The organism is Dorea sp. ICN-14282, from assembly GCF_037890115.1.
Taxonomy (GTDB): domain Bacteria; phylum Bacillota; class Clostridia; order Lachnospirales; family Lachnospiraceae; genus Dorea_B; species Dorea_B phocaeensis.
The window spans coordinates 173,015-230,685 of sequence record NZ_JBBKBH010000001.1 but is presented as its reverse complement, the minus strand read 5'-3'; the positions used below and the strand labels follow the sequence as shown (position 1 = coordinate 230,685).

The following is a 57,671-nucleotide window of genomic DNA, read 5'->3' as shown; positions in this document are numbered from 1 at the left end:
TCGGTAAAGTTGGATACATAATTAACATCATATCCCTTGTATTCAAAATAGCGTCTTACCGTATCGAATACGATCATCGGTCTTGCATTTCCGATATGGATAAAATTGTACACGGTCGGACCGCACACATACATTTTTACCTTTCCTTCCTCCAACGGAACAAATTCTTCTTTTCTCTTTGTCAACGTATTATATAATTTCATGACTGTCTTCTCCTCCTTCGTCAATCTTCTCTTTGCTTTTTAAACACTTCATATGCTTCTCCATCTCATGGATCTGCTGGTGAAGCTTCAAGTTCTCAGACTGAAGCTGTTCAATCTCGCTGCTGATCGGGTCAGGCAGATGCACCTGATCCATATCCATCCGCGGCAGTCTTTCATTATCCCTCTTTACAATACGACCGGGAACACCAACCACGGTACAATTCGGCGGCACTTCTTTTAACACGACAGAACCGGCTCCGATCTTCGAGTTTTTCCCAATGGTAAAAGATCCAAGAACTTTTGCCCCGGCACTGACCATCACATTATCCTTCAGAGTCGGATGGCGCTTTCCCTGCTCCTTTCCGGTACCCCCAAGGGTTACACCCTGATACAGCGTCACATTATCTCCTAACTCCGCTGTCTCCCCGATGATCACGCCGCTTCCGTGATCGATAAACAGACCTTTCCCGATAGTTGCTCCCGGATGAATCTCAATTCCTGTCTTCCTAACTGCCCGCTGAGACACCCATCTGGCCAGGAAATAATGCTTCTTCAAATACAGCTTATGAGCCACCCGGTAACGCATAATTGCTTTAAAACTCGGATATAAAAATACTTCCATATTCGACTTAATCGCCGGATCCCGTTCCCGAATCACTTGAATTTCTTCTCTTACATACGATATGATCCCCATGCCGTGCGCTTCCTTTCCATAAAAATAAAAAATTCGTCTCCTGAATAATTCAAGAGACGAATTCAATCCGCGGTTCCACTCTTCTAAAGGCTCCAGATCTGATCATCCGTATAAGCCTCCACTTGATACACGTAACGTGTGTAATTCCCGTATCCGGCTACCTGGGATCTCTCCCGCTCGCCAGATCAACTCCCGGATGCACTTCACAGCCATTTCACCGAAAACTGCTTTCAGCCGGTGACAGTTTCTCTCTGTCGGATCCATTATCTGCTACTCTTTCCGTTCTAAGTCTTTTTCGTATACATTATATATTATGCGAAAAAGACTCATTTGTCAAATAAATTAAAACGTTATCTCCACTTTAAATAAGTCTGCTTCTGTCTCTATCTGCATTTCCCCTTTCTGCAATTCCACAAAACTTTTGACAATCGCAAGTCCCAGACCCGATCCTTCGGTATTCCTTGATACGTCTCCTCTTACGAACCGTTCGGTCAGTTCTTCCGGATTGAAGTTCAGTTCTTGTGCTGACATGTTCTTTAACTGGATCACTGTTTTCCCAGCTTCCCTTGCAATCCTTACGTACACTCGCGTATGCGGCATCGCATACTTGGTGATGTTCACCAACAGGTTTTCAAAAATACGGAATGTCTTCTGACTATCTAATGGTATCACAATTTTTTCTTCCGGATAATCACACCGAAATTCAAGTCCCGCTGCGGCAAACTTATCTTCCATCTCCAGCTTTACCTGTTTAAAAAGATTTACAATATCGACATCCACCACGTTTAACGTTACATTCTGACTGTTTGCCTTACTGATTTCAAAAAGATCTTCAATCAACACCTTTAACCGCAAAGACTTTCTCTCTAACACGTCAATGTATTCTTTTTGTTTCTCTTCATCTTTTTCTTCTTTTAATAAATTAACATAAGTAATGATTGCTGTAAGCGGTGTCTTTAAATCGTGAGACACATTGGTAATAAGCTCCGTTTTCATACGCTGGCTCTTCACTTCTTTGTCCACCGCCAGTTTGAAGCCCTGGCGAATCTTTTCCATCTCCGCCTTAAATGGGGTGAAGACTCCCAGATCTTCTGTGATCTCCACATCCAGATTCCCTTCTGCCATCTGGTTTGTCGCTTTTAATAAGATTGCGTACTTTGCTTTCAGATCATTGAAATATTTCCGCAGGATCAAAAACAGGATCACCGAATAAATAACCAGTGCAATGATACCGAAAACCCAGATAGAACAAATGCAGACAAGGATTACAAAGTTCACCAGCACAAGCTTTAAAATAAACCTATTGTTCTTGTCATCCAGATCAATGTAATCAAAGGAGCGATAAATCTTATCCAGTCCCGCCTTACACTTTTCTATCATCCACCGTACTCCTTTTTTGATCTTTCCAGAGAAGCGCACAATCAGGGAATTTTCTTTCAGATATCCTTTCAGTCCCATTGTAAAGAGATGTCTTACATTTGCCGCTGCCCAGTAAGTTCCTGCGAATACTCCCGTCCACACAAGTACATCCAGCGCTTCCACCCTTCCTTGATTTCTGGAAAACAGATACCAAAGATTATCAAAGAGTATGATATAGCCAAAGAATGCTGCCGCTACAACGATTTCCATCGGACACCGGAAAATTTTCTCTGTTCCTGTGTGCAAGGTTGAAAATATCGGAAGCAACAAAGCCGCTGCCGCTACGACACATAAGAGTATGAGAATCACTCCACTTGTTCTTTCAGACACCATATAACCGGTATAATGCCAGTTATCCATATAGGCCTTTAAGTTGCTTTCCGTCATTGCAAATGTAAAGGTACGGTTTTTCGGCGTTCTCATATAGACGTCCGCGCTTTCTTCCGCAGAGTACTGATATCTGTCCTGAATATTTCTGGAAAATTCATTCAGTACAGAACGAAGCTCCCGGATCTGCCCCGACTTATATTCACCCGCCTGAATCTTCGCCTCCGGAATTCCATTCCGATCGTAGTGGATCGTCATTGCAAGTCCATAAGAAGCAATGGATTTCTTCCCGGAATTGACCACGCTTTCCGCTACTGTCTTTCCCTCTTCGTCCTCCACAGAATACTCCAGATATGGATATAGATTGTCAAACTCATTCAATTCTTCCTGAAAGTCATACTCAAGCTCCTGCTCTTTCTCTACCTTTGACATTCCCGCATCCGATTCCGTAGAATAGAGAATGTAGCTTGCCCATACGAATTCTTCCAGAAAGTCAGAAGAACAAAGAGCCGCTTCATCTAACTCATTCTGAAGATTTTCACACTCTCTGGAATATGCAGGATATCCAGAAAGTACCGCCATCGTCGGGATGGCAATCATCAATAAAATTAATACAATGGCAAGTTTATGCCTGTTTTTCAATTTTGTATCCAACTCCCCACACCACCTTCAAATATTTTGGTTCTTTCGGGTTGATCTCAATCTTCTCCCGAATATTTCTGACATGTACCATAATCGTATCCGTATTTACTGCCCGTTCATTCCACACTCGTTCGTAGATCTCTTCTGCCGAAAAGACTCTTCCCGGATGCTTCGCTAACAAAAGCAGGATCTTATACTCTATCGGCGTCATCTTGATAACCTCTCCGTCTACGGATACCTCCACCGCATCCTCGTTGATCTCCAGTCCGCCGATGGTATGAATATTGGCCGTCTTTTCATGGTTTTTAAGCTTTTCTAAGAATTTCCGGTATCGACGAAGCTGGGAATTTACCCTTGCTAACAGTTCCATTGGAGTAAATGGTTTCGTCACATAATCGTCAGCTCCAATATTAAGTCCCATAATCTTATCCACTTCTTCCGATTTTGCCGACAGAAAAATCACCGGAAAATCATGTTTCTCCCGAAGCTTAATGGTCATGGCAATCCCATCCATCCGCGGCATCATTACATCCACAATAGCCAAATGGATCTCTTCTTTTTCAATGATTTCCAGCCCTTCCACTCCGTCTGCCGCCTGATACACTTTATATCCCTGGCTTTTTAGGTAGATCTCAACTCCCTTCCTAATTTCTGCATCGTCCTCCACAATCAGCACATGATTTATTTCCATTGTATGTTTCATCCTTTCTCATTCCCTTTGCCGTATTCTCTTACGTCTGCCCTGCTGCCTTATAGTTCTCAACAGGCATCCCTGTCATTATACTACATTCCTCCTCATTCTGACAGATTCGAATTCCAGCCGGCTTACGGGCAGATACCACTCCATAGGAATCAAACCGTACCGTAAGTTTAGACAACGGAAGCGGAATATGATAATGATCCCACCTTCCAAGGAGGGAAACCTTTCCCGAATAGGACAAGGTAACACCCACCAGACTTTTCTGACTGTTCTCTGACAGTACATACGTCAGTTTTTTGGGAATATGTCGCGGTCCAAGAGGGCCATCCATGGCAATGGCTACACTTCGATTTTCTTCTTTCAATGCTCCCAGCAGTTCTTTTAAGACTCCCGCATTGCAGAAACCATATCCGATCCGCACTGCTCTCCCACCGCAAGCCTCAATCAAATGTTGAATATACTCCCCTCTTTCATCTGCCGTTACCAGTACGTCAACCTTCTTATCTCTTGCAGAAATTTCAGAAAGAATCAGGTTCATAGCGAAGCTGTCCTCATGCCAGAATCCCACCACATGATTGCCTTCAAACACTTCCGGATGAATCCATTCCATCCGCACCGTCTTTTTAAGACATTTTAAATAGCCGTAAAACAGATGATTTAACATGTTTCTTTTCCACTGCCTCATATCCATATGCCGTCTTCCTCTCCTTAAAATTCTGCCCGTCATACTGCCAAAGCGCCTGCTGATAATACTGCTCTGCCAAGGCTGCGATATCTTCCATCCGATAATTCTGCGCCGTCATTTTTGCACCCCTTTTCAGCCTCTTATAGTCTTCCTCCCGCTCCAGCATCGTTAAGACCTTCTTCGCATACGCTTGCGGATCCTCTTTAGCCAGGTATCCATTCTTTCCATCTTCCACGATGTCATTGACACCACAGGCGCTTACAGCAGTCACCGGAAGACCTGCCGCCATTGCCTCTGCCAGTACGATGCCCTGAGTTTCAGACTTGGACGAAAATAGAAACGCATCGCACGCTCCCAAATAATCTCTCACTTTCCGGTTGGGAACGCCGCCGGTAAATATTATTGTATCAGAAAGCCCCTTCTCCTTCGCATACTGCCAAAGGGCTTCTTTTTCTGCTCCTTCTCCGATAAACAAAACCTTGACCAGGTCGCCTGCTTGTTCCCGTATCTTGCCGATACAATCCAACAGAAAGTAAAGATTCTTTTCTTTATCCATCCGGGACACCGTACAAAGCAAGTACTTTCCTTCTCCCAAATACTCCCTTCTGATCCTGTCGGAACTCTCTTTACACTTCTCATAAGCGAAATCCGAAAGCCCTGTTGGAAGTACACATACCGGCGTTTTTATCTTTTGCTGATACAGATAATTCCGAAGATCTGAGGACGGCGCAATCACCAAATCACAATGGTTCGCATAGGCATTTAGATATTTGGGGAGCAGCTTTTTCCCCTTCTCCCTCAGATACCTTCGCATCATCTTCTGACACTTTTCATCCGAAAACATTCCAATATAATGCAGGTATTCCTCATACCTGGTATGATATGTATACACCAGCGGAATCTGATGCTTCCTAGAAAGGTGCATCGCCACATTTCCAATCAGCATAGGCTGATGCACATGAATCAGATCAAAGGATCTTTTCTCAAACTCCCGACTAATGACCGGATCCATGATATTGGGAATCACCATTTTGTTTTTCAGTCTTTTCTCACAGGAACGATATCGTACAATATCTTCTTCCTCTTTATCTTCTGTACTTCCCTCATACTGCGGTGCAAAGATACAAACCTCATGTCCTTTTTTCCGAAGCCCTTTTGCAAGGTGCTCTACGGAAATCGGAACTCCTCCTACAAAAGGTTTATAATTATTCGTCATCATTGCAATTCTCATTTTTATGTCCCTCCCTCTTGCTGTCACGTCAGCAGGTTCCACACGGCATCTCCCAGATAATATCCGGCTCCTACAAAGACTAGATTCCAAACCAGAACTCCAAGAAGAGAACTGATCGTATAGGAAAGAAAATCCATGGAAATCATTCCTGCCGGAATGGAAACCAGCGTTCGCACCATAGGCAGCAATTTACTTACGAATACTCCCGGCGCTCCTTTCTTTCGCAAAATTCCAATATGTTTTTCTAACACATCTTTCTGCTTCGGAAACTTTCTTACATAAAACCGAAAGAAACGATCTCCTCCAAGTCTTCCTAAAAAGTATAGAATCCAACTGCCAAGAAGCCCTGCTGCCACCGACAAAAGAAGCACCACCAGGAAGCTTACCTCTCCTTTTGCCGCCCAGATTCCAGCAAGCGGCATGATCACACCCGCCGGAAAGCCCGGAAGATTTAAGTATTCCAGCAGCACAATAAAAAACACGAAAAACGCTCCGTACTGTGCAAAATACTGTGTCAGTTCCTGTACTCCCATTTCAAACCGCCTCCTTTCTTCTGATGGTATTAGGATACCCACAAATTCTTAAGATCCTTTTCTTCAATTTCCAAAGATTTTCTAAAGATTTATGAAAAAACAAGCGGATATGGAAATTTCTTTCCATATCCGCCTGGATTGTACAGATTGAATTTTATTCATTATTATAATTTCAGTACGCCAAAAATCACAGCCGTCAAAATAACCACTACGTTGGTCACTGTCTGAATTGGAACCGCTTTTTTACAGAAATGCGGCACCTCTGTTTCCGTTAATGCACAACCAAGATAGGTGGACGAGTTCGTCGGTGTAGAGCTTGTCGCCAGCGAAAGGTTACATACAAATGGCGCAATCATCGCCACCGGAGGAATTCCAAATCCCGCACCGATGGAAACAAACACCGGATACATGGCATTGAAAATCTGAAATGGTACAAAGTAGATGATCACAACACAAAGAAGCAGCAACACAATATGAATGTACCGGAGCAAAAATTCCGGACAAATTGCAACCAGCCCCTCTGACAGCGCTCCCACCATACCGGTACTGTTAAACACTGCCTGATACATGGAAATCGCAAGCAGCATGACCAAAATATTCAGATACATCGGTCCCACCTTATTAAAGATCTCCCCATAGTTCTTCGGATAGTTAATCATCGCAGTCACAACCGTTGCCACGATAAATACGAGATACGGTGCAATTCCAAATACTCCAAGCGCAACCATAAACACAATAAACAGAATCAGGTTTACCCAGAAAAGTTTCGGGCGAACATTCGGTTTTTCTTCTTCCTGCTCTTTCTTTTCCTCCAGAGCCGCTACCGCCTGGAATGTTCCTACTCTCTTTTTATGTTGTCTGGCAAAATACACCCACTGCAGGATAATCGCCGGAATAAAGCAAAGCCCCCAAGGCATGGACGCTGCCGCCAGTTCTCCGGTATCAATTCCTGAAGCCATCGCGGTATACGCCATTCCAATTCCCCACGGAATAAAACACATTGCCGACATCGCCGTCTGGGCAATAATAAATGCCGCTTCCCTGTCAAAATCAAACTTTTTGTATAACGGCACCAAAATCGGGAATGTGATCAGATATGCCGGTGTAAAGTTTCCAGTCAGAATACTGAACGCACCGATTACTGTCGTCAATATCATAATCATAATAACATTCATTTTGTTCCCAAGCTTTTGAATCAATGCTGAAACAATCGTATCGAACATTCCTGTCTCTGTAAGCATCGTAAAATACAAAAATGCAAACAACAACATAAATCCCGTCGATTTCATCAAAGCTGCAAACTGCTCCAACACAAAATCGCTGACCTCTGTCACCGAAAATCCAAGCAGCATAGCACATACCATTGGAATAATTAATAACACAAAATTAAATGGAACCTTCTTGGTTACGACCGTTAATACAACAATCAAAATCAAGAGAATCGCCATAATCGTAACATTCATCTTTTCTTTTTCCTTTCTTTATAAGTATTTTCTGATAAACGTTTCTACCAGATCCATATTCTTCTCTGTCCAAAACGCAACATCGCCGTGACCGGCATTTTTCATCCGGTAGAACTCTACTTCTTTTCCTTCTTCCAGAAGTTTTTGAAATAACCGGACACTCTGATAATAGCTGACCATCTGATCATCCATACCATGCATCATCAGAACCGGCGGCGAAGGAATCTCTCTTCGCACATAATTGGCACATGCAATTGGTCTTGATAACTGCGGATATTCATAGACGTTTCTTCCTCCGATCAGTTTCCCTTCCGGACTGTCCGGCTCCCCCTGATTCAAAGTTGTCGGGAAATCTTCCTTCACACAGACATCCGATACTCCATAGAAATCTATCACGGCCTTTACTTTACAAGAATATTCTCCGTATACATCCGTATCCATCTGATTTTCATCCGCCGTGAATGCAGCGATAAAAGCGGTATTTCCACCGCTGGAATCCCCCATCAAAAAGATCTGATCCGGATCAATGTGATATTCCTGCGCATATTTTCTAAGAAAACGTACTCCCGTTTTCGTGTCTTCGATCTGTGCCGGAAAAGATGCAATTTCACTCTCTCTGTATTGAAGAATTGCCGTCACAAATCCTCTCTGTGCAAAACGCGCCATCACACCAAGTCTCTTATATTCATCTTGTTTCATCCACGCCGACCCCTGCACATAGAGAAGCGCCGGATACTTCTTCCCTTCTTTTTTCATTTCGGGAACAATCATTTGAAGCGTGCGCTTTATCCCGTCTCTTTCTACATAACATACATCATGCTTATATAGGCTGTATTCTTCGTCTCCCTCTGCAGTAAGTGTATGTACCTGTTCCATCCCATCCATTGCTTTTTCAAATTCTTTCAGGTTCATATCTTCCAATACGATTCCCTCCTTTTTCAATTGCTTTCTTCATATTGTTAATTTTATAACCAGCACTTACTCCCAGGTCAACCGAGTTTCCATTCTATTTCTGCATGGATATTGCTACTTTTGTTTATTTTCTTTTTGTGTTATCTATTGATTGTCTTATTTATTTTCAGCTGTTTTTCCAGTTTTCTTCCCCAAACACAAAAAATCAGGGCAACCCGTGAGTCACTCTCAGGTTGCCCTAATCTTCTATTCAGGATCCGGGATCACAATTTTAAAATAATTCCAATCCTTTCCCTCTTCATCATACGTAATTTTAATCCGAATCGCATAGGCTGATGTCTCGAATGTATCTCTATATTCTCCATAAATTCTGCGAATCTTTTCTATCATCTCGCCTTGTGAGACATAGGGTCCGGTTACCCGCATATAGGTCACAAACGCTCTCCTTGCAAAAATATGTTCAAATCCTTTCCGATCCTGCATCCAAGTTTCTCCTTCCCGGATACAGATTCCCTGTCCCCAGGAAAAACGAACGGCCTTCCCGTTTAGATACTCCGGTGCAATTTTCACCACATTCTTGCTGCGCGGCGCGTAATCAATCAAGTTGATACCATCCGACTCCATGTACCCATCATCCAGGTATTCCAGATTTTCCGACTGCCTGCGAAAATAAAAATCCGGACACCTCTCTAGATACCATTCGTCAAGATGTTCATCCAACATTTCCAGTTCTTTAGAGTATTCCCGGATACAATCTCTAAGTACACATGCCTTTCGGATCTCTTCTTCTACTTCTTCCAATCGTTTGGCAAGCATTTGCTTTAACCGATCATCGTCTGCCTCGCCGTGAAGAAGACCGATCTCTTTCAGCGAAAATCCCAAATTCTTATACTTCACACACTCATAAATATCGGTACAGGCTCTCAAGCCATAAGACCTGTAATTCGACTGTTCCTTCCTGTTTGCACGGAAAAGTCCTATTTTTTCATAATATTTAATTGTATGCGACGATACTCCGGTAAATCTGGCTAATGTTCCTATCGTTGTCTCTTCCATAGACATTTTACGCATGCAGCTTCTTCAGTATCCATGCCAGATCCTCTACGCCGATCTGTCCCGGTGCCGAAGCCTTCTTCGCTGCTCCAAAGGTAAGTGCAGATCCAAAAGTTTCCCCTGCAAGGCGGCTGATCACCCCCGTTCCCGCCATAGACATGGTAATAATCGGACGGTCTGCATGCATTTCCTGCATGGTAAGGGTTGCATCAAGAAGTGTCAGAACATCCCGGCTGCATGTCGGCATTGCGGCAAGCTTCGGAATGTCTGCTCCCATCTCCTGCATTTTCATAAGACGTCTGACAATCTCGTCTTTCTTTGGCGTCTGATCAAAATCATGGTTGGATGCCACAACCTTCACTCCAGCCTTATGAATTCCTTCTATCATGCGGGTTACTTCCTCATCTCCAGTAAACGCTTCTACATCTACCAAATCCACATAACCGCTTTCTGCCACCTGAATATTCAACTTTTCATATTCTTGGGTCGAAATCGCCTTTTCTCCGCCTTCCTTCTTCGTACGAAATGTAAAAAGTAACGGAATCTCTCCCAAAACCGTCCGAAGCTGTCTTGCCGTTTCCAGCGTTTCTTCCAATTCAAGCACCTGATCGTACCAGTCGGCTCTCCATTCAACTACATCAAGCGGAAGCTCCTTACACTCCTCTGCCGCCGCTAGAATTTCTTCCCTTGTATTTCCTACAATCGGAACACAGATTTTGGGAATTCCTTCTCCAATCGCGACTCCTCTTACTACTACCGGCTTTATCATAATCATCCTCCTAGTCGTACTTAATATCCAGAATCTCTTTCATATATGGAATTGGCATTGCTTTTCCTGTGTACAGCTGCACCGCTGCATCTCCCTGGAATAACATCATGCCCAGTCCATTCATTGTCTTACATCCTACTTCTTTCGCCATCTTAAGAAGTGCTGTCTCTCTTGGTGCATAGATCACATCTACTACAATCAAATCCGGTCTTAAGTAGGAAGCATCCGGAATATAGGTCTGACCTTCCAAAGGTTTCATTCCCACGCCAGTCGCGTTAACAAACAGATAACTGTCTGCAATCTCTTCTTTTAATTTCGCAAGATCCGCAAGATCATATACGTGAGCGGTACATTCTGTATTGTTGTTAATCTTTTCTGCATTCGTAATTGCACGCTCCCAAGAAGCATCTTTGATATTAAAGATGGAAATCTCTTTCACCCCGTCAAGAGCTGCCTGAATCTGAATTGCAGTTGCCGCTCCGCCTGCACCTACAATCGTCATTTTCTTTCCAATCACGTCGATATTATTATCTTTCAAAGCAGCCATAAACCCAAGACCATCTGTGTTGTGTCCTGTCAGATGTCCATTATCATTTACAACCGTATTAACTGCTCCACACAGCTTAGCTGCCGGAGACAATTCATCCAAATACTGCAAGATCTCTGTTTTATTTGGCATAGATATATTAGAGCCTCTCATACCAAGCGTACGAATCGCATTCACTGCATCCTTCAAATTGCTGTTGTCCACCTCAAATGCCATCTGTACATAATTAAGCCCCAGCTTTGCATACGCCTCATTGTGCATGGTTGGGGAACTGGAATGTCTGATTGGATCAGCCATCAGCCCGATCAATATTGTTTTTGCATCTACTCTTTCTGCCATCTTTCTTCTCCTTTCAAGATTGTCAAATTCTTAACTTAATTATAAACTTAAGCCTACCTTCCGACCAATACTTATTACTCTTCCAACCTATAATTTTTATCTATCGGTTGTCTCCTTATATCTATAATAAATATTTATCAAAAAATAAAATATTATAATTTTACATTATTGTTAATCTGCGTTATATTGAACTGGAAGAACAGATAACGAAAATCCATCCACAGGAGGAATTGAAATGATGTACGATATAATCATTATCGGTGCCGGACCAGCTGGAATCAGCGCCGGACTTTACGCAGTCAGCAGGGGAAAGAAAACACTTGTTATTGAAAAACACGAAGTCGGCGGACTGATCAAAAAGGTATCTTCCGTCACCCATTACAGCGGATTGATCGAACAAGAAACTGGAGCTACCTTCGCTGCCCGATTAAAAAAACAGGCAGAAAACGCAGGTGTTTCCATCGTGCAAGAAACGGTAACGGAAGTATCTCTGACTCCGACAACAAAAACCGTCACTACCGACACTCATACCTATGAAGCTCCCCGCATCATTCTTGCTTGCGGAACTACTCCACGCAGACTTGGTATTCCCGGTGAACTGGAACTTTCAGGAAAGGGTGTATGCCAAAATGCCACAAAGGACGCTCCCCTTTGCGCCGGTAAACATGTTTATGTCGTAGGCGGAGCAGACGGCGCCATAAAAGAAGCGCTCTACCTTGCAGGCTTTGCCAAAAAGCTTACCATTCTTCATTTTGAAGAACAATTGGGCTGCATCGCAGAATTTAAAGAAAAGCTGAAAAAAGCAGAAAATATAGAAGTATGTCTCTCTTCCCGTCTCCATGCAATTCACGGGACAGATCAGATTGAGACACTGGAAATTAAGAACGAAATCGATTCATCCATCACTACCATCCAGGATCCTGGCTGTCAGGTATTTATCTATGCCGGATCCACACCAAACACCGAACTTTTTACGGAACTCTCTTTAGAAGACGGTTATATTCCGACAAATGAAAGGATGGAAACCTCCATTCCCGGAGTCTACGCTGCCGGCGATATCCGTATGAAGCAGGTGCGCCAGGCTGCAACTGCTGTATCTGACGGAGCTGTCGCAGCAATCAACGCTTCTATGTAAACCACGTAAAATACCCCCGCCTGTGTGTTGGCATCTTCTGCCAGCACACAGGCGGGGGTATTTTATAATCGACTTTTGCATTCTCTTCTCAAAAAGCCCTCTAGACTATCTCATTTAAATAAATCCGGCTTAGAGGTATCAATTTCTTTAATTCTTCTTTCAGCCTCACAGAAAGTTCAACCCCTTCTTCTTTCTCAATCCCTTCTACGGAAGCCGCACCAAAAATCAGACTTGTAAGGGCTCCTATGGTAATGGTTCCCTCCTTTTGATGTTCACTTCCCTCCATCAGCATAACACCGGAATATTCTGTCCCCGTCAACAAAATGCAGCGATTGTTCTCTTCAATCACTGGATCGGTAACCCGAAAACACATACCGACAAAGGAGCAAACAGAAAGACTCATCAAAAGCCGCCTCACATCCACAATCCGAACCATAATCTTCGGGCGCTTCTCTCCCTGTGGCTCTGAAGCAGCAATCCTGCAGTCTGTAATATGTCCATCTGTCCGATAAACCATCAATCTGCCGCCATCACTTTCGCATTCTTTCCAAAGTCTTCTGTAATACGCCTCGTCCCGAAATGCATACACCTGATATTTGGAAGCCAAATCCTGATTGGCCGCCCTGGAAAGTTCTGATAAGTCCGCTTCCGTCACCTCCGCAACCTGCACGTTTTTAGGATACACTTCACCATCCTGATAATAGAGCGGATTCTGCTCATATACCGTCCGAAAATCATAAGGCGTATAAATTGCTTCTGCCGCTGGCATCAAAAAGGTAAATGCCTCTCCTTCCTGATACATATCGTTTAAGGCTCGCTTTAACAGCGCACCCATATATCCACGCCCTCGATATTCCTTTTGCGTGGCAACCGCCACAATATAATTGGCATTCTTTTTCCCCCGGTTTACCATTAGTGAATACGGATTCAGGTGAAGCATCGCCCGAATTTCACCATCTTCTATCACAGTATAAATCTGATTATCCTTTGTTTTCTCTGTGTAGTAGTAATCCACAAATGCCCGGCTATCCTCTGAGAACACGGTCTCATAAAGCGGCCTGGTATCTGCGCGTTCCAATTCTTCAAGTTTCCTGATCTCCATCCTTTGCTCCTACTCTCTTTATCTGTCAGTCTGTTTGCATCCCGGGCAGGAGTCGCAGGCTCTGTCCGTATCTTCTACTGTATAACTGTAATTGGAAATGGTATCCAGGGCAGCAATCGCCTGAGCTGAAATTCCTTCTCCACTTCCTGTAAAACCAAGTCCCTCTTCCGTCGTTGCCTTAATATTAATCTGGCTGACATCAATATGAAGAGCTTCTGCTACATTTTTTCGCATTGTTTCTATATGCGGAGCCATCTTTGGACGCTGTGCAATAATTGTCGCATCAATATTTCCAATTACATAAAGCTCCTTCTCAATCAGCTCTCCAACGTGTTCCAACAGACGGATACTAGAAGCCCCTTTGTACGCCGGATCGGTATCCGGAAAATGTTTTCCGATATCTCCAAGCGCCGCTGCCCCCAAAAGCGCATCCATAATCGCATGCAGAAGCACGTCCGCATCTGAATGCCCCAAAAGCCCTTTTTCATAAGGAATTTTCACTCCTCCCAGGATCAGCTCTCTTCCTTCTACCAACTTATGCACATCATAGCCCATTCCTATTCGCATGTCCCTTCCTCCTTTTCTTCTTAACTTTGCAAAAAAAGCCCATGTATCATGGGCTTTTCTCTAGTAGCGGAAACTGGATTTGAACCAGCGACACCACGGGTATGAACCGTGTGCTCTAGCCAACTGAGCTATTCCGCCATATAATATTTTGATGGTATGGGACCAATAGGGCTCGAACCTATGACCCTCTGCTTGTAAGGCAGATGCTCTCCCAGCTGAGCTATGATCCCATTTTCCGTTCTGTCGTGTTCCTCTCTCGAACCGACTTCGTTATTATACTATTATCTCATGCGAAATGTCAACACTTTTTTTCACTTTTTTTATTTTTTTATTTTCCAAGGATTTTCTTACCGTTTCCAGCCTAAAAGAGCCCACTTTTTTCCCTTCTGCAAATGCCAGAAAAGGAGCCAAGAACCCTTGCGGATTCTTGACTCCTTTTCGTCTTTCATCTTAGCTTTCCCTTACGGTACTTCTTGGCTGTTCATCAATATGTGTTAGATTTTCTTTCTCTTACGCATAACGACTACTGCCGCTCCTGCCAAAAGAAAAGCTGCTGCCCATCCGGCAACCGGAGCAGTATCTCCAGTCTTTACACTGCCTGCCTTGTTTCCGGCTCCCTTATCTGAACCGCTAGAAGCAGAACCAGAGCCCTGTCCATTTCCAGATCCATTAGGTCCTGTCTGGCCGCCCTGGCCTTCGTTCTGGTCGCCCTGACCTCCCTGGCCACCTTGACCTTCACCTTCATCCGGATCTTTCACTTTTTCCAAATTGCCATAGGCCTCTTTCAGTGCACGGACAGCTTCTGCCACCGCATCTTCCAACGCATCCGGATCCTCACTGACCTTCTGTGCTGCCTCATATGCCTTCTGGAATGCCTCGTATGTATCCTTGGTATATAACGTTCCATCTACATTCTTATACTCTTCCAGAAGCTGATTTAACTCGGTCTTATCTCCAAGTACGCCGCCCGCAATCTCAACATCTCTAAGCACACGGTTATAAACCTTAACATTGTCAAAATATCCCTGGAAGTAAGCATCATTTCCATAGAAGGACTTTCCAAGATAAGATTTTAATCCCACGCCAAGATCCTTTACAGAGATCGGAATATCATTCTGCTCTGCAATCAGGTTTTCACCCAGATACAGCTTCATGGTTCCATCGTCCATAACTACTGTCAGATGCAGCCACTGATCCTTCACCGGCTCTTCCACTTTCTGAGTAAATCCAAACTCTCTTCCATAAGAACGAGTTGTCATTACGGATTTCAGGGAATCCTTTGATGTCTTTAAGAAATAATATTTGTTACTGTCTTGTCCAAATGTAAAGGTAAAGAAATCACCGTCCACTTTTTCCGGCTTCACATCCATGGAAATAGAGAAGGTGTCGCGTCCATCAAAGAAACCTACAGGAAGTTCTGCGAATGTTCCATTACTTCCATCCAGATACAGTGCGTTGCCGCTTCCGTCTTGTCCTTCCTTAATGGCTGCATTTCCATTTAAAACTGCGTCATTGCCATTGCCGCTGACATCTGTAACAATTGTCTGATCTACCGTTTCAAAATCATATTCCAGTACCGGTTTCAGCTGCTCTTCTTCTGCATTTTCCGGTGCCACATCTCCCCATTTTGCCATAACAGCATCATACTCTTCTCTTGTAATCCGAATCGGAGTACCGTGTCTTGCACGAGATGGCATTAAATGAGTCGCGTCATCCGGACGGGTGAACTCACCGCTTGCAAGATCATTGGTCAAAAGAGGATAATAACCGATTCCGCCAAAGTTATCTACCAGCAGACACCACTGATCATTTTCTGAATCATCTGCATTAAACTTGAAGATTGTCGGACCTTCCACCCATTGATTTGCATTCAGGGACTCTGATCCTACCGGTGTCCATTCGCCCAAAAGAGTTCTGGACTTTTCAATAAAGATGGACTTTGTCTTCGCACCCAGTTCATTGGTGTTTCCACCTTCATTCTTGGTATAACGGTAGTACATATCCTCTTTGTCATTGTAAATAACGGTCGTGTCGATGCTGGATTCATTCTTTTCGATAAATTTCTTTGGCTCTGTAAAGCTATAGAAATCTCTCGTCTTTGCATAATAAACGATCTGCTTTCCATAGTTGTCCGCAGATGTCTTAGATGCCCAGTAGACGATGTATTCTCCCGTAATCGGATCATAGGTTGCCTCCGGCGCCCAGGTACATCCCGCATCAATGGAAGCGCTAACCTCTACCATACGCATATCGGACCAGTTCACCAGATCGTTGGACTCCCACACCATCAGGGACTGGCTTCCGGCTCTCTGAGCTGCTCCCCAGTCATTATTGCCATAGATCTTTAAATCCGTCGCGATCATGTAGAACTTATCCCCTTCCGGAGACCGAATAAGAAATGGGTCACGAACTCCCTTTTCTCCCTTATCAGACGTCAGTACCGGTTTGTTTCCATTCAAATCATTCCATCCAATACCATCCTCACTGGCTGCAAAATAGATCTGCTCTCCATCACTATATCCTTCGCCTGCAAAATAACCGAAGAAATAATCCGTGTAATCTTCTTCTGTCAGCTTTGGAACGGCTGCTTTTACCAGGAATTTAAATTCTTTCGTATCAGACAGCTCTCCGAGGGAAATGGTCGCTTTCATCGTTACCACAGTATCTTCAGCCGGTCTTGTCACTGTTCCTGCCGGAGTTGGATCATACCCTTCATTGGCATGCTCTTCTACGTCAACAATTCCTTTTCCGTCTGTTTCTTCCCAGGTAATCGTGGTCTCATTGAGTCCTGTGGACGGAAGCGTAATATTTCCATATACTGGCTGAGTCGTCTCATTATATGGAAGATTCAACGCTTCTTTCGCTTCTGCTAATTTTCCTGCATCAGAATGATCCTTTGTTTCTGCAAGAATCTTAAATGATTTTAAGTTGCCCTTAAATGTCGGATCTGGAGAATAGAGAGATTTTCCAATGTATCCCATCGCGTCTCCTTCTGTACCGTTCTTTAAGATCTCCTGAATCGAATATCCTGTTTCTCGTTCTCCTACCAGATTTCCATCTACAGAAACCTTTAAGAGTCCCTGCTGGAATTCATAACGAACCGTATGATACTGATTTAAATCCAGTTTCATAGACTCATCTAACAGAAGTTCAGAACTTCCATCTTTAATTCCTGTACGGACATTGCCCTGTTTTCCATTGTTATTATTGCCCTGTGCCGGACAAAAGAATGCATAGTTCTTAACATTTGGCCATTTATTTACCTTAGTTCCAAGACAGAACAGCCAGGAATTCCCCTCTGCTTTTGCCTGAAATACAGCTTCAATAGCAAATGCTTCTTTTTCGATCAATCCCGCTGGAAGCGTAACATACTGTTCTTTCTTTCCCTCGAAATTCAGAACGTTTTCTCCGTCTTCCACCACGAAATTTTCCTCTGCGAAGCCGGAATAAGGCGCATCATTTCCGTTTCCGGACTGATCTTTTAACACGCCGTCCTTATGGCTCATATCGTATGATGCCACAAGTTCCATCTTCGCATCCTGCGGCGGATTCTCTTCGGCTCTGGCAGGTAGCGCCGGCAAGAGAGATACCGCCATCACCGCACTTAAGATCCAGGCGGCGATTCGTTTTGTTCTCTTCATGTGTCTCCTCCTTTTCTCACCGGTCAAATCCGGCTCAAACTTTTCCATATATACAATATCATTTTCCCCAAAAGAAGGATACGGAATTATTTTCGATCTTTGTTGGAATATTTTTGATCTTTATTGAATATTTTTTGCTTTTTTAAAAAGCCGGCGCACACTGCACCGGCTTTCGATTCTGTTTCACATATGTTTTTAGACTGTCCTTACTACGGTTCTTTACACAATTCCCTGAGCAGTCATTGCATCTACAACTTTCTCAAATCCCGCAATATTAGCTCCAACTACATAATTGCCCTCTGCTCCGTAACGTTTTGCAGCGTCCGCCATGTTGTGGCAGATATTCACCATGATTCCCTGCAATTTTGCGTCTACTTCCTCAAAGGACCAGCTTAATCTCTCGCTGTTCTGAGACATTTCCAATGCAGATGTTGCCACACCGCCTGCATTAGCTGCCTTTCCAGGAGCAAACAATACGCCGTTCTCCTGCAGATATTCTGTTGCCTCTAAGGTAGTCGGCATATTGGCACCTTCTGCAACTGCCATACATCCATTTTCCACCAGCATCTTAGCATCTTCCAGATGCAGTTCATTCTGGGTTGCACATGGCAGAGCAATGTCTACTTTGACAGACCATACGCCGCGTCCCTCATGGTACTCGGCATTTGGACGATACTTCTTGTACTCTGTCAGTCTTGCGCGGTTTACTTCCTTGATCTCTTTTAATGCAGCAAGATCAATTCCTTCTTCATCATAAACCCATCCAGTAGAATCACTGACTGTTACAACCTTGGCCCCAAGCTGCTGTGCCTTCTCAGCCGCATAGATAGCAACATTTCCGGATCCAGAGATCGCAACCGTCTTTCCTGCCAGATCCTGTCCATTTAATTTCAGCATTTCCTGTGTCAGATAGAGAAGTCCGTATCCGGTTGCCTCTTTTCTTGCCAAAGATCCTCCATAGCTTAAACCTTTTCCGGTCAGCACACCTTCGTATACGCCGCGGATTCTCTTATACTGCCCAAACATATAGCCAATCTCTCGCGCACCTGTTCCAATATCACCAGCCGGAACGTCAGTATCTGCACCGATATATTTGCAAAGTTCTGTCATAAAGCTCTGGCAGAATGCCATCACTTCTCTGTCTGATTTGCCCTTTGGATCAAAGTCAGCTCCACCTTTACCGCCGCCGATCGGAAGTCCAGTCAGCGAATTTTTAAAGATCTGCTCAAATCCCAGGAATTTGATAATTCCAAGATTTACAGATGGATGCAGACGCAAACCACCCTTATATGGTCCAATCGCACTGTTAAACTGTACACGGTAACCAGTGTTCACCTGTACCTGTCCATTGTCATCTACCCATGGTACACGGAATTTAAACTGTCTTTCTGGTTCTACCAGTCTCTCAAGAAGAGCATCTTTTCTGAACTTCTCTTCATTTGCCTCTACTACCACTCTCAGGGATTCCAGAACTTCTTTGACTGCCTGGTGAAATTCTGGCTCTGCCGGATTCTTTGCAACTACTTTCTCCAAGACTTCATCAACATATGACATAACTTCTACCTCCTAATGCTGCTTTTAACTTTCACTGTTTAGTATTGTAAAGTATTTTTATCTATAACACAAGATTTTTTTATAAAAAATTTTTAGTTTTTGCAATTTGTTTTTATTTTTCCTGCAAGTTAGATGATTTTTATGCAGTTTTTATTGATGTATTCCACTATATATGCAACAAACCATAATTAATGTTGCATTTCTTGTTGTTTTAAACATAGCAAAAGCCCCAAATAATTATGAAACCTATAGGGCAAATCTACTTCCGCTTCCCCTTTGACCAGCAGTAGCTACACAGAAAATACAGTTTGCGACAGGGGGAAACGTAATTTGGGACGGAGTAAAGTTTCATTTTACTCCGTCCCAAATTAATTATTTAAAATATTTCACGCCTGATTCAAAGATCTTCAAATCCTGCTCACCATAGATATTTTTCGCTACGCTTCTTGCACGTCTCTCGGAGTGCGCCATCTTACCAAGCACACGTCCATCCGGGCTTGTGATACCCTCGATTGCACAGTAGGAACCGTTGACATTCCATTCTTCGTTCATAGTAATATTTCCTTCTGGATCACAGTACTGCGTTGCTACCTGTCCATTAGCAAAAAGTTTGTCTATCCATTCTTTGCTTGCCACGAAACGTCCTTCCCCGTGAGATGCCGGGTTCGTGTATACACCGCCAAGCTCTGCACCCTGAAGCCATGGAGACTTATTGGTCACCACTTTGGTATATACCATCTTGGAAATGTGGCGTCCGATGGTATTGTAGGTCAGTGTTGGAGAATCTGCGGTCTGTCCGGTAATCTCTCCATTTGGAACCAGCCCTAATTTAATCAGTGCCTGGAATCCGTTACATACACCAAGTACCAATCCGTCACGCTCGTTCAAGAGCTTCTCTACCGCCTCTTTCATCTTCGCATTCTGGAATGCCGTTGCAAAGAATTTTGCAGAACCATCAGGCTCGTCGCCAGCAGAGAATCCACCTGGGAACATGATGATCTGTGACTGGCTGATCGCTTTCTCAAACACTTCTACAGAATCTACAATATCAGAAGCGCTCATGTTCTTGAACACCTTCACAATCGTCTTCGCGCCAGCACGCTCAAACGCTTTCTTGCTGTCAAACTCGCAGTTTGTTCCCGGGAATACCGGAATAAATACAGTCGGCTGTGCAATTTTATGAGAGCAGATATGAATGTCGGAAGCATTGTAAAGTCCTTTCTCGATTACCTCTTCCTGTCCCTCTGCTCCGGAATTGGTCGGAAATACTTTCTCTAAAGTTCCCTTCCAAGCTTCCTCTGCCTCAGATAACGGAATCTCTACATCTCCATAAGAGAATACAGCATCATCTGTTACTTCACCAATCACAGTATATGTAATGGCAAGTTCGCCAAGTTTTTCTGCCGGAACTTCTGCAATGATATCACCAAATGCAGGAGCAAATAAATCTCTTGCGTCCACATTATGCTCTAATTTCACACCCATGCGATTACCAAACGCCATCTTGCTTACTGCGGAAATAACGCCGTGTCTGTCAAGCGCATATGCAGATACGATTCTTCCAGCTCTGATGTCTTCTGTAAATTTACCATACTGAGCCATCACTTCTTCGTATTTTGGCACGTCATACTCATCCGTCGGAATACGAAGCCATACTAACTTATTACCAGCTTCTTTTAATTCCGGTGTAATAATATCTTTCTCCGTTGCAATATCTACTGCAAAAGATACCAGTGTCGGCGGAACGTCGATATCTTCAAACGTACCGGACATACTGTCTTTTCCTCCGATAGACGGCAAGCCGAAACCAAGCTGTGCATTGTAAGCTCCAAGAAGCGCCGCAAACGGCTGGCTCCATCTGTGTGGATCTTCAGTCATACGACGGAAGTACTCCTGGAAAGTGAAACGGATCTTACTATAATCTCCACCTGCTGCCACGATCTTTGCCACAGACTCTGTCACTGCATAAATCGCTCCGTGATATGGACTCCAAGTAGAAAGATATGGATCAAATCCATAACTCATCATGGATACGGCATCGCAATCTCCTGTAAGTACCGGAAGTTTCGCTACCATTGCCTGTGTCTCTGTCATCTGATATTTTCCGCCATGAGGCATGAATACGGATGCAGCTCCGATAGAACCGTCAAACATTTCTACCAGACCTTTCTGAGAACATACATTCAAATCTTTCAATACAGAAAGCCACTGTTCTTTTACATCTTTTACCTCTGCTCTTGTAAGAACGGTATCCTGTCTGTTTGGAATATCCACCTCTACGGTTGTCTCCTGATGAGCTCCGTTGGTATCCAGGAATGCACGGGAAAGATTTACAATCTCTTTGCCTCTCCAGGAAAGTACCAGTCTTGGAGACTCGGTTACTACCGCAACCTCAATAGCCTCTAAGTTTTCTTCCTTCGCATAGCCCATGAACTCTGCCACATCTTTTGGATCCACTACGACCGCCATACGCTCCTGAGACTCTGAGATTGCAATCTCAGTACCGTCCAGTCCCGCATATTTCTTCGGCACTTTATCCAGATCAACCTTCAGTCCATCCGCCAGTTCTCCGATCGCAACAGAAACACCGCCGGCTCCAAAGTCATTACATTTCTTAATTAATTTACTTACTTCTTCTCGTCTAAAAAGACGCTGAATCTTACGCTCTGTCGGTGGATTTCCTTTCTGTACCTCAGCACCGCAGGTCTCAATGGATTCCTCTGTATGTACTTTAGAAGAACCAGTAGCGCCACCGCAGCCGTCACGTCCTGTACGTCCGCCAAGTAAGATGATGATATCACCCGGATCAGAAGTCTCACGAATAACCGCACGCCTTGGTGCTGCGCCCAATACCGCTCCAATCTCCATACGTTTTGCCACATAATTTGGATGGTAAATCTCTTTCACCGCACCGGTAGCCAGACCAATCTGATTTCCGTAGGAACTGTACCCATGAGCCGCCTCGCGAACCAGTTTCTTCTGAGGAAGTTTTCCTTTCATCGTATCTTTCACAGACACGGTTGGATCTGCTGCTCCTGTCACGCGCATTGCCTGATATACATATGTACGTCCAGAAAGCGGATCGCGGATCGCTCCTCCCAGACAGGTAGCTGCCCCGCCAAAAGGTTCAATCTCTGTCGGATGGTTATGGGTTTCATTCTTAAAGTTTACCAACCATTCTTCTTCCACGCCGTCAACCTTAACCGGAACCACGATACTGCATGCATTAATCTCATCAGATTCTTCCTGATCTTCTAACTTTCCTTCCCGTTTCAGTTTCCGCATTGCCATAAGTGCAAGATCCATTAAGCAAACAAACTTGTCTTCTCTGCCTTTAAAGATCTCGCTGTGATCTGCAAGATACTGACGATAAGTCTCTTCGATTGGCTCTCTATAATCTCCTTCTCCAAAACTTACATCCGTAAGCTCTGTAGAAAACGTCGTATGACGGCAGTGATCAGACCAGTAAGTATCAAGCACTCGAATCTCTGTCATGGAAGGATCTCTTTGTTCCTCTCCTTTAAAATAGTTCTGAATGTGCTGGAAATCTTTAAAAGTCATAGCAAGTCCCAGAGAATCATATAATTCTCTCAACTGATCTTCTGCCATATCCTTAAATCCATCAAAAACAATCACATCATCCGGTTCATCAAAAACCGTCACCAATGTCTCTGGTTTCTCCATACCTGTTTCTCTGGAATCCACCGGATTGATGCAGTGATTTTTCACTGCCTCAAATTCCTCATCCGAAATCGGAGCGTTCTTTCCTACAATCACATAAGTCGTTGCCGTCTTAATTACCGGCTGCTCATCCTCTTTGATAAACTGAATACACTGAACTGCAGAATCTGCTCTCTGATCAAACTGACCAGGGAGAAACTCTACAGAAAATACTCTGCTGTTTGCTTCTGTTTCAAAATCTTCTCTATAAAGGGTATCCACCGGAGGCTCGGCGAAAATACCATTACATGCTTTTTCAAATACTTCGTCAGAAATATTTTCCACATCATAACGGATCAGAACTCTTACATCTTCCAAATCTTTAATACCGAGATAGCTTTGAATCTCATGCCGGAGATCTTTTGCCTGTACTGCAAAATCAGATTTCTTTTCTACATACACTCGTCTTACATTACTCATACATTTTCCTCCATTTGGTAACTTGGTAATTCCATTACACTGTTAGTTTCATTGTAACACACTTTTTGTTATTAATGTAATTAATATAAATTAATATTTTTATAACCTCTTCTTATAATTCTCATATCTTTTCCACAAATAAAACAGGACCCAGACTCCCAGCAGTATTCCCAAAAATATACCGCCAATCCGAAATACCATATCTGCGAAAAACCCTTCCGGCAGCATCCGAATCATATAATCGGAAGCCGGATCAAACAGCCAAAGATCATTTGAAAAAAAGAGCTCATGAAACAAAGTAAAGCAGGCTGTAAAATCAACCGAAACTGCCACTGCCAGCAAGGTAATCGCCAAAAGGAATACCCCCAATGAAATGGAATACGCCCGGAAACATTGATTCCCGATGTCCCTCTCCTTCTGTCCCTCTTTCCGATTCTTCCAGGACAGCGAAAGAAGGAAAAGAACTGCCACAAACACCACAAGGAAATTCCTTATCTTCAATCCTCCGAGAAAGAGCTTTCTTACATCTGCCATGTGAAGTCTGTCCTGTTCATTAAAAAAATCCTGCCTTCGTCCAGCCACTTCGGTCTTAACAGACAACACCTCTTCCCGTCCAATCAGATAATCCATCATATAATCCGTAACTTTCATCACATTTTCCATTGACATATGAAGGTCTTCTGTCACCCGGTACTTTCGATACTCTTTTTCATAAAATCGATATTCGCTGTCTCCATAAATAGCAATCTGAAAGCTGGTGATCAAAATTATCATCACCAATAAAAACATCGCCGTAACCGTTCCGGCCATCCGTAATTTCCTCATACCCTCCTATATCTCCCATGCAAGCAGTCTTAATCAAACATTTCTAAATGATCTTACCAGTAAGTATATCACAATAGCAGTTGTAATTCACTTCCTTTTGACTTATAATAAAAAATAGTTTATTAGGAGGACTTATAATGGATATTAACTATGAATTATACAAGGTATTCTACTACGTTGCCAAAACGCTTAGCTTCTCCGAGGCATCTAAGCAGCTCTTTATCTCTCAGTCGGCCGTCAGCCAGTCTGTAAAGGCTCTGGAGAAAAAACTGGATCAGACCCTCTTTATCCGCAGCACCAAAAAAGTTCGATTAACACCAGAAGGGGAAATTCTGTTCCGCCATGTAGAGCCGGCAATGACACTCATTCAAAAAGGGGAAGCCCAGCTTCTTGACACCGAGAATGGCAGTGGGCAGATTCGCATTGGAGCAAGCGACACCATATGCCGGTACTTTCTGATCCCATACCTAGAAAAATTCCACAAAGCATTTCCTCGCGCCCACATCAAGGTAACCAACGCAACCTCGATTCGCTGCGTAGAGCTTTTGGAAACTGGTCAGGTGGATCTGATTGTTGTAAATTACCCCAATCCGGCTCTTGGAAGCATCTACAATGTCAAAAAGATCTTGGAATTTCAAGACGTCTTTATCGCCAATGAGACTTACTCCGAATTAAAGGGTCGTCACCTCTCTGCGGAAGAGCTTCTGAAGTATCCAATCCTTATGCTGGATAAAAAAAGTACCACCAGTGAATTCCTGCACGCACTCTTTCAGAAATATCAGCTGGATCTGGTGCCTGAAATCGAACTTAGCAGTAATGATCTTCTGATTGATCTGGCAAGCATCGGGCTTGGAATTGCTTTCATTCCAGACTACTGCCTTCCAAGGAAGCCCGAAAATCTGTTTATTGTAGAAACCCAAGAAGAGCTTCCCAAACGAGAACTTGTCATCGCGTACAACGATCACATTCCGGTTTCCAAAGCAACCCGCGAATTCTTAAACTACTGGCAGGGGGATCTTACTTCCTAATCCCCCTTATCCTCCTTATCCTTTCTGTTCTTCCCCCTGTTCTTCTCCCTGTTCTTCGCTTTGTTCTTCTATCTGCTCCCAAAACGTCTCCATCTTATCAGCCACATTATCTGCATTACAAGTTCCATAGTCTTTCCACTCTCTTGGAAAAATTTCCTGATAACGATAGTCGCGAAAGCGTTCATCCAGCAAAAGAATAACGCCGCAGTCCCTATCCGTTCGGATCACACGCCCTGCAGACTGCAGTACCTTATTCATACCGGGATACAGATATGCATAATCAAATCCTCTGATGCCCTGTTTCTGAAAATAGTCTTTCAAAAGTTCTCGTTCCCGACACACCTGCGGAAGGCCGGTTCCAACAATTGCTGCGCCAATCAGCCGATCCCTGGAAAGATCGATCCCTTCCGAGAAAATTCCTCCCATCACACAGAATCCAATCAGACTTCCCTCCCGTTCTTCCTCAAAATTCTCAAGAAAAATCTCCCTTGCCTCCTCGGACATATACTGAGATTGAAGGATATAATCAATCTCTTCTAGCTCTCCTGCAATTCTTTGCTCGGCAAGCAGAATTTCAAATGCCTCATAAACCTCTTCCATAAAACGGTAAGAAGGAAAAAACGCCATATAATTTCCTGCTTTCGCCCGTACCATACAAAGAAGATACCTCGCATATCGGCGATACATTTCCTCACCCCTGCTGGTATACTTACTGCTCACATCATTGCCCACAAGAAGAAGTCGTCTCCTTACATCAAAGGGAGATCTGGCATACACCGCATAATCTTCCTTCGATGTACTCAGCAAGTTTTTATAGTAATGAATCGGAAGTAAAGTTGCCGAGAAAAAAACTGCACTATTCCCTTTCTCTAAAAATTCCTGCAGGCAGGCGGATGGATTAACACAGAATAACCGAATCCAGAAATGCCCTTTTCCATCTAATTCTGAGTAAATCAGATAGTTCTCATCCACCCTTTCATAGATATTGACAAACATCCGTACCTGAAAATAAAAATCCAAAACCTCTTTTCTGATCTCCGGATCTGTGCATTCTTCCAAATACTGTTCCAATTCCCCCATCAGTGCAATCAATTTCAAATAGATATGTCCTACACTATTTAAGATCTGATATTCTTCACATTCCCGCTTCAATGCCAACATCTGCTTATTGCATTCTTCCAGCCTTCTGACAAGTTTCGGATCACTCATTTTTACCAGGCGCTTCACCTTCAACACTTCTTCTTTACAGACGGAAGCGCTATACATCTCCCGCCCCCGATCCACCAGGTTATGCGCCTCATCAATCAGGAACAGGTAATCTCCTTTCACGCTTTCTCCAAAAAAGCGCTTCAAATGAGCGTTGGGATCAAACACATAATTATAATCACAAATCACAGCATCCACCCAGGTTGACACATCTAAACTCATCTCAAATGGACAGACCTTCCACTTTCTTGCATGTTCTTCCAGAATCTCCCGGCTCATTTCATCGGAAGCGGTCAGAAGTTCATAAACCGCATCGTTCACCCGGTCATAATGACCTTTGGCATAAGGACATTTTTCCGGATTGCAGTCCGCTTCTTCACAGAAACAAATTTTCTCCTTTGCCGTCAGTACCAGAACCTTCATCCGAAGCGCCTGTTCTTTTAACGTATCAAACGCCTGCCACGCCACCGTTCGGGTAATCGTCCTCGCCGTCAGATAGAAAATCTTCTCTCCCAGTTCCTCTCCCATCGCCTTCACTGCCGGGAACACGGTAGCCATTGTTTTTCCCACGCCCGTCGGCGCCTGGATAAACAGTTTCTTCTTCCGAAGAATGGTACGATACACAGAAACCGTCAAATCTCTTTGCCCCTCCCGATAAGGAAACGGAAATTCAATCTTCTTAATCGATGCATTTCGCTTCTTTCTCCAGCTAATCTGATATCGCGCCCATTTTTCATACTGTCCCGCCAACTCCAAAAACCAACGTTCCAGCTCTTCATACGGATACACATTTTGAAAACGTTTGATTTCCTCCGTCTCCAGATTACAGTAAGTCATTTGGACACCAATGTCAGAAAGCCCCTGCTGATTCGCATAGATATAAGCATAACACATCGCCTGTGCCAAATGTACGGGAACCGGCTCCTTTAAAAATTCCAATTCTTTATAGATTCCTTTTATTTCATCAACAACAATCCCGTCCGCAGTCTCCATAATTCCGTCTGCTCTTCCTTCTACAGACAAGATAAAGCCCCGGCATAAAATCTCATGCTTTAACGATACCTCTGCATGATACCCCGCACCCATCTGTCTTTGAATCTTTCGATGGATTTTGCCTCCCATCAGCATGGCGTCCTTGTCCATACCTGCTATACGATTGTCAATATCTCCGCTTCTTAAAATAAATTCCACCAGATTCCGTACGGAAATCCGGATGATTGGCTGTTCCTGTTCCATTGTACACTTCCACCTGCCTCACTGGCTGTCATCATTTCTTCTATCTTATCATACTTTTAGCCTCCCTGTGAAAATTCTGTCATATATGGACGAAAACGAAACGGCAGATGCTGTGCCTGCGCCTTTTTATCTTCCCTCTCTGAAATGGAAATCGTCTCACAAAACCCTCTCCACAGCTTTTCGTATCTTTTCTCCTGTTCCGACACCTCCAATTCTTCCAAACAAAATTCTTCCAAACAAGATTCTTCTGCCCAAACCAACACCCACCGTCTTCCTGATTCATGTACGGCAAACATCCGATGCGACTTGTCATAAATCATCCAGTTCTCTTTCGGAAGACGTTCTTCAAAATGGGGTGCAAGACAGGGAAGCACCTGACTTTTCGGACGAATCACCGCACAGAGAATCCCTCCCTTCAACTCTCGAAAACGTACAAATCCTTTCAAAGCGTGCGCTTCTGCTCCTACTCGTCTGCTAAGTTCAAATACCTTTTCCACGTCAGGATGTGTCAGATGTTCCATGATTCTTCGGCTGTCTGGAATATGCCTGGCCTCCATCATTGTTCCAAGAATAGCGTCCCCTCTTCCCGGATCATCTGAAAGAACTGCCTGGCTAATCTCCTGATAGGCTGTACCTCCCAAATGCCTGCATATCATGCGGTCTACCGCCGCTGCTTTTTCTCTGTTTTCCTCCACCTCTTCGTAAGTACAAAATAGCTCCGGTTCCACATGTCCTGCCAATGCAATTCCACTATCCTGCTGATCTTTCCGTCTCCAGGCTTCATAAATCCCAGAAAAAATCCCCGTCGCTGAATCACTGCATATATATACCTTTTTCACCCAAACCACCTCCAAACCTTACATCATCGAACAGTGACAATTGCTGATATCCCATATGAACCACCTCTTTCGGAAGCCGTTCCCCAGATGCCAGAAGATTTCTCGCAATCGACTCCTCGGTAAACTTCACCGGATACATCATCTTCCCCTCACAGGTAATAAAATAAACAGCCCTCTTAAGTACCACTCCCATCTTCTTTAAATCTTCATAGGTTAAGGTACCAAGCCGTCTCGCCTTCACAATTCTGGATGCCGATTTGTATCCGATTCCAGGCACCCGAAGGAGCGTCTTATAGTCTGCCTGATTCACCTCAACCGGAAAATATTCTAAATGCTTCAATGCCCAATTACACTTTGGATCAAAGAGCACATTGAAGTTCGGTTCCTCTTCTGACAGGAGTTCTTCCGCACGAAAGTGGTAATAACGAAGCAGCCAGTCTGCCTGATACAGCCGATGTTCCCGAAGAAGCGGCGGCCCTTCATCCGACCGTGCCGGAAGATGAGCATCCTCATTCACATGAACAAATGCAGAAAAGAACACTCTCTTCAAGTCAAACTTCTGGTAAAGAGACTGTGTCACCTGCATAATCTGATAATCACTTTCCGGTGTCGCACCAATAATCATCTGGGTGCTTTGTCCCGCCGGTACAAAGCGAGGTGCATGGCGGTAAAGAGCCAGTTCCTGTCGATTTTCTTCCATGCCGTTCTGCACCAGACGCATCGGCGTCAAAATCTTCTTCCGCGTCTTATGGGGAGCAAGAATCTTCAGACTCTCCGCTGTCGGAAGTTCCAGATTCACACTCATCCTGTCCGCCAGAAACCCCACCCGACGAATCAATTCCGAATCTGCGCCAGGAATCGCCTTTACATGAATATACCCTTGAAATCCACATTCTGTTCTCAGCTTATAAAGCGCCGCATAGATCAGTTCCATCGTATAATCCGGACTCTTTAAAATACCGGAACTTAGGAATAGTCCTTCAATATAATTCCGTCGATAAAACTCCATCGTAAGCGTACAGATCTCATCTGGAGTAAAGGATGTACGCACCACATCATTGGTTCTTCGATTCACACAATACTTACAGTCATAAATACATTCATTGGTAAACAAAATTTTGAGAAGGGAGATACATCTTCCATCCGCCGAAAAACTATGGCAAATTCCCGACTGCTCACAGCTTCCCATTCCCGTTCCGTCATTCCTTCTAGATGTTCCGCTGGAAGTACAGGCCACATCATACTTTGCCGCATCCGTCAGAATATTCAGTTTCTCATACATTGTTAAGGTCTCCTGAATCCTCATCCTCGTTCTTCCTCCTCTGACCACCGTATCCTTCTTATCTTCCTCTTTGATTCTTCACCCTTTCTTCCAAAGAAAAAAAGAACACACGTTTGTATATTTCGTATTATACAAACGCATGTTCTTTTTGTCAATATCTCTTATAACTTATTCACCGCATCCGTCAGATACTCATTGCTCACCGAAGCAAATGCTTCTTTTTCTACCGCTTCCGCCAGCCTAGCATCAATCGGCATCTTTCCAAGCACTGGAATCTCAAGCTCCTGCGCCACCTCATCAACATGACTTTCTCCAAACACAGAGATCATCTTGCCGCAGTCCGGGCACACCAGATAACTATAGTTTTCTACAATTCCAAGCACCGGAATATTCATTTTCTTTGCCATATTATAAGCTTTCTTTACGATCATTCGAACAAGATCCTGCGGAGATGTAACAATCACAATCCCGTCTACCGGCAGAGATTGAAATACTGTAAGCGGAACATCACCGGTTCCCGGAGGCATATCCACAAACAGATAATCCAATTCTCCCCACATAACATCGGTCCAGAACTGTTCTACCACACCCGCAATCACAGGTCCTCTCCAAATCACCGGATCTGACTCATGCTCAAGCAAAAGATTCACCGACATAATCCTCGTTCCATCTTTCGCCTCACACGGAAACATTCCCGCTTCGCTTCCCTTGGCATTCTCGTGAATTCCATACATCTTCGGAATAGACGGACCTGTAATATCCGCATCCAAAATTCCAACGGAAAATCCCTGCTCCCGCATCAAGCGCGCCAGAGACGCCGTTACCATTGATTTTCCAACTCCACCTTTTCCGCTGACCACTGCAATCACATTCTTTACATGTGAAAAAGGATTTGCCGGTTTCTTAAAATCCTGAGGCTTACTGCTGCACGAATCTGCATGTGCACAGCCGGCACAGTCAGACGAAGTACAGCCGCTTTTCTGTTCTTCTGCCATATCTTTTACTCCTCCACTGCTGCAATTACTTCTACTTCACACAATACGTTCTTTGGAAGTGTCTTTACTGCCACGCAGCTTCTTGCCGGTTTCGATGTGAAATATTTTGCATACACTTCATTGAAAGCCGCAAAATCTCCCATATCTGCCAAGAAACAAGTTGTCTTTAATACCTTGTCATAAGAAGTGCCTGCTGCTTCCAGAACCGCGCCAATATTCTTGCACACCTGCTCTGTCTGCGCTTCGATGGTCTCTGCCTCTACCGCATCCACCTCCGGGTTAATTGCAATCTGTCCGGCAGAATAGAAAATTCCGCCGTGTACATATCCCTGTGAATATGGTCCCAATGCCTTTGGTGCTTTCTCTGTTGCTACAACTCTCATGCTAATCTCTCCTTTGCCATTTCTAAAATTTTCTGTGCGATGCATACGTCAAACAGTCCCATTCCTACGGATTTATAATACACTGTCTTACCTTCGTCTGCCCCCGCATCCGCTCCTGATGCCAAAAATTCATTCATCAGTACCGTCTGTTCTTCTTTCAGTCTTCCTTCCACCAGTGGCTGACTCAAATCCCCACTTTCTTCACAGGCATACGGAAGTTCGATGTACACCTTATCAACCAAATCCCAGATCGCGTCCGGGATCTCCCTCATCTGCGGCGTATAAGAACCGATTGCAATGATGCATTTTCCTCTCAGAAGTTCTTTATCATTCGGAAGAACCGGTGAAGTTGCGGGTGTTGTCGTACAGATAATCTCACTGTTCTTTACAAGCTCTTCCACTGTCTTACATTGTACTACCTCTACAGCCGGGTTATCAATAGCTTTTTTCAGACGCGCCAGATAGTCGGTAAGATCCCTGTCGCTGTGATTGTACACATAAACGGTGTGAATTTCACGTGCCGCACATGCATACAGCGCCTGATGGAACCCCTGCACTCCTGCTCCTACGATACCGACGGTGTGACAGTCTTTTCTGGATAAATGACGGACTGCCACTCCTCCAACCGCTCCGGTTCTCCACGCTGTAACAGCCTGTCCATCCAATACTGCCAACGGCTTTCCTGTCGTATAATCATTCAAATATACGATTCCGTCAATGGATGGAAGCCCAAGCTTTGCATTATCCGGGAAAATACTTAAAATCTTTGTTCCAATTATCTCTTTGGTATAACATGGCATATACATCATTGTCTTATTCGCATCTTCCACCGTAGGTCTTGGCGGCATATAGAAATCGCCGCTTCCGAAAATACGATAAGCCTCCTCAATCTGATCCATCATTCCATTCAAATCGACGACTTCCTCAATCCGTTTTTTATCAAGTACAAGCATTGTTGTTTCCCCTCCTTTTTCATACTTTGCTAATGCTAATTATAGCACACTCTTTGTTCATTTCCTATCTCACATTCAAATAATATACTGCCAACTGTGTTCGATCTCTTAGATCCATTTTCTCCAAAATCTGACTCACATAATTTCTGACAGTTCCTTCACTTAAGAACAGTCTCTTAGCAATCTCTTTATTACTAAGTCCCTCTGCCACAAGTGAAATCACCTTCTGCTCCTTCTCCCCGATCTCATACTCTGACCAGTCAAAACGCTTTCTTTCTTTTAAAAGTTCCGGAAGTTTTGCCGTGATTTCGGTTCCAAAGACACTTTGACCAGAATATACCACCTGCAGCGCCGACAAAATACTATGATAATCCTGTTTTAAAAGATAGCCTTTCACGCCGTACTTCAAAGCCTTCACAATATACTCATCATCCGAAAACGTAGTAAGAAGCAGGATCTTCGCCTGCGGATCCTTGCTTAAAATCTCCTCTGCCGCCTCTAATCCACTCATCTCTTTCATTCGTATATCCATAAGCAATACGTCCGGCTTCTGACTATGGTATAATTCCACCGCTTCCTTTCCATCCTTTCCCACGCCTGCAACCGTAACCTCTTCGCCCGACTCCAGGATCGTCTTAAGCGCCCCGGATACGAATGTATCATCATCAACAATTACAACTCTCATCTAAGCTTCCCCCTTCTTTTGGCACTGTAATATAAATACTAAATCCTTTCTCTGCAGTAATCTGGATTCTTCCGCCAAGCGCAGCCACTCTGTCCTGCATATTACGGATTCCAATTCCCGCCTTTTCTTCTCCGTCCGTTTCCTTTACTCCACACCCATTATCTTCTATAATAAGCTGATAAAGTCCCGGGTGCTCTCTCACTACAATATCCACCCTGTCAGCTTTGCTATGCTTTGCAATATTGCTTAAGGCTTCCTTTACAATGGCGATAAAACTATATTTTACCTCCCTGGGAATCACGTAACCCATATCATAACTTAAAGATACCGGACAAAATGTATTCGCCTCTGTGAGGCTTAAAAGAACCTCTTTTAAATTCACTGAATCATCATAAAGATCATGCACACTTTCCCGCACGCTGGTCATCGCTGTATGAAGCGTCCCTTCCAGCTGCTCCAACGGCTCTTCCAAATTCCCTTCCCGATTTACCGCCTTCATAGCGCCCACCATGAGAATCGCTCTGGACAACATATGACCTACGTTATCATGGATTTCTCTTGCAATACGATTTCTCTCCTTTAACGTAGCTGTATAAATCTCATAATCCTGATTCTTCAGCAGGTTCTGATTTTTTTCCTTCAATTTTAGATTCAGCTCCATGCTGTCATCTCTTATCTTACGGTATTCTTCTGCAAGCTTTTCACACTTCCTGCTTTGGTAGAAAAGCACACAGGCAAATCCACAGCCACATATTAAAAGAACAAAAATTTCCACATCTCTTCCAACATAAAAGTATGCACAGATAATGCCAAGAACGATACCGGCTCTGCCCCAGCCCTTTTTTAACATCTCATATAAAACTGCCGGAGCAAATAGCAAAAAGTCCGGGAAGCAAACAGCAGCCAGCAAATATAATCCCGTCGTTATCGTTAAAATTCGTTTTGAAACAATCGTATTTCCCAAACAAATATAGATCAGCGTTACCAAAAATGCAGCTACAAATTTCATATCTGCCGGAACCCTCATCAGAAAGATAAAACTATATAGCATTAATAATCCTTGTTCTATGAACTGCCCCATAACTATTCCTCATTCTCTACTTTCGGGATTTTCTCTGTCACCATGACATTTGTCATATAAAACTATGACGTGCGACACTACCATTATAAACACAGAAAACCTATACTACAAGTAACAAAAGTCACGATTCTAATTTGACACAGAAAGGATAGATTCTAATGATTCACATTGAAAATCTGGTAAAACGCTATGGTTCTTTCGTAGCCCTTGACCACTTAAATCTACAGATTCAGGAAGGAGAAATCTTCGGACTTCTTGGTCCGAATGGATCCGGCAAAACCACGGCAATCTGCTGCCTTCTTGCTCTTCTTAAATATGATAAAGGACAGATTACCATCTTTGGAAAAGAAATGCAGCCTGATCGCTATGATATCAAGAAGGATATCGGCGTTGTTATGCAGAATGTCGCCGTTTTTGAACAAATGTCTGTCTGGGAAAATATTGACTACTTCTGCGGTCTGTATGTAAAAGACAAAGCAAAGCGAAGAGAGCTGGTAGAAGAGGCCATTCGCTTTACAGATCTGGAAGAATATAGAAAGGCCCGTCCCAAAAAGTTATCCGGCGGACTGCTTCGAAGACTGAACATCGCCTGCGGCATCGCACACAAACCCAGGCTCATCATTCTAGATGAACCAACCGTTGCAGTTGATCCTCAGAGCCGCAACAAGATTCTGGAAGGGATACAGGAATTGAACCGTCAGGGTTCCACCATCATTTACACTTCCCACTACATGGAAGAAGTAGAACAAATCTGTTCCCGCATTGCCATCATCGACCATGGACGTGTGTTGGCAACAGGTACCACCGAAGAATTAAAAAATATGATTAAGACCGGTGAAACCATTACCATAGAGGCTGTTGCTGCAGATGAACATCTGCTTGAAAAACTTCAGACTCTTCCGCATGTATTTGACATTTCCTACGAAAAACAAGTTCTGAAAATCCGCTTAAGCAGCGGCAGACATAATCTGGTACGCATTTTAAATTTTCTTACAGAGCAAGACATTTCCTTTGGTCGGGTATTCTCTGAACTTCCCACTTTGAACGATGTCTTTCTGGAAATCACCGGGAAAAAATTGCGAGATTAGGAGGCTTATTTTATGTTATTTCTATTCAAATACCGCTTTTTGCAAACGGTACGGGATCTTCCTATTATGTTTTGGGCTTTGGCGTTTCCACTCATCCTCGCTACCCTTTTCTATTTTAGTTTTGGAAGAGCCGGACTTTCTGCTACAGGAGAATCCAAATGGGAGGCTGTAAAAGTATGTGTGATAGATCATTCTCCTGCCTTTTCTTCTTTTCTGCAGTCCATGGACGGCGATGCGCTTAACATCCTGCCGTCTGCCTCAGAAAAAGAGGCGCTCCAAATGCTGGATGAAGGTACCATTGCAGGGATCTACTATGCAGGCGAGACGCCTTCCCTCACCGTTGGAAGGAATGGCTTAAATGAAAGTATTTTAACTACAATGCTGGATACTTATAACCAGAATGCTGCTATCTTTAAAAAAATCGCCGAAACACATCCAGAGAATCTTCCTGCTGCCATCCAAAGCAGTCAGGACTATCGGCAGCTGGTTTACGAGACCACTTTAGGCGGAGAAACGCTAGACCCAAGCGTACAATACTTTTTTGCTCTGATTGCCTACGCCTGTCTCTCCGGCGCCTTCCTTGGTGTCCGGGCAAGTTTTGACAGCCAGGCAAATCTTACTGCCTTAGGCGCAAGAAGGAGCGTTACGCCCACGCACAAACTGACCCTCATTCTCATTGATATGCTCGTACTGGTAACCATTCATTTTGCAAACATTATGATACTTACCATTTATATCGGGAACGTACTTGGTATCAGCCTCGGAACAGACTATACGTCTCTTCTCCTTGTAAATTTCATGGGAAGTTTGATCGGAATCACCATGGGACTTGCCTTTGGTTCTCTTACAAAACTGTCTCTTAATATCAAGATGAGTCTGACCGTAGTAATCACACTGCTTCCAAGCTTTTTGGCCGGACTTATGTTCGCCAACATGAAAAACATCATAGATCAACATGTGCCTTTCATTAACCGGATCAACCCGGCGGCGGTGTTAAGCGATGCCTATTATTGCATGGGCGTATACCAGGATATGGATCGTTTTGTCCGATGTATCGTGACACTGGTTATTATGAGCATTCTGTTTCTGACCGCTGCATTCCTAGGTATAAGGAGGGAACGCTATGACAGTATTTAAAGGATTTTTGACGATAACCAAACGGAACCTCGGCATGATGTTCTTATACATTGCAGTCTTCCTTACCATCAGTATTTTTGTCTCAAAAACACTCGGCGACTCCGACCTGTCAGGCTTTACAGCCAAGCGCCTTAATATTGCCGTTATTGATCGAGATGAAAGTCTCCTGTCAAAAGGATTGAAAAATCATCTTCGTCAGTTCCATCATGTCAAAGACGTCCCTGATGACGCTGCCGTTTTACAGGATAAACTCTTCTACCGGGACATTTACTACGCAGTAATTATCCCTGAAAATTTTGAACAAAACTACACAAAAAATACCGAAAAACTTCCCGTAATAAAAGTTCCGGGGAGCACTTCCGGACACTATGTAGATCAACAAATCAACACATTTTTAAACAATATACGAACACTGACTGCCGGAGGATTCTCCGCCTCTGAAGCGTTGGAATACACAGAAGAATCCCTCTCTTTTCGTCCGAATGTAAGGCTGATTGATCAAACCGGACACAATGGAAATATGGCAAAACATGCCTATATGTTCCAATACATACCCTACATCATTTTGTCGATCCTCTGCTACATTTTGAGTTATATCATGCTTTCTTTCGGCAACAAGGATGTGAAGAACCGTATTCTTTGTTCCTGTACCTCGACACGCAGCATGAATCTCCAGCTCATCCTGGGGCACATTGTAATCGGCCTTGGTATCTTCCTCATCTGTGTCAGTATGCCCGCCATTCTGTACCCGAAAGATTTTTTAACGGATACCAACCTGCCTTATTATCTAATAAACAGTTTTCTAATGATGCTGGTTGCTTTATCCATTGCATTTCTCATCAGTTCTTTTCCACTGAGGGAAGAGACGATCAATGGAATCGTTAATGTAGTTAGCCTGGGAATGTCTTTTATCTGCGGCGTATTCGTCTCCATGGACATTCTCGGTAAAGGTGTGAAAACGCTGGCTCGTTTCCTGCCAGTCTACTGGTATGAAATCGTCAATAACCTTTTAGCCAGAAACCACTCCCTTTCCGCATCCCAAACAAACGAACTTTGGCAGTGTTATGGCATTCAGCTTCTCTTTGCTCTTTCTTTTCTAGCTGTCGCAATGGTGATTCGAAGAAAGAGGCCTTCATAAAATATGAAAAAGTGCAGCTCATAGGTATTCCTTCCTAATAAGCTGCACTTTTTTCACTTTATTTAATCATCAAAGGCTTCTTTGACTTTATCCATAAAGCCCTTCTTCTTTTTGCTTCCTTTTCCTGCAGGCTCTGTACTCTCTTCTCTTCCCAGTGAATTGCCTGTCAATTCATCAAACTTACGAAGTGCCTCTTTGGCCTCAGCGCTTAAGTGTTCCGGTGTCTGGATCACCAGTGTTACATAGTGGTCACCTCTCACCTGTGCATTCCGAAGGGACGGAACCCCTTTTCCTTTCAAACGCACCTTGGTATCTGTCTTGGTGCCCGGCTTTACATTGTAGATCACTTCTCCGTCCACCGTCTTAATCCGGATATCAGCTCCAAGAGCTGCCTGCGCAAACGTAATCGGCACTGTGGAGAAAATGTGCATATCCTGGCGCTGGAAAATCGGATGTCTGGACACCGTCACTTCTACCAGAAGATCTCCTCTTGGTCCGCCATTTACGCCCGGTTCTCCTTTTTCCCGAATCCGAACGCTCTGTCCATTGTCAATACCAGCCGGAATGGATACGGAAATCTTCTTTCGGTTGGAAATGTAACCCGTTCCGCCGCAGTCCGAACATTTTTCCCGAACAATCTTACCGCTTCCATGACAATCCGGACAAGTCTGAACGTTCTGAACTGTTCCAAAGAAGGACTGCTGTGTATAAACAACCTGTCCTTTTCCACCACATTTCGGGCAGGTCTCCGGTGATGTTCCCGGCTTCGCACCCGTTCCGTTACACTTCGGACACGGATCCTTCAGTACAACGTCCAGCTCTTTTTCACAGCCAAATACAGCTTCTTCAAACGTAATTCTAACGCTTTTTCGGATATTCATGCCTTTCATAGGGCCTTGATTTGCACGGCCGCGCCTTCCGCCGCCAAACAGATCCCCGAAAATATCTCCAAAGATATCACTGAAATCTGCGCCATTAAAATCAAATCCGCCGAAACCGCCTGCTCCTCCAGCTCCGCCTTCGAACGCCGCATGACCAAACTGATCATACTGGCGGCGCTTCTCTGGATCACTCAAGATTGCATAAGCTTCTGAAGCTTCTTTGAATTTCTTCTCAGCTTCAGCATCACCCGGATTCACATCCGGGTGATACTTCTTAGCTACCTGTCTGTATGCTTTTTTCAGAGTTGCCTCATCTGCGTCCTTGCTGACGCCTAAGACTTCGTAGTAGTCTCTCTTTGTTTCTGCCATGATTATACTTCCTTATAGTCCCCGTCTACAACGTCGTCGCCCTGGAATCCTTCTGGAGCCGGACCTGCTCCTGCTCCCATATCCGGTCCTGCACTCTGAGCGCCTGCTGCTGCGCCAGCCTGCTCATACATCTTTGTAAACAGTTTCTGTGCACTTTCTGTTAATTTCTCTTTTCCAGCTTTGATCTCTGCAATCTCTGCATCCGTCATGCTTTCCATGTTTACTTTTTCCAACAGCTCTTTCAATGCCTTACAGTCTGCTTCTACAGCTGCCTTATCAGCTCCGTCAAGCTTATCGCCTACTTCGCCGAGCGCTTTTTCTGTCTGGAACACCATAGCGTCCGCTTCATTCTTAGCATCAATTCCCTCTTTACGCTTCTTATCCTGCGCTTCAAATGCTGCTGCTTCTTTTACTGCTTTATCGATATCTTCATCAGACATATTAGAACCTGCAGTAATCGTAATATGCTGTTCTTTTCCTGTTCCAAGGTCTTTTGCAGATACGTTTACAATACCGTTTGCATCGATATCGAAGGTTACTTCGATCTGCGGTACTCCACGTGGAGCTGGTGCAATTCCATCCAGTCTGAACTGTCCGAGGGACTTGTTGTCTCTTGCGAACTGTCTCTCACCCTGTACTACGTTGATATCTACTGCTGTCTGATTATCAGCTGCCGTAGAGAAGATCTGGCTCTTCTTTGTCGGAATTGTTGTATTTCTTTCAATCAATCTTGTAGCAACACCGCCCATTGTCTCAATAGACAGAGAAAGTGGTGTAACATCAAGAAGAAGGATATCGCCTGCTCCTGCATCTCCTGCCAGTTTTCCTCCCTGAACAGATGCTCCAAGAGCCACACACTCGTCTGGATTCAGAGACTTACTTGGCTCTTTTCCAGTAAGACGTTTTACTTCTTCCTGTACTGCCGGAATACGTGTAGATCCTCCAACCAAAAGTACCTGACCAAGCTCGGAAGCTGTAATTCCAGCATCAGAAAGCGCTCTTGTTACAGGCTCAGATGTCTTTAATACCAGATCATGTGTCAGTTCATCAAATTTTGCTCTCGTAAGGTTCATATCAAAATGTTTTGGACCTTCTGCTGTTGCAGTGATGAATGGAAGGTTAATGTTCGTTGTAGTTGCGGAAGAAAGTTCTTTTTTCGCTTTCTCTGCTGCTTCTCTTAATCTCTGAAGAGCCATCTTATCAGTAGACAAGTCTACACCTTCCTGTTTTTTAAACTCTGCGATCATGTAATCTGTAATCTTCTGGTCAAAGTCATCTCCACCAAGTTTGTTATTACCTGCTGTAGATAATACTTCGATAACACCATCTCCAATTTCGATAACAGATACGTCGAAGGTACCTCCACCCAAGTCGTATACCATGATCTTCTGCTCTTTCTCATTATCCAGTCCATATGCAAGCGCTGCTGCTGTAGGCTCATTGATGATACGCTTTACATCAAGACCTGCGATCTTACCTGCATCCTTGGTTGCCTGACGCTGAGCGTCGTTAAAGTAAGCCGGTACTGTAATAACTGCTTCTGTTACTTTCTCTCCCAAGTAAGCTTCTGCATCTGCCTTTAACTTCTGAAGTGTCATTGCAGAAATTTCCTGTGGGGAATATTTCTTATCATCAATTGTTACTCTGAAATCAGAACCCATCTCTCTTTTAATAGAAGAAATGGTTCTCTCTGCGTTCGTAACTGCCTGACGTTTTGCAGGCTCTCCTACTAGACGCTCTCCGGTCTTTGTAAATGCTACAACAGATGGTGTCGTTCTTGCACCTTCTGTATTTGCGATTACGGTCGGCTGTCCACCTTCCATAACGGCTACACAACTATTTGTGGTTCCTAAGTCAATACCTATGATTTTACCCATGATGTTTTCCTCCTATTTTATACTATTGTTCCATATACTACTGTTTTGGAAATTTAGTTTGCTACCTTTACCATACTGTGTCTCACAATAGAGTCACGGTAGGCGTACCCTTTCTGGAACTCCTCTGTGACAATATTCTCACCAAAGTTCTCGTCTTCCACGTGCATCACTGCATTGTGAAATTCCGGGTCAAATTCTTTCCCGACTGCCTCGATCGGTTTTACTCCAACCTCTTCCAATGTCGTCATCAGCTGTTTATACACCATCTCCATTCCCTGAACGAAAGGATTTTCCTTTTCCTCTTCCCCGACTGCACCCAGTCCGCGTTCAAAGTTATCAACGACTGGAAGGATCTTATCTATGATATCTTTCGCACCTACTTCGTACATATGAGATTTTTCTTTCTCCGTACGCTTGCGGAAGTTATCAAACTCTGCCATCTGACGGGTAAGTCGATCCGTCAGTTCCTCGATCTTCTCATCTTTTTTATCTTTCTTATTCTTTTTGCCAAACAGTTTTTTGCCGGACTCTTTGGAATCTTCCGTCTCTTTTTGGCCTTCTTCGGTATCTTCGGTATTTTCTGCGTCTTCAGAAGCAACTTCATCTGCCGCTTTCTCATCCTCGGAAGGAGCTCCTGACGCTTCGGCTGCTTTTTTTGCTTCTTCCACAGCTTCTTTTACCATTTCCTCCTGGCTTTTTTCCTGATTGTTTTCCAAGGGTACATCCACCTTTCTTTATTCTTTCTTATGAAACATCTGATCCAGTTCATTCTGAAGACGCTTCATAGACTTTAATACATGTTCATAATCCATTCGCTTCGGCCCGATAATTCCGATGGTTCCCTTCATGCCGTCTCCCAGTTCATAGGTTGCGGTCACTACGCTGCAGTCTTTCATGGTCTGAACCGGCGTCTCATTTCCGATATAAACCTGAATTCCTGTATTGTCCTCCTGCGAAAGGGTCTGTGTTACCAGCTCTGTAAGCTGCTGTTTTTCCTCAAATGCACTGATGATCTCCTGGGCGCTCTGCTTATCGGAAAGCTCCGGATATTTGAAAATATTCGTCGCGCCGCTGGTGTAAATCTGCATATCTTCATCAACCTGTATCGCGTCTGCCACTGCATCAAGTACATTTCCAACCACCTCACTGTGAATACCGGCCTGTTCCTTTAATCTGGCAATCAAACCCAGATTAATCTCTTCAATCGGCATCCCGGTCAGTGTTGTATTCAGAAGCATATTCAGCTTTAACAGGTTTTCATTGCTGATTGGCTCTGCAATATTAATAATCTTATTCTTAATCACATTGCCGTCCAGCACGATGACCGCAATCACCTGCTCTGCATCCACCATGGAAAGCTGGATGAATTTCAGCTTGTTGGCATTGACCATCGGTGTTGATACCATAGTCGCATAATTCGTACTGTTAGCCAGCACACGCGCCGCCTGCTTTAACAGCTGTTCCATCTTGTCTACCTTCTGGAGCATCTGCTCCTGCATCTCGCTAAGCTCCTGTTCTTTCTCCTGCATCAGCATATCAACATACAACCGATAGCCCTTGTCCGAAGGGATACGTCCCGCCGACGTATGAGGCTGAATGATATATCCCATCTCTTCTAAGTCGGCCATCTCATTACGGATCGTTGCAGAACTCAAATTCAAATCTGTATACTTGGAGATCGTTCTGGAACCAACCGGCTCTCCGGTCTCTAAATAAGTCTGAATAATCGCATGAAGAATCTTTAACTTCCGATCGCCAAGACTTTGTTCTGATACCATCAATCCTCCTCCTTTCGGCTTTTGTAGGTTATTAGCACTCTTTTATTTTGAGTGCTAACATCTTTCGATTATTAATGTAGCACTACGTTTTTCATTTGTCAACCGTGTTTATACAAATTTTATCAATTTAACCCACCATTTAAATGCTATCCGTCTTTGTCTTTCTATAAAAAAGACCCTGTACCTTTTTCTCAGATACAGAGCCTTCTCTTTTCTTATTTTTTAGCTTAATTCTACCTTCTGTGCCTCTTCTGATTTAAACTCATTCTCAAGATCGTAGATATTATGACCTGTGGACTCTCCTAATACTTTGCCTTCCAGAGAATAGCAGCGAATAAATCTTTTCACATCGATACTGGACCAATGTTCCACATCCCATGTAAGATATCCGTCTTCATCAGACTTTTTCTCCTTCAAATAGAGATCCACCTGACGGCCGTTTCTCATCAGCTCAATCAGTCCCTTTGTCCCCTCTACTTCCACTTCTTCTTTGTTTACCGTATCGTATACTTTCATTTGGGTTCCCTCCTGTAACACGCATTCTAGGCCGGATTCACTTCCGCCTCGTTCTTCTGTGTCTCATTATACCCCTTTGCCGCGCAAAAGGAAAGTCTGAAATCACTTTCCTCTGCCCAAATTTCCTCTTGACAAATAAATCTTCCAGTTATATGATTGTATCAACTAAATAATACAACAGAACAATAATACAGGAGGTAACCTATGAGTGTTATTTTAAGAACGAATCATCTGACCAAGCGCTATGGTCACCGAACCGTTGTAGACAATCTGTCCATGACGATACACGAAGGAGATATTTATGGTTTTATCGGGAAGAACGGAGCCGGAAAGACAACTTTAATCCGTATGATTACCGGTCTTGCCGCTCCAAGCGACGGTAACCTTCTTCTATTTGGCAGTTCTAATCTTCTGGAAGGAAGAAAGCAGATTGGAACCGTCATCGAATCACCTGCGCTCTATCCGGGCATGACTGCCAGAGAGAATCTAATCACCCAATGCAAACTGCAGGGGGTAACAGATGAATCCCAGGCTGATTCCATCCTGACTTTAATCGGACTTTCGGATACCGGCAAAAAAAAGGTCAAAGATTTCTCACTGGGAATGCGTCAGCGCCTTGCCATCGGTCTTTCTCTCGTCGGCAACCCGAAGCTCCTTGTACTGGATGAACCAATTAACGGACTGGATCCGGAAGGCATCAAAGAAATCCGTGATCTGATCTTAAAGCTCAATCACGACCGCAACATCACTGTACTGATCTCTTCTCACATTTTAGGGGAGTTATCAAGACTTGCTACCCGCTACGGCATCATACACCGTGGACGTCTGATTGAAGAATTTACAGAAACCCAGCTCTTTGAACGCTGCCATACCAAGGACGGCAAAGCAGAGATGGATTTGGAAGAATACTTTTTAAATGCAATTGGAGGAAAATAGAATGATTCATATTATAAGAAGTGATTTTTATAAATTAAAGAAAGCCCGTTACTTTTGGATCTGCCTGATGGCCAGCATTCTGCTGGCAGTCGTCACCATCTTCATCCTGGACTTTACCTACAAAGTGGCAGGCGAACAGATGAAAGCTTCGATGGCTTCACAGGAACAGGCTCTGCAGGAAAATGGCTTTAATATTTCCACCGATGGCGTCCCTTCAAGCTATGAGGAATTGACTGCTTCCAGTCAGATGGTCAGCTTTTTCGCTGGAAATACACCACTGATCCTTGCCATCTTAATCTCCCTGTTTGTGGGCAGTGAATTTAACAATGGCACCATCAAAAATATGGTGTCCAAAAATTACAGCCGAACCAAAATCTACGCTTCCAAGCTGATAACCAGCTGCGCCGCTGCCATTTTCTTCGCCTTGGTATCTGCTGCTGCATCTGCTGTTACGGCAACGGCTCTCTGGGGATTTGGAGAGACCCCCGATGGATACTGGGCAGAACTTTTTGCCTCTGCTACTTTAGAACTTCTGCTTTTATGTGCATTTGTCTCTATCTTCGTAATGTTTGCCATGCTGATTCGTCAGAACGGAGGCGCACTTGCTGCCAGCATTGGATTTTTAGAGTTCTTCTATCTGTTTGTAGTCCTTGGTGAAGCTTTAATCAACAAGATTTTTGATCAGGATCTGGCGCTGTCCAACTATCTGATCGACGCCAATATGTCTGCCATTGCCGCAGGTCTTAACCACACGGTCGTTACAAGAAGTCTCCTCGTCGGTCTTGGATTCTTCGCCGTAGCTGCTGCCATCGGACTGATCAGCTTCCAGAAACGAGACATTAAATAAGCTTCTCCTTGTTACTCCCGAAGATACTTCATCCATGCCTGGATCTCTTTTTCGTGGCCATTCTCACTAGCCTCATAGAATCTGGCATTCTTTATTTCATCCGGCAGATACTGCTGTGCCACATAATGTTTCGGATAATCATGAGCATAGCAGTATCCTGTTCCGTGCCCCATATTCGCCGCTCCCGGATAATGGGAATCCTGCAGATGAACCGGCACTGTCGTCTTTTTACTTTTCACACTGTCCATAGCTGCAAAGATAGCATTGCAGGCCGAATTACTCTTCGGTGCAGTCGCTACATAAAGCACTGCCTGGGACAGAATAATCTGCGCTTCCGGCATTCCAACCCGCTCTACTGCCTGCGCTGCCGAAACCGCCACCGTAAGCGCCATAGGATCTGCATTTCCCACATCTTCAGAAGCGCAGATCATAATGCGCCTCGCGATAAACTTAATGTCCTCCCCTGCATACAACATTTTCGCCAGATAGTAAACAGCTGCATCTGGATCACTTCCTCGCATACTCTTAATAAATGCCGAAATCGTATCGTAATGATTATCCCCTGTCTTATCGTAACGAACCACCCTCTTCTGAATACACTCAGATGCAACGTCAAGTGTCAGATGGATTTTACCGTCTTCACTTCTTTGTGTCGTAAGTACACCTAATTCCACCGCATTCAGTGCGCTTCTTGCATCACCGCCTGCGATATCAGCCAGAAAGTCAAGCGCCTCTTCCTCAATCACCGCCTGATAGCTTCCCATTCCCTTCTCCATATCGTAAACTGCCCGTTTCAAGAGAACCTTGATATCTTCTTTTTCCAGCGGCTTCAATTCAAAGATACTGGACCTGGAAAGCAGAGCCCCGTTCACTTCAAAATATGGATTTTCCGTGGTTGCTCCTATTAAAATGATGGTTCCATCCTCCACAAACGGAAGAAGGTAATCCTGCTGTCCCTTATTGAACCGATGAATCTCGTCCACAAACAGAATCGTCTTCTTCTGGTACATTCCCAGCGTTTCCTTCGCCCGTTTCACGACCTCTTCCATATCTTTCTTTCCGGCAACCGTCGCATTGATCTGGGTAAATTCTGCACTGGTCGTATTGGCAATCACCTTTGCAAGGGTCGTCTTTCCTGTGCCCGGAGGTCCGTAGAAAATAATGGAACTTAATTTATCTGCTTTAATCGCCCGGTAGAGAAGCTTATCCTTTCCGATAATGTGCTGCTGTCCCACCACTTCCTCTAACGTTACCGGACGAAGTCTCGATGCCAGGGGCGCTTCTGTTTCCATATTTTTTTCTCTCACATAATCAAACAAATCCATGGTTGTACCTCTTTCTTTTACACGAATTTCTCTTATCTTTTTGTCTTTTTAAAGCTTTCTTCTACGCCAAAAGATCCCGGATCACTTCTCCGGCAATCAAAAGTCCCGCTACCGGCGGAACAAAGGATACGCTGCCTGGAATCTGACGCCGGTTTCCTTTCTCTTCCTTCGTCTCTTTTCCCCGGATATCTATCGGCTTCTCCGGAGAATACAGAACCTTCAGATGGAAAATTCCTCTCGCTTTTAGTTCTTTGCGCATAACCTTGCACAGAGGGCACACGGATGTTTTACTGATATCCGTAATCGTAAACATTTCCCCGTGGAGCTTATTGCCAGTTCCCATACTGCTGATCATCGGAATTTCTTCCTTTTCTGCCTTTTCTGCTAGCGCCAGCTTTGCCGTTACCGTATCAATGGCATCAACAATATAATCCGGCCGCTCCTGAAAGATCTCCTCCAGATTTTCCGGCAATACGAAACACTCATAAGTCACTACCTCGGTCTCCCTGCAAATATCTGCAATCCGCTCCTTCATCACCTGCGTCTTGTACTTTCCAATGGTGCTGTGATAGGCAATGGACTGACGGTTAATATTCGTCAGCGATACCGTATCGTTATCCACCAAAATCAGTTTCCCCACACCGCTTCTTGCCAGCGCTTCTATACAGTGGGATCCCACACCTCCTACACCGAGCACCATTACACAGACATTCCGAAGCTTCTGTACTCCTTCCTGTCCCAATAATAACTCTGTTCTTGAAAATTCATTTATCATCATCATCGCTCTTTTCTATTTCATTTTCCTGCCGGCTTTTCAGCAGCCTAAAATCAGCTGATCCACCGTTACAAATTCGTAGCCCTCTGCCTTTAGCACATCCACAATCTGAAGGGCTGCATCTACACTGGACTCATAACAGTCATGTAATAGAATGATATCATTTTCCCCTGCCTGCGTCACTACCTTATTCACAATTTCCTCCACATTCTTTGTTGTCCAGTCCAAAGGATCAATGGTCCACATCACCGGCAGCACATCAATCTCCTGCTCCAATTTCTCCTGCCAGACTCCAAAAGGGGGTCTCATATATTCCACATGTTCTCCCAAAATCTCATAGATCACCCGATCCATCTCCTTTAGTTCCTCTCTGGCTTTCTCATCCGGAAGCTTGGTAACATCCACATGATGATACGTATGATTTCCGATCAGATGCCCCTCTTCTTTTACCCGTCTTACCAGATCTTGATTCCTTTCTGCTGATTCTCCGATCATAAAAAAAGAAGCTTTTACGCCCCGCTTTTGCAGTCCCTCTAACAGCTTTTCTGTATACCGGCTTGGTCCATCATCAAAGGTCAATGCTATCTTTGGCGGAAGGTCTCTTTGCATCTTTCCTGTTTTTTCTTCCGCTTCTTTTTCCATGACTTCTGCCTCCACAGCCATTTCTTCCCGCCCTGCCTCAACGAAAGAAGATACCACCTTTTCTTTCTCCACTTCCAGTCCCGCAGGCAGTAGTGATCCTCCCCATAAGCGCAGCAGACAAATGGTAAGAAAGAACCCGCATAAGATCTGATATTGCTTCAAATATTTCATCATTTTCCCCAAACAAACTCTTTCTCCTATCTATATGAAATTTCAAAAAATAGTATGTCGCACATTGCAATATAATTTTTCTGATGCTATACTATTTGTCACGGGTGTCAAATTTCTTTGACACTTTTTCTATTGACTTTTCATGATATAAAGGAGGTACACTATGTCAGAAAATCATACGACCGAGGCTTCTGTTGCCGAGAACAAGATGGGGGTCATGCCCATTCCGAAGCTTCTGATTACCATGTCCCTGCCCATGATGCTTTCCATGCTGGTGCAGGCGCTCTATAATATCGTAGACAGTATGTTCGTCGCTCAGTTAAGTGAAGATGCGCTGACTGCTGTCTCTCTTGCCTTTCCGATTCAAACGCTGATGATTGCCATCTCCTCCGGTACCGGAGTTGGTATCAATGCACTGTTATCTAGAAACCTTGGCGAAAAGAACTTTGAGGGCGCCAACAACGCCGCAAAGAACGGATTATTCTTAAGTATTGTAAGCTGTATCATCTTTGCCATCGTCGGAGGACTGGGATCACACCTTTTCTTTACGTTGCAAACGGACAATCCGACCATCATCAAATACGGAACGGAATATATGACGATTATCACCGTCTGTTCTGCCGGAATCTTCCTGCAGATCACTTTTGAACGATTGATGCAGTCTACCGGAAAAACAATCTACAATATGATTACCCAGGGAACCGGTGCAATTATCAATATCATTCTCGACCCGATTATGATCTTTGGTCTGTTCGGATTCCCAAGACTGGAAGTTGCCGGTGCGGCCATCGCAACCATCTGCGGACAGGTTGTTGCCGTAATCATGTCCTTCTACTTTAACCATAAGAAGAACAAAGAGATCAATATCAATATGCGCGGATTTCGCCCACACCTTCATACCATTGCAGTCATCTATGAGGTTGGTATCCCCTCTATTATTATGCAGGCAATCGGTTCTGTTATGACCTTTGGCATGAACAAAATTCTGCTGATGTTCTCTTCCACTGCAGCCGCTGTATTCGGAGTCTACTTCAAACTGCAAAGCTTTATCTTTATGCCGGTATTCGGACTCAATAATGGAATGATCCCGATTATCGCTTACAACTACGGCGCCAAAAGTAAAAAGAGAATCACCCAGACCACAAGACTTAGCGTCATCATTGCCGTTCTCATTATGATCGTTGGTCTGATCATCTTCCAGGCAGCTCCTGCGTTCCTTCTTAAGAATCTTTTTGATGCTTCTGAAAATATGCTGGAAATTGGTGTTCCGGCTCTTCAGATTATCAGCTTAAGCTTTTTATTCGCGGGATACAATATTATTGTAGGTTCTGTATTCCAGGCTCTTGGAAATGGTGTTTACAGTCTGCTGGTTTCCGCAGCCAGACAGCTGGTTGTCATCCTTCCGGTGGCATACCTCTTCGCTAAAATCTTCGGACTTCATATGGTATGGTGGTCCATTCCTTTGGCTGAAATTGTATCGCTTCTGATGTCCACGGTACTGCTAAAACGGATTTATCGTCTGAAAGTTAAGCCGCTGGAACAGGAAGCAACTCTATAAGCATTAAAAAAGACACGCCTTAAAAGCGTGTCTTTTTTGCTGAACTCTATTTTTTCTCTGTCTTCTTTTTCTTCTTTTGTCCGCGTCCGGAAGGCGCTTTTTTCCGAACGCTCCACCCAAAGGTACCAAGACTTTTCCCAAGGCTTAGATATTCCCCGTGAGAGTAAGCCAAAAGCCCTGTAGCATTCAGCTGAAACTTCCCGTTCTCATCCAGATATCTTTCATCTACCTGCACAGCCTTCACTTCTGCCAGGAACATATGATGGGTTCCCAGTTCTTTTACTTCCGTTACCTTACACTCTATATTCACCGGGCTTTCCTCGATAATCGGCGCATAGGAAAGCGCCTTTGCCTTTCCCTTTGTCAGATGCATTTCTTTCCATTTATCCACATCCCGTCCAGACCTCACTCCGCACCAGTCTGTCGCCTTTGCCAGTCGTTCGGTAGTGAGATTGACTACAAACTCTCCCGTTTCCCGGATCATATGGTAGGTATGCCTCTGAGGACGTACCGAGATATAAAGCATCGCCGGATCCGAACAAATGGTACCCGTCCACGCCACCGTCAGGATATTTGCCTCACCTTTTTCGTCTGCTGCACTTACCATCACCGCCGGAAGCGGATAGAGCATGTTGCCGGGGCGCCAGACTTGCCTGCCGCCTGACTGCTCCTTTATTTGCCCCTTTATTTGCTTCTTTGTTTCTTTCTTATTCACAATTCTTCCCTGTCCCTTTTCTTCTTAATTACTGCTGCAGCGCGCCGACCAACGTCGGGATCAGCTGCTTCTTTCTGGATACAACACCTTTTAAGATGATTCGCTCCGCATCCTCAGGAAGATCAAATGCATCTGCAATATACGATCTGGCTCCGTGACCGCAGCAGATGATCTCCGTCGATTCGTCCAAAATATCCGTCAGCATAAAGTAGATCATCTGCAAGCTGTGTGTCTCCAAAACCTTAGGAAGATGCGGAACCAACACTTCTTTGATCTCCTGAAGTTCTTCCCGGTTCATCGAGTTGATCTGTCCAACCCCAAATACGATATCATTTACCGTAAACTGTTTGAAATCCTGGAAACAGATCTCATCTGCCGTCTTTCCACAGAGACTGCTTCCTGCGCGGAACATTTCCTGCGCCATATTCTCCAGTTCAATTCCTGCAATCTTTGCCAGTTTCTTCGCAGTTCTTTCATCTACTTCCGTGCAGGTTGGCGAGCGGAACAAAAGCGTATCCGAGATGATTGCAGAACACAAAAGCCCTGCGATCGTCGGCGTCACCTTTACCTTCGCCTCTTCATACATCTGATACACAATCGTTGCCGTACATCCCACCGGCTGATTCCGGAAAAATACTGGTCCCATCGTCTCAATATTTCCCAGTCTATGATGATCAATAATCTCTATAATATCCGCCTCTTCAATCCCGTCTACCGCCTGAGACTTCTCATTGTGATCCACTAAAATGACTTTCTTTTTGCTCACATCCATAAATCTTCGTCTGGAAATAAAGCCTTTAAACCGTCCATGCCTATCCAGAATCGGGAAGTCACGGAATTTCTTCTTCGTCATTACATCCTTAATATCTTCCACATAATCGCTCATCCGAAATGTTACCAGCGGAGTCTTGGTCATAAAATGCTTCACCGGGATACTTTGGTTAATCAGACGCGCTACCGTAAAAGTATCGTGGGGCGTGCTGATAATCACAATACTCTGCTCTTCTGCTTTGCGGATCAAAGCCGGCGGTACCTGCGCGCCCTGGCAGATTACCAGACAGCTGGCGTCAATATCCACCGCACACGCCTGTGCTTCATAGCGGTTCCCCAGAATAACCAGATCATCTTTTTCGATAAACTCTTCCATTAAATCCGGATTGGATGCCGCAATCGTCACTTTTCCCTTCGTAAAATACCCATGATCATTTCCCGTAATCAATGTACCATCCAGTGTCTTGATGATATTCTTATATTGCGTTCTCGCCTCTGCAAGAATCCGGCTATCATACACTTCCATATAAGAAGTAGCAATATCACCAGTGGAAATCACACCTACCAGTTCCTCGTCTTTCAGAATCGGAATGGTCTTGACATTGTTCTCCTTCATCTTCGTCCAGGTATCCTTAATGGACACATTGGGGGCAACCCCCTCAATTTTATGAATATCCATATCTTTTACCTGCAGTTTAACATTGGCAAGAAGCGGCGGTGCATCCACACCGAAACGCTGCAGTACGTAATGCGTCTCTTCATTAATCTGGCCTGCCCGCCTTGCTGTGTATTCCTGTCCTGTAATCTCCCGTTTCAGATTTGCATATGCGATCGCCGAACAAATAGAATCCGTATCTGGATTCTTATGTCCCACAACATATACTTTTCCTGCCTTCTTTCCCATAAATCTACTCCTCATGTTCATACTTATACCGTAAAGCTTGCCACCTTTTCCCCATTTCGTCAACCACAAATCCTTAGATAAATGTTTTTTTCTTTGAACAACTCTGCCATTCTATGTTATACTAAAACTAATATGTATTACAGACATTAGAATTGTCAACAGAAAGGGAAGAAGAAATGAGCGAAGAATTATTACACGAAGAAACACACACAGAAGAAAACTCCATGACCATGGCAGATCTGGAGGATCATTTTGACGATGCAAATCCTTGGAACCTTGTCACTTCCTATATGGAAAAAGGCACCATCCTTCCTGTGAAAGTAGAAGGAATCGTAAACGGCGGAGCCATTGCCATGGTAGAAGGCCTGCGTGGATTTATCCCGGCATCCAAGCTGTCCTTATCCTACATCGAAGATCTGGAAACCTATCTTTTGAAAGATATTGAAGTCAGAGTCATCGACGTTAATCAGGCAGATAACCGTCTGGTTCTCTCCGCCCGTGAGATTTTAAAAGAGCGCGAGCTGAAAGAAAAAGAAGAAAAAATTGCTAATGTAAAAGTCGGAAGCGTTATCAGCGGAACAGTAGAAAGCCTGCAGAATTATGGTGCATTCATCCGCCTGGAAGATGATCTGTCCGGTTTGGTTCACGTATCTCAGATCAGCCAGAAGAGAATCAAATTCCCAAAAGATGTATTAAATGTAGGTGATGAAGTACAGGTGAAGATCATCGGTGTCAAAGACGGCAAGATCAGCTTGAGCATGAAAGCTTTAGAAGAAGTCAAAGAAGAGGAAGAGCCTGTAGAAAAAGTAGAAATTCCGAAGGCTGAAAATATCGGAACCAGCCTGGGTGATCTGTTCAAAAATATTACACTGTAATATCCATACATAGAATTTTCCATAGGATTAAAATGCAATTGGGGACGGAGTTTTTTGAAAAAACCTCCGTCCCCAATTGCGTAAAACATCATATCAACACTATCTGTCTAATATTTCTGCCAGGTATTCCTCTGTCAGCGCCGCTGCGTCTTCCACGCACTTGGTACAGCACACCAGCGGCTGCGGACCATCCACATTCTTTAAATCCCGACAGTAGATGGAGCGATTCTCCTGCTGGAATTTTTCCGCTGCATCCCGGAACTTCCGGTACGTATCCATCTTCGTTGCAAGCGGACGATCCATCTCTCCTGCGCTGTTTGCCAGACTGATGGTCAAAAACATTCCCATCACAGCACCGCAGGTATCTTTCAGACCGCCGATTCCGGAACCAAATCCTTCTGCTAGCCGAAACATATCTCTTTCTGGAATTCCCAGTTCTTCACAATAAGTACAGGCAACTGCCTGACAGCAATTGTATCCTTTTTTAAACTTCTCCACTGCGATTTCTTTTTTCGATTCCATTTTCCACATCTCCCTCTGTTATCTGCGTGTCCACAAAGCGAAGCTCGCATCACTTGGCATCCGCCAATCTCCTCTTGGTGACAATGCCACGGTTCCCACCTTCGGACCATCCGGTAAACAGGAACGTTTAAACTGCTGTGTAAAGAATCTTCGGCAGAACGTAGAAAGCCATTTTTCGATTACCGCCTCTTCATAAGTTCCTTCAAATGCATACTTTGCCAACCGGAAGATTTTATCCGGCTCATATCCAAAACGCAGGAAATAATATAAGAAGAAATCATGCAGCTCATAAGGTCCTACCAGATCTTCCGTCTTCTGTGCAATCTCTCCGTCTTTCGGCGGAAGCAGCTCCGGACTGACCGGCGTATCCAGCACATCATACAAAACTTCTCGTAATTCTTGATCTTCACAGGTATCTGCATAATACTGTACCAAATAACGCACCAATGTCTTCGGAACAGAGCCGTTCACACCATACATGGACATATGATCTCCATTGTAGGTCGCCCATCCAAGCGCAAGTTCTGACATATCTCCCGTTCCGATAACCAGGCCGCCATTTTGGTTTGCCACGTCCATCAACACCTGCGTACGCTCTCTTGCCTGTGCATTTTCATAGGTGACACTGTGATCTTCCATGTCATGCCCAATATCCCGAAAATGCTGTTCTACCGACGCTGCAATCGGGATCTCACGAAGAGAAGCTCCAAGCTTTCTCGACATCTTGCAGGCATTTTGATAGGTTCTATCCGTCGTTCCAAAACAAGGCATCGTCACTGCCTCAATCCCATTTCTTGGAAGTCCCAGCGCATCGAACGCTTTCGCCGTTACCAAAAGCGCTAATGTGGAATCCAAACCACCGGAAATTCCCACTACTGCATGCTTCGTTCCGGTATGATCCAACCTTTTCTTCAGTCCCATTGACTGAATGGTCAAAATCTCCCCGCAGCACTTTTCCCGTGCTTCTTTCTCTTCCGGCACAAACGGCATCTGAGAAATCTTCCTTGTCAGCACCGTATCTTCTGCCATCACATGAAACGGTACCCGCACCAGCGACTTTTCCGCTGTCGCCTGGAAGGTCGTATTTTTCCGCCGTTCACTGACAATCCGATTCAAATCCAGTTCGGAATAAATCACGCCGTTTTGGAAACACTTGCTGCTTTCCAGCACACTTCCGTTCTCCGCAATAATATTATGTCCGCCAAACACTAAATCTGTCGTGGACTCTCCTTCTCCTGCATTCGCATAGAGGTATCCACAGATCAGACGAGCCGACTGCCCTGCAATCAAACGATTTCTGTAATCCGTCTTTCCAATCGTCTCATCACTGGCAGAACAGTTGACAATCACCGTCGCACCTTCTCTTGCCGCCCGGATACTCGGTGGAATCGGAGACCATACGTCCTCGCAGATCTCTGCGGAAACGATCAGTTCTTCTATCTCATCCGACACATACAGAATCTGTGGGCCAAACGGCACCTTCTCTCCATCAAATAAAATTTCTTCTGCTTCCCTGGGACCGGGACGAAAATGACGCATCTCATAGAATTCTCCATAATTTGGCAGGAACATCTTCGTCGTAAATCCTAGAACCTTTCCGCCACTGACAGCCGCTGCCACATTGTAAAGAGCCCCGTCCACGGAAAGCGGCGCTCCCACAAAATACAGTCCATCCTTTCCCCTGGTATGCTCTGCGATCACACGGATCGCCTGTTTTGCCTCCTTTACTAAAAGGTCCTGCGCAAATAAGTCTCCACAGGTATAGCCCGTCACGCACAACTCCGGAAATACGGTCACTTTTGATTTCTGCGCTGCCGCCTCATCAATCAGTCGACAAATTTCTCTGGTGTTATACTCCACATCTGCCACTTTGATATCCGGCGTTGCAGCCGCCACCTTAATAAAGCCATGTTTCATTTTTGCTTCTCTTCCTTCCTCACTGCTTTCCTATCTTCCATCTATCTGCTGTTCTTTATAATCCGATTCAAATCTTCTACCGTATATTGATATGCCGTATTACAGAAATGGCATTTTACTTCGATATCTTTTCCTTCCTGAATCATTTCCTGAATCTCTTTTTTCCCAACACTGGCAACCGCACGCTCCACCCGTTCCTTTGAACAGTTGCAGTAAAACTGTGTCGGTATGGTGTCTGTGATTTCAAGACCCAGATCGCCAAGCAGAGCTTCCAAAAGCTGTTCCGGCGTATATCCCTGATCGAGAAGCGCCGTTACAGATGTGACGTCCTTTAGATTCTCCTCCAGCTTACAGATCACTTCTTCTGTAGCAAATGGCATCAGCTGAATAATAAATCCGCCTGCGCAGCGAACGGTATTGTCTTTTTCCATGAGCACTCCAAGTCCTACGGATGACGGCACCTGCTCAGAATTTGCAAAATAATAGGTCAGATCTTCTGCAATCTCGCTGGTCACTAAAATCGTCTGTCCAGAGTAGGGTTCTTTCAGTCCCATATCTTTAATCACCTGCAAAAGACCAATTCCAACCGCTCCGCCTACATCCAGTTTGCCATTCTTTGGCGGAAGCATCACATCCGGATTGCCTGCATACCCTTTGACATTTCCTTTACTGTCTGCTGTGACGGTCAGCCCTTCAATGGGCCCGTCCCCTCTTACCTGCAGCGTCAGCATATCTCCTTCATTCTTCATCATACTTCCCATAATGGCTCCCGCCGTTAAAAGGCGTCCTAAAGCAGCTGTAGCCACTGGGCTTGTCGCGTGATGAACTCTCGCCGTCTCCACACACGCTCTTGTCGTCGCGGCAAATGCCCGGATCTGCCCATCTGCTGCCGTTGCTCTTACAATATAATCCTTCATTCTTCTTCGTCCTTTCCTATTCTATCTTATCTTTTTATCTTGTCCTTCTTTCCACATTCCCTTGCAGCCACCGTAATGCGCTCACTCTTACTGGTTGGCTCTTCCAGGGTATAAGCATCATATGCTGCTTCAAAGATCAATCCTCCCGCCGCCAGAAGCTCTTTCATCTGCTCCAGCGTATAGGCTCTCTGATAATGCAGCTCCTGATACTTCCGATAGAGACTTTTCTGTTCTTCACACTGTACAAACAGAGTCAGCTCATACTCATTGATTTCCTCTTCCTCATCGTAATAATTATCCCAGATAAAACTACATGCTTCCCGATCTTCTGCAATCACCTGATCACCTAAGATCTCCTGATACTTATACTTCGTATTAAAATCAAAAAGGAACACACCGTCGGGATCTAAATAGTTATTCACCAAGCGGAATACCTCCGCCAGATCCTCTTCCTCCGTCACGTAATTGACACAGTCACATACGCTTACTACCGCCCGAACAGTTCCGTAAAGTTCAAACTCCCGCATATCCTGAAGAAGATACAGGATATCCCTCCCGGTCTTTTCCTTCTTCTCCTGCGCCAGTTCCAGCATATCTTCTGAATTATCTATGCCGATCATATCGTAACCTTTTTCTGACAGGATCTGTGTCATACTCCCGGTTCCGCATCCAAGCTCCATCACCAGACCGTCTTCGATTCCATACTCTTTTAACCGTTCTTCCAGATAGTCTGCCCATTCCTGATAGGGAACATTATCCATAAAAGTATCATATACTTCCGCAAAACTTGTATATGCTTCCAAGCGTCTCCTGCTCCTTTCCGTCATCCTTTGTTTTTCATACGTTATTTATTTTACCATATCCGGCTCTTCCTTTCTAGGAAAATATATGGCAGAAAATACTGGCGGAAAATATATAAAGAAACATCTGTAACCCCAAAGGAAAAGCGAAGCCTTGTGCTCTCCAGATTCTCCATCTGGTCTTTGCACACTGCTTCGCTTTGCTCTCTCTTGCTATTTTTTATTTGTAATACCTTCCGTCTCAATGATGAACTTGGTGCTTCCATCCATGTCATCTTTGATTCCGGCAAAAGATTTGTAATTTCTTCCAAGCGTTGTCATCGCGTCGATTCTTGAGGTAACTTTCGTGATATCCCCTCCGAAAACCTCTGCAATCTTGTCGATTCCGGAAGTCTTAAACTCTGACATTCCCTCTGCCAGGGTCTGATTTCCGCTTGCCAGTTCTCCCGCTCCGCTTGCCAAGGTATCTGCTCCTGTATTCAGCGCGCTTGCTCCGCTTGCCAAATCTCCCGCTCCCTTTGCAGCCGTCTGGGCTCCGACTGCCAGTTGCTTAACACCTCCTGCAAGCTGTGTTCCGCCCTCCTGAAGTTTGGAAGAACCAGTTATGAGAAGACTGCTCTGGCTGTTTAAGTTCTCTGCTCCGTTTGCTAGATCTGAAGCGCCTTTCTGAAGTGGAATCGCTCCTTCGTTCAAAAGCTTCGTATTGCCCTCCTGAAGTGGTGTAATTCCTGTCTGAATCAGATTTTCCGTTCCCGCAGAAAGGGCAGTCACAGTTTGCTGTAATCCGCTCGCATAAGTATTTGCCGTTCCCACTGCCGTTTTTGCTGCTGTAATTGCATCTGTTGGATCAACGCTTCCGGCTCCTTTTGTAACTTCTGCCATTGCACTGATGTTTTCCGCCATCGCACTTCCAATTGCTGATACTGCTGCCTCTCTTTGCTCCTGCGATATAATTCCAGAGGCAATCAGCTGATCTACTGCTACCTGTGCGGCTGTATCTTCTCCCTGCACCACTGCGTTTGCCTGTATAGACGCTTGATTTT

Annotated in this window: 50 protein-coding genes, 2 tRNA genes and 1 other annotated feature (2 of these 53 running past the window's edge); of the genes, 9 read left to right on the top strand and 43 right to left on the bottom strand. The window is 44.4% G+C overall.

What is annotated here, in order from left to right:
* From cysS to WKT00_RS00995, 12 genes are all read right to left on the bottom strand, one after another.
* Positions 1-203: the 5' portion of a cysteine--tRNA ligase gene (gene cysS, locus WKT00_RS01050; protein ID WP_101694564.1), read on the bottom strand. 1,204 nt of this gene lie to the left of the window's left edge; the window shows 203 of its 1,407 coding nt (coding positions 1-203); it begins with the start codon at positions 201-203; the stop codon falls past the left edge of the window.
* The gene (epsC, locus tag WKT00_RS01045; protein WP_173814153.1) at positions 190-897 is read right to left on the bottom strand and encodes a serine O-acetyltransferase EpsC; all 708 of its coding nucleotides are present in this window, start codon (positions 895-897) and stop codon (positions 190-192) included. Before epsC ends, cysS begins: the two co-directional genes overlap by 14 nt.
* 49 nt (positions 898-946) lie before the next feature.
* Positions 947-1,193 (bottom strand) — a binding site (T-box leader).
* A gap of 46 nt (positions 1,194-1,239) precedes the next feature.
* Complete coding sequence (locus tag WKT00_RS01040) at positions 1,240-3,297, bottom strand: sensor histidine kinase (protein WP_244094089.1); 2,058 nt, start codon at positions 3,295-3,297, stop codon at positions 1,240-1,242.
* Entirely contained in the window at positions 3,269-3,976 is a 708-nt protein-coding gene (locus tag WKT00_RS01035; RefSeq protein ID WP_101694567.1) for a response regulator transcription factor, read from the bottom strand. The genes WKT00_RS01040 and WKT00_RS01035 overlap by 29 nt, the downstream gene beginning before the upstream one ends.
* A 40-nt stretch (positions 3,977-4,016) precedes the next feature.
* A complete protein-coding gene (locus tag WKT00_RS01030; protein ID WP_340260385.1) occupies positions 4,017-4,676 on the bottom strand; it encodes a DUF374 domain-containing protein in 660 nt (219 codons plus the stop codon).
* Positions 4,609-5,901: a glycosyltransferase gene (locus WKT00_RS01025; protein WP_340260383.1), complete on the bottom strand. Its 1,293-nt coding sequence runs from the start codon at positions 5,899-5,901 to the stop codon at positions 4,609-4,611. Before WKT00_RS01025 ends, WKT00_RS01030 begins: the two co-directional genes overlap by 68 nt.
* A 23-nt stretch (positions 5,902-5,924) precedes the next feature.
* The gene (locus WKT00_RS01020) at positions 5,925-6,434 is read right to left on the bottom strand and encodes a DedA family protein (protein WP_101694569.1); all 510 of its coding nucleotides are present in this window, start codon (positions 6,432-6,434) and stop codon (positions 5,925-5,927) included.
* A 164-nt stretch (positions 6,435-6,598) separates the two neighbouring features.
* Positions 6,599-7,897 (bottom strand): SLC13 family permease, encoded by a 1,299-nt coding sequence (locus tag WKT00_RS01015; RefSeq protein WP_340260381.1) that lies wholly within the window; start codon positions 7,895-7,897, stop codon positions 6,599-6,601.
* An 18-nt stretch (positions 7,898-7,915) separates the two neighbouring features.
* Complete coding sequence (locus WKT00_RS01010) at positions 7,916-8,809, bottom strand: alpha/beta hydrolase (RefSeq protein WP_242962640.1); 894 nt, start codon at positions 8,807-8,809, stop codon at positions 7,916-7,918.
* A 246-nt stretch (positions 8,810-9,055) separates the two neighbouring features.
* A complete protein-coding gene (locus tag WKT00_RS01005; protein ID WP_101694571.1) occupies positions 9,056-9,880 on the bottom strand; it encodes a helix-turn-helix domain-containing protein in 825 nt (274 codons plus the stop codon).
* Entirely contained in the window at positions 9,873-10,628 is a 756-nt protein-coding gene (gene aroD / locus WKT00_RS01000; RefSeq protein ID WP_101694778.1) for a type I 3-dehydroquinate dehydratase, read from the bottom strand. The genes WKT00_RS01005 and aroD overlap by 8 nt, the downstream gene beginning before the upstream one ends.
* Before the next feature lie 13 nt (positions 10,629-10,641).
* Complete coding sequence (locus WKT00_RS00995) at positions 10,642-11,517, bottom strand: shikimate dehydrogenase (RefSeq protein WP_101694572.1); 876 nt, start codon at positions 11,515-11,517, stop codon at positions 10,642-10,644.
* Between the two features lie 238 nt (positions 11,518-11,755).
* On the opposite strand from WKT00_RS00995, the gene WKT00_RS00990 reads away from it, so the two are divergent.
* Entirely contained in the window at positions 11,756-12,652 is an 897-nt protein-coding gene (locus WKT00_RS00990; protein ID WP_101694779.1) for an FAD-dependent oxidoreductase, read from the top strand.
* A 100-nt stretch (positions 12,653-12,752) separates the two neighbouring features.
* On the opposite strand, the gene WKT00_RS00985 is transcribed toward WKT00_RS00990, so the two are convergent.
* The 8 genes from WKT00_RS00985 to WKT00_RS00950 form a co-directional block, all read right to left on the bottom strand.
* Complete coding sequence (locus WKT00_RS00985; protein ID WP_101694573.1) at positions 12,753-13,754, bottom strand: GNAT family N-acetyltransferase; 1,002 nt, start codon at positions 13,752-13,754, stop codon at positions 12,753-12,755.
* 18 nt (positions 13,755-13,772) lie between these two features.
* Entirely contained in the window at positions 13,773-14,321 is a 549-nt protein-coding gene (gene ispF / locus WKT00_RS00980) for a 2-C-methyl-D-erythritol 2,4-cyclodiphosphate synthase (RefSeq protein WP_101694574.1), read from the bottom strand.
* Positions 14,322-14,385: 64 nt separating this feature from the next.
* Positions 14,386-14,459 (bottom strand) — tRNA-Met (locus WKT00_RS00975).
* A 19-nt stretch (positions 14,460-14,478) separates the two neighbouring features.
* Positions 14,479-14,551 (bottom strand) — tRNA-Val (locus WKT00_RS00970).
* 264 nt (positions 14,552-14,815) lie between these two features.
* Entirely contained in the window at positions 14,816-17,962 is a 3,147-nt protein-coding gene (locus tag WKT00_RS00965) for a LamG-like jellyroll fold domain-containing protein (RefSeq protein WP_159459843.1), read from the bottom strand.
* A 219-nt stretch (positions 17,963-18,181) separates the two neighbouring features.
* Positions 18,182-19,516, bottom strand: coding sequence for an NADP-specific glutamate dehydrogenase (gdhA, locus tag WKT00_RS00960; RefSeq protein WP_340260375.1), 1,335 nt, complete (start codon positions 19,514-19,516; stop codon positions 18,182-18,184).
* A gap of 372 nt (positions 19,517-19,888) precedes the next feature.
* A complete protein-coding gene (locus WKT00_RS00955; RefSeq protein WP_340260373.1) occupies positions 19,889-23,656 on the bottom strand; it encodes a phosphoribosylformylglycinamidine synthase in 3,768 nt (1,255 codons plus the stop codon).
* A gap of 99 nt (positions 23,657-23,755) precedes the next feature.
* Positions 23,756-24,481 carry a TIGR01906 family membrane protein gene (locus WKT00_RS00950; RefSeq protein WP_340260371.1) on the bottom strand — a complete coding sequence of 242 codons (726 nt, stop codon included), beginning with the start codon at positions 24,479-24,481 and terminating at the stop codon, positions 23,756-23,758.
* A 137-nt stretch (positions 24,482-24,618) separates the two neighbouring features.
* Between WKT00_RS00950 and WKT00_RS00945 the strand changes: the two genes are divergently transcribed.
* Entirely contained in the window at positions 24,619-25,509 is an 891-nt protein-coding gene (locus tag WKT00_RS00945) for a LysR family transcriptional regulator (RefSeq protein ID WP_173814146.1), read from the top strand.
* A gap of 15 nt (positions 25,510-25,524) precedes the next feature.
* Here WKT00_RS00945 and WKT00_RS00940 read toward each other — a convergent pair whose 3' ends face one another.
* The 8 genes from WKT00_RS00940 to WKT00_RS00905 all read right to left on the bottom strand — a co-directional run bounded on the left by WKT00_RS00940 (position 25,525) and on the right by WKT00_RS00905 (position 34,169).
* Positions 25,525-27,951 carry an ATP-dependent DNA helicase gene (locus tag WKT00_RS00940; protein WP_340260368.1) on the bottom strand — a complete coding sequence of 809 codons (2,427 nt, stop codon included), beginning with the start codon at positions 27,949-27,951 and terminating at the stop codon, positions 25,525-25,527.
* 56 nt (positions 27,952-28,007) lie between these two features.
* Positions 28,008-28,790: a TIGR03915 family putative DNA repair protein gene (locus WKT00_RS00935; RefSeq protein WP_173814144.1), complete on the bottom strand. Its 783-nt coding sequence runs from the start codon at positions 28,788-28,790 to the stop codon at positions 28,008-28,010.
* Positions 28,765-30,096 carry a putative DNA modification/repair radical SAM protein gene (locus WKT00_RS00930; protein ID WP_101694582.1) on the bottom strand — a complete coding sequence of 444 codons (1,332 nt, stop codon included), beginning with the start codon at positions 30,094-30,096 and terminating at the stop codon, positions 28,765-28,767. The genes WKT00_RS00935 and WKT00_RS00930 overlap by 26 nt, the downstream gene beginning before the upstream one ends.
* Positions 30,097-30,233: 137 nt before the next feature.
* On the bottom strand, positions 30,234-31,067 hold the full coding sequence (locus WKT00_RS00925) for an Mrp/NBP35 family ATP-binding protein (protein WP_101694583.1): 834 nt from the start codon (positions 31,065-31,067) through the stop codon (positions 30,234-30,236).
* A 5-nt stretch (positions 31,068-31,072) separates the two neighbouring features.
* The gene (locus WKT00_RS00920) at positions 31,073-31,450 is read right to left on the bottom strand and encodes a Rid family detoxifying hydrolase (RefSeq protein WP_101694584.1); all 378 of its coding nucleotides are present in this window, start codon (positions 31,448-31,450) and stop codon (positions 31,073-31,075) included.
* Positions 31,447-32,403: an ornithine cyclodeaminase family protein gene (locus WKT00_RS00915; protein ID WP_340260364.1), complete on the bottom strand. Its 957-nt coding sequence runs from the start codon at positions 32,401-32,403 to the stop codon at positions 31,447-31,449. The genes WKT00_RS00920 and WKT00_RS00915 overlap by 4 nt, the downstream gene beginning before the upstream one ends.
* 64 nt (positions 32,404-32,467) lie before the next feature.
* Positions 32,468-33,088, bottom strand: a complete 621-nt coding sequence (locus WKT00_RS00910; RefSeq protein WP_340260362.1) for a response regulator — start codon at positions 33,086-33,088, stop codon at positions 32,468-32,470.
* Entirely contained in the window at positions 33,069-34,169 is a 1,101-nt protein-coding gene (locus WKT00_RS00905) for a sensor histidine kinase (protein ID WP_173814140.1), read from the bottom strand. The genes WKT00_RS00910 and WKT00_RS00905 overlap by 20 nt, the downstream gene beginning before the upstream one ends.
* 158 nt (positions 34,170-34,327) lie before the next feature.
* On the opposite strand from WKT00_RS00905, the gene WKT00_RS00900 reads away from it, so the two are divergent.
* The 3 genes from WKT00_RS00900 to WKT00_RS00890 are packed head-to-tail and all read left to right on the top strand — an operon-like array spanning position 34,328 to position 37,532.
* On the top strand, positions 34,328-35,257 hold the full coding sequence (locus tag WKT00_RS00900; RefSeq protein ID WP_101694588.1) for an ABC transporter ATP-binding protein: 930 nt from the start codon (positions 34,328-34,330) through the stop codon (positions 35,255-35,257).
* Positions 35,258-35,269: 12 nt separating this feature from the next.
* Complete coding sequence (locus WKT00_RS00895) at positions 35,270-36,394, top strand: ABC transporter permease (protein WP_340260358.1); 1,125 nt, start codon at positions 35,270-35,272, stop codon at positions 36,392-36,394.
* Positions 36,381-37,532 (top strand): ABC transporter permease, encoded by a 1,152-nt coding sequence (locus WKT00_RS00890; RefSeq protein WP_340260356.1) that lies wholly within the window; start codon positions 36,381-36,383, stop codon positions 37,530-37,532. Before WKT00_RS00895 ends, WKT00_RS00890 begins: the two co-directional genes overlap by 14 nt.
* Positions 37,533-37,594: 62 nt before the next feature.
* On the opposite strand, the gene dnaJ is transcribed toward WKT00_RS00890, so the two are convergent.
* The 5 genes from dnaJ to WKT00_RS00865 all read right to left on the bottom strand — a co-directional run bounded on the left by dnaJ (position 37,595) and on the right by WKT00_RS00865 (position 42,953).
* Positions 37,595-38,782 (bottom strand): molecular chaperone DnaJ, encoded by a 1,188-nt coding sequence (dnaJ, locus tag WKT00_RS00885; RefSeq protein ID WP_101694591.1) that lies wholly within the window; start codon positions 38,780-38,782, stop codon positions 37,595-37,597.
* Between the two features lie 2 nt (positions 38,783-38,784).
* Positions 38,785-40,659: a molecular chaperone DnaK gene (gene dnaK / locus WKT00_RS00880; RefSeq protein WP_101694592.1), complete on the bottom strand. Its 1,875-nt coding sequence runs from the start codon at positions 40,657-40,659 to the stop codon at positions 38,785-38,787.
* 53 nt (positions 40,660-40,712) lie between these two features.
* Positions 40,713-41,342 (bottom strand): nucleotide exchange factor GrpE, encoded by a 630-nt coding sequence (gene grpE / locus WKT00_RS00875; protein WP_340261529.1) that lies wholly within the window; start codon positions 41,340-41,342, stop codon positions 40,713-40,715.
* Positions 41,343-41,393: 51 nt separating this feature from the next.
* Complete coding sequence (hrcA, locus tag WKT00_RS00870) at positions 41,394-42,437, bottom strand: heat-inducible transcriptional repressor HrcA (protein ID WP_101694594.1); 1,044 nt, start codon at positions 42,435-42,437, stop codon at positions 41,394-41,396.
* 222 nt (positions 42,438-42,659) lie between these two features.
* Entirely contained in the window at positions 42,660-42,953 is a 294-nt protein-coding gene (locus WKT00_RS00865; protein WP_340260351.1) for a hypothetical protein, read from the bottom strand.
* A 204-nt stretch (positions 42,954-43,157) separates the two neighbouring features.
* On the opposite strand from WKT00_RS00865, the gene WKT00_RS00860 reads away from it, so the two are divergent.
* The gene (locus WKT00_RS00860; RefSeq protein ID WP_101694596.1) at positions 43,158-43,889 is read left to right on the top strand and encodes an ABC transporter ATP-binding protein; all 732 of its coding nucleotides are present in this window, start codon (positions 43,158-43,160) and stop codon (positions 43,887-43,889) included.
* Position 43,890: 1 nt separating this feature from the next.
* The gene (locus WKT00_RS00855; protein WP_340260347.1) at positions 43,891-44,736 is read left to right on the top strand and encodes an ABC transporter permease subunit; all 846 of its coding nucleotides are present in this window, start codon (positions 43,891-43,893) and stop codon (positions 44,734-44,736) included.
* Between the two features lie 11 nt (positions 44,737-44,747).
* Here the strand turns inward: WKT00_RS00855 and WKT00_RS00850 are convergent, their stop codons facing one another.
* From WKT00_RS00850 to WKT00_RS00840, 3 genes are all read right to left on the bottom strand, one after another.
* Positions 44,748-46,061, bottom strand: a complete 1,314-nt coding sequence (locus tag WKT00_RS00850; RefSeq protein WP_173814136.1) for a replication-associated recombination protein A — start codon at positions 46,059-46,061, stop codon at positions 44,748-44,750.
* A gap of 61 nt (positions 46,062-46,122) precedes the next feature.
* The gene (locus WKT00_RS00845) at positions 46,123-46,836 is read right to left on the bottom strand and encodes a tRNA threonylcarbamoyladenosine dehydratase (protein ID WP_340261527.1); all 714 of its coding nucleotides are present in this window, start codon (positions 46,834-46,836) and stop codon (positions 46,123-46,125) included.
* 39 nt (positions 46,837-46,875) lie between these two features.
* Entirely contained in the window at positions 46,876-47,652 is a 777-nt protein-coding gene (locus WKT00_RS00840; protein WP_445292928.1) for a polysaccharide deacetylase family protein, read from the bottom strand.
* Positions 47,653-47,812: 160 nt separating this feature from the next.
* On the opposite strand from WKT00_RS00840, the gene WKT00_RS00835 reads away from it, so the two are divergent.
* Positions 47,813-49,207: an MATE family efflux transporter gene (locus tag WKT00_RS00835; protein WP_101694599.1), complete on the top strand. Its 1,395-nt coding sequence runs from the start codon at positions 47,813-47,815 to the stop codon at positions 49,205-49,207.
* 46 nt (positions 49,208-49,253) lie between these two features.
* Here the strand turns inward: WKT00_RS00835 and WKT00_RS00830 are convergent, their stop codons facing one another.
* Together WKT00_RS00830 and WKT00_RS00825 are read right to left on the bottom strand one after the other, a co-directional pair.
* Positions 49,254-49,838, bottom strand: a complete 585-nt coding sequence (locus WKT00_RS00830) for a flavin reductase family protein (RefSeq protein ID WP_340261525.1) — start codon at positions 49,836-49,838, stop codon at positions 49,254-49,256.
* Positions 49,839-49,950: 112 nt separating this feature from the next.
* A complete protein-coding gene (locus tag WKT00_RS00825; protein WP_101694601.1) occupies positions 49,951-51,597 on the bottom strand; it encodes a putative manganese-dependent inorganic diphosphatase in 1,647 nt (548 codons plus the stop codon).
* Between the two features lie 176 nt (positions 51,598-51,773).
* On the opposite strand from WKT00_RS00825, the gene WKT00_RS00820 reads away from it, so the two are divergent.
* The gene (locus WKT00_RS00820) at positions 51,774-52,472 is read left to right on the top strand and encodes a S1 RNA-binding domain-containing protein (RefSeq protein ID WP_101694602.1); all 699 of its coding nucleotides are present in this window, start codon (positions 51,774-51,776) and stop codon (positions 52,470-52,472) included.
* A gap of 99 nt (positions 52,473-52,571) precedes the next feature.
* Here WKT00_RS00820 and WKT00_RS00815 read toward each other — a convergent pair whose 3' ends face one another.
* The 5 genes from WKT00_RS00815 to WKT00_RS00795 form a co-directional block, all read right to left on the bottom strand.
* Positions 52,572-52,994 carry a C-GCAxxG-C-C family protein gene (locus WKT00_RS00815; RefSeq protein WP_101694603.1) on the bottom strand — a complete coding sequence of 141 codons (423 nt, stop codon included), beginning with the start codon at positions 52,992-52,994 and terminating at the stop codon, positions 52,572-52,574.
* An 18-nt stretch (positions 52,995-53,012) separates the two neighbouring features.
* Positions 53,013-54,911, bottom strand: coding sequence for an NAD(+) synthase (locus WKT00_RS00810; RefSeq protein ID WP_101694604.1), 1,899 nt, complete (start codon positions 54,909-54,911; stop codon positions 53,013-53,015).
* Positions 54,912-54,952: 41 nt separating this feature from the next.
* A complete protein-coding gene (hslO, locus tag WKT00_RS00805) occupies positions 54,953-55,828 on the bottom strand; it encodes an Hsp33 family molecular chaperone HslO (protein WP_340260338.1) in 876 nt (291 codons plus the stop codon).
* A gap of 26 nt (positions 55,829-55,854) precedes the next feature.
* Positions 55,855-56,631, bottom strand: a complete 777-nt coding sequence (locus tag WKT00_RS00800; protein ID WP_101694606.1) for a class I SAM-dependent DNA methyltransferase — start codon at positions 56,629-56,631, stop codon at positions 55,855-55,857.
* A gap of 210 nt (positions 56,632-56,841) precedes the next feature.
* Positions 56,842-57,671 carry the 3' portion of a hypothetical protein gene (locus tag WKT00_RS00795; protein WP_340260335.1) on the bottom strand. It continues 1,384 nt past the right edge of the window, so only the last 830 of its 2,214 coding nucleotides appear in the window; its start codon lies off the right edge, out of view; the stop codon is at positions 56,842-56,844.

What these genes read in the sequence shown, in the direction of transcription:
- WKT00_RS01030 (WP_340260385.1), bottom strand. Translation starts at nt 4,676, where the DNA reads ATGGATATGAGGCAGTGGAAAAGAAACATGTTAAATCATCTGTTTTAC.
- WKT00_RS00940 (WP_340260368.1), bottom strand. Translation starts at nt 27,951, where the DNA reads ATGGAACAGGAACAGCCAATCATCCGGATTTCCGTACGGAATCTGGTG.
- WKT00_RS00920 (WP_101694584.1), bottom strand. Translation starts at nt 31,450, where the DNA reads ATGAGAGTTGTAGCAACAGAGAAAGCACCAAAGGCATTGGGACCATAT.
- WKT00_RS00930 (WP_101694582.1), bottom strand. Translation starts at nt 30,096, where the DNA reads ATGAGGATTCAGGAGACCTTAACAATGTATGAGAAACTGAATATTCTG.
- hrcA (WP_101694594.1), bottom strand. Translation starts at nt 42,437, where the DNA reads ATGGTATCAGAACAAAGTCTTGGCGATCGGAAGTTAAAGATTCTTCAT.
- WKT00_RS00835 (WP_101694599.1), top strand. Translation starts at nt 47,813, where the DNA reads ATGTCAGAAAATCATACGACCGAGGCTTCTGTTGCCGAGAACAAGATG.
- WKT00_RS00910 (WP_340260362.1), bottom strand. Translation starts at nt 33,088, where the DNA reads ATGAGAGTTGTAATTGTTGATGATGATACATTCGTATCCGGGGCGCTT.
- ispF (WP_101694574.1), bottom strand. Translation starts at nt 14,321, where the DNA reads ATGCGAATAGGAATGGGCTATGATGTGCATAAGTTGGTAGAAGGAAGA.
- WKT00_RS00825 (WP_101694601.1), bottom strand. Translation starts at nt 51,597, where the DNA reads ATGGGAAAGAAGGCAGGAAAAGTATATGTTGTGGGACATAAGAATCCA.
- WKT00_RS00990 (WP_101694779.1), top strand. Translation starts at nt 11,756, where the DNA reads ATGTACGATATAATCATTATCGGTGCCGGACCAGCTGGAATCAGCGCC.
- grpE (WP_340261529.1), bottom strand. Translation starts at nt 41,342, where the DNA reads ATGGTAAAAGAAGCTGTGGAAGAAGCAAAAAAAGCAGCCGAAGCGTCA.
- WKT00_RS00820 (WP_101694602.1), top strand. Translation starts at nt 51,774, where the DNA reads ATGAGCGAAGAATTATTACACGAAGAAACACACACAGAAGAAAACTCC.
- epsC (WP_173814153.1), bottom strand. Translation starts at nt 897, where the DNA reads ATGGGGATCATATCGTATGTAAGAGAAGAAATTCAAGTGATTCGGGAA.
- WKT00_RS01035 (WP_101694567.1), bottom strand. Translation starts at nt 3,976, where the DNA reads ATGGAAATAAATCATGTGCTGATTGTGGAGGACGATGCAGAAATTAGG.
- WKT00_RS00850 (WP_173814136.1), bottom strand. Translation starts at nt 46,061, where the DNA reads ATGGATTTGTTTGATTATGTGAGAGAAAAAAATATGGAAACAGAAGCG.
- WKT00_RS00860 (WP_101694596.1), top strand. Translation starts at nt 43,158, where the DNA reads ATGAGTGTTATTTTAAGAACGAATCATCTGACCAAGCGCTATGGTCAC.
- gdhA (WP_340260375.1), bottom strand. Translation starts at nt 19,516, where the DNA reads ATGTCATATGTTGATGAAGTCTTGGAGAAAGTAGTTGCAAAGAATCCG.
- WKT00_RS00985 (WP_101694573.1), bottom strand. Translation starts at nt 13,754, where the DNA reads ATGGAGATCAGGAAACTTGAAGAATTGGAACGCGCAGATACCAGGCCG.
- WKT00_RS00840 (WP_445292928.1), bottom strand. Translation starts at nt 47,652, where the DNA reads ATGATGAAATATTTGAAGCAATATCAGATCTTATGCGGGTTCTTTCTT.
- hslO (WP_340260338.1), bottom strand. Translation starts at nt 55,828, where the DNA reads ATGAAGGATTATATTGTAAGAGCAACGGCAGCAGATGGGCAGATCCGG.
- dnaK (WP_101694592.1), bottom strand. Translation starts at nt 40,659, where the DNA reads ATGGGTAAAATCATAGGTATTGACTTAGGAACCACAAATAGTTGTGTA.
- WKT00_RS00890 (WP_340260356.1), top strand. Translation starts at nt 36,381, where the DNA reads ATGACAGTATTTAAAGGATTTTTGACGATAACCAAACGGAACCTCGGC.
- WKT00_RS00865 (WP_340260351.1), bottom strand. Translation starts at nt 42,953, where the DNA reads ATGAAAGTATACGATACGGTAAACAAAGAAGAAGTGGAAGTAGAGGGG.
- WKT00_RS00895 (WP_340260358.1), top strand. Translation starts at nt 35,270, where the DNA reads ATGTTATTTCTATTCAAATACCGCTTTTTGCAAACGGTACGGGATCTT.
- WKT00_RS01015 (WP_340260381.1), bottom strand. Translation starts at nt 7,897, where the DNA reads ATGAATGTTACGATTATGGCGATTCTCTTGATTTTGATTGTTGTATTA.
- WKT00_RS00945 (WP_173814146.1), top strand. Translation starts at nt 24,619, where the DNA reads ATGGATATTAACTATGAATTATACAAGGTATTCTACTACGTTGCCAAA.
- WKT00_RS00900 (WP_101694588.1), top strand. Translation starts at nt 34,328, where the DNA reads ATGATTCACATTGAAAATCTGGTAAAACGCTATGGTTCTTTCGTAGCC.
- WKT00_RS00810 (WP_101694604.1), bottom strand. Translation starts at nt 54,911, where the DNA reads ATGAAACATGGCTTTATTAAGGTGGCGGCTGCAACGCCGGATATCAAA.
- WKT00_RS00955 (WP_340260373.1), bottom strand. Translation starts at nt 23,656, where the DNA reads ATGAGTAATGTAAGACGAGTGTATGTAGAAAAGAAATCTGATTTTGCA.
- WKT00_RS00855 (WP_340260347.1), top strand. Translation starts at nt 43,891, where the DNA reads ATGATTCATATTATAAGAAGTGATTTTTATAAATTAAAGAAAGCCCGT.
- WKT00_RS01005 (WP_101694571.1), bottom strand. Translation starts at nt 9,880, where the DNA reads ATGCGTAAAATGTCTATGGAAGAGACAACGATAGGAACATTAGCCAGA.
- WKT00_RS01025 (WP_340260383.1), bottom strand. Translation starts at nt 5,901, where the DNA reads ATGAGAATTGCAATGATGACGAATAATTATAAACCTTTTGTAGGAGGA.
- WKT00_RS00845 (WP_340261527.1), bottom strand. Translation starts at nt 46,836, where the DNA reads ATGATAAATGAATTTTCAAGAACAGAGTTATTATTGGGACAGGAAGGA.
- WKT00_RS00965 (WP_159459843.1), bottom strand. Translation starts at nt 17,962, where the DNA reads ATGAAGAGAACAAAACGAATCGCCGCCTGGATCTTAAGTGCGGTGATG.
- WKT00_RS00950 (WP_340260371.1), bottom strand. Translation starts at nt 24,481, where the DNA reads ATGAGGAAATTACGGATGGCCGGAACGGTTACGGCGATGTTTTTATTG.
- WKT00_RS00905 (WP_173814140.1), bottom strand. Translation starts at nt 34,169, where the DNA reads ATGGGGCAGTTCATAGAACAAGGATTATTAATGCTATATAGTTTTATC.
- dnaJ (WP_101694591.1), bottom strand. Translation starts at nt 38,782, where the DNA reads ATGGCAGAAACAAAGAGAGACTACTACGAAGTCTTAGGCGTCAGCAAG.
- WKT00_RS00915 (WP_340260364.1), bottom strand. Translation starts at nt 32,403, where the DNA reads ATGCTTGTACTTGATAAAAAACGGATTGAGGAAGTCGTCGATTTGAAT.
- WKT00_RS00815 (WP_101694603.1), bottom strand. Translation starts at nt 52,994, where the DNA reads ATGGAATCGAAAAAAGAAATCGCAGTGGAGAAGTTTAAAAAAGGATAC.
- WKT00_RS01010 (WP_242962640.1), bottom strand. Translation starts at nt 8,809, where the DNA reads ATGAACCTGAAAGAATTTGAAAAAGCAATGGATGGGATGGAACAGGTA.
- WKT00_RS00925 (WP_101694583.1), bottom strand. Translation starts at nt 31,067, where the DNA reads ATGGCAGAAGAACAGAAAAGCGGCTGTACTTCGTCTGACTGTGCCGGC.
- WKT00_RS00995 (WP_101694572.1), bottom strand. Translation starts at nt 11,517, where the DNA reads ATGGCAGAAAGAGTAGATGCAAAAACAATATTGATCGGGCTGATGGCT.
- WKT00_RS00830 (WP_340261525.1), bottom strand. Translation starts at nt 49,838, where the DNA reads ATGCTCTATCCGCTTCCGGCGGTGATGGTAAGTGCAGCAGACGAAAAA.
- WKT00_RS01020 (WP_101694569.1), bottom strand. Translation starts at nt 6,434, where the DNA reads ATGGGAGTACAGGAACTGACACAGTATTTTGCACAGTACGGAGCGTTT.